General features: G+C 63.6%; 53 protein-coding genes and 2 pseudogenes (2 of these 55 only partly in view). 27 read left to right on the top strand and 28 right to left on the bottom strand.

What is annotated here, in order from left to right; translation table 11 throughout:
- Positions 1-1,913, bottom strand: the 5' portion of a protein-coding gene (locus D8Y22_RS15980) for a methyl-accepting chemotaxis protein (protein WP_174811884.1). Its footprint begins 601 nt before the window's first position; the window shows 1,913 of its 2,514 coding nt (coding positions 1-1,913); the start codon lies at positions 1,911-1,913; the stop codon falls past the left edge of the window.
- A gap of 200 nt (positions 1,914-2,113) precedes the next feature.
- On the bottom strand, positions 2,114-2,767 hold the full coding sequence (locus D8Y22_RS15975; RefSeq protein ID WP_141465686.1) for a helix-turn-helix domain-containing protein: 654 nt from the start codon (positions 2,765-2,767) through the stop codon (positions 2,114-2,116).
- Between the two features lie 440 nt (positions 2,768-3,207).
- Here D8Y22_RS15975 and D8Y22_RS15970 point away from each other — a divergent pair, with 440 nt between their 5' ends.
- The 7 genes from D8Y22_RS15970 (at position 3,208) to D8Y22_RS22460 (ending at position 12,234) form a co-directional block, all read left to right on the top strand.
- Positions 3,208-4,806 carry an ABC transporter substrate-binding protein gene (locus D8Y22_RS15970; RefSeq protein WP_141465685.1) on the top strand — a complete coding sequence of 533 codons (1,599 nt, stop codon included), beginning with the start codon at positions 3,208-3,210 and terminating at the stop codon, positions 4,804-4,806.
- Between the two features lie 33 nt (positions 4,807-4,839).
- Positions 4,840-6,405: an ABC transporter substrate-binding protein gene (locus tag D8Y22_RS15965; protein WP_174811883.1), complete on the top strand. Its 1,566-nt coding sequence runs from the start codon at positions 4,840-4,842 to the stop codon at positions 6,403-6,405.
- A gap of 8 nt (positions 6,406-6,413) precedes the next feature.
- Positions 6,414-7,352, top strand: a complete 939-nt coding sequence (gene nikB / locus D8Y22_RS15960) for a nickel ABC transporter permease (RefSeq protein WP_141465684.1) — start codon at positions 6,414-6,416, stop codon at positions 7,350-7,352.
- Positions 7,349-8,248 (top strand): nickel transporter permease, encoded by a 900-nt coding sequence (gene nikC, locus D8Y22_RS15955; RefSeq protein WP_141465683.1) that lies wholly within the window; start codon positions 7,349-7,351, stop codon positions 8,246-8,248. Before nikB ends, nikC begins: the two co-directional genes overlap by 4 nt.
- A 1-nt stretch (position 8,249) precedes the next feature.
- Complete coding sequence (locus D8Y22_RS15950) at positions 8,250-10,475, top strand: dipeptide ABC transporter ATP-binding protein (RefSeq protein WP_141465682.1); 2,226 nt, start codon at positions 8,250-8,252, stop codon at positions 10,473-10,475.
- Positions 10,476-10,505: 30 nt separating this feature from the next.
- Positions 10,506-11,225, top strand: a complete 720-nt coding sequence (locus tag D8Y22_RS15945) for an FAD-binding protein (protein WP_141465681.1) — start codon at positions 10,506-10,508, stop codon at positions 11,223-11,225.
- A 118-nt stretch (positions 11,226-11,343) separates the two neighbouring features.
- Positions 11,344-12,234, top strand: a complete 891-nt coding sequence (locus D8Y22_RS22460; protein WP_174811882.1) for a hypothetical protein — start codon at positions 11,344-11,346, stop codon at positions 12,232-12,234.
- Here the strand turns inward: D8Y22_RS22460 and D8Y22_RS15935 are convergent.
- On the bottom strand, positions 12,226-12,588 hold the full coding sequence (locus D8Y22_RS15935; RefSeq protein ID WP_141465680.1) for a cell division protein SepF: 363 nt from the start codon (positions 12,586-12,588) through the stop codon (positions 12,226-12,228). The two genes, D8Y22_RS22460 and D8Y22_RS15935, sit on opposite strands and share 9 nt — an antisense overlap.
- A 275-nt stretch (positions 12,589-12,863) precedes the next feature.
- Here D8Y22_RS15935 and D8Y22_RS15930 point away from each other — a divergent pair, with 275 nt between their 5' ends.
- Complete coding sequence (locus tag D8Y22_RS15930; RefSeq protein ID WP_141465679.1) at positions 12,864-14,708, top strand: ATP-binding protein; 1,845 nt, start codon at positions 12,864-12,866, stop codon at positions 14,706-14,708.
- A gap of 17 nt (positions 14,709-14,725) precedes the next feature.
- Here D8Y22_RS15930 and D8Y22_RS15925 read toward each other — a convergent pair whose 3' ends face one another.
- The 3 genes from D8Y22_RS15925 to D8Y22_RS15915 form a co-directional block, all read right to left on the bottom strand.
- Positions 14,726-15,403: a DUF7344 domain-containing protein gene (locus tag D8Y22_RS15925; RefSeq protein ID WP_449421056.1), complete on the bottom strand. Its 678-nt coding sequence runs from the start codon at positions 15,401-15,403 to the stop codon at positions 14,726-14,728.
- 55 nt (positions 15,404-15,458) lie between these two features.
- Positions 15,459-17,066, bottom strand: a complete 1,608-nt coding sequence (locus D8Y22_RS15920; protein ID WP_281282403.1) for a bacterio-opsin activator domain-containing protein — start codon at positions 17,064-17,066, stop codon at positions 15,459-15,461.
- Positions 17,067-17,326: 260 nt separating this feature from the next.
- Complete coding sequence (locus D8Y22_RS15915; protein ID WP_141465676.1) at positions 17,327-17,806, bottom strand: RNA-binding protein; 480 nt, start codon at positions 17,804-17,806, stop codon at positions 17,327-17,329.
- A gap of 232 nt (positions 17,807-18,038) precedes the next feature.
- Between D8Y22_RS15915 and D8Y22_RS15910 the strand changes: the two genes are divergently transcribed.
- The gene (locus D8Y22_RS15910; protein WP_141465675.1) at positions 18,039-18,332 is read left to right on the top strand and encodes a DUF7562 family protein; all 294 of its coding nucleotides are present in this window, start codon (positions 18,039-18,041) and stop codon (positions 18,330-18,332) included.
- Between the two features lie 86 nt (positions 18,333-18,418).
- On the opposite strand, the gene D8Y22_RS22945 is transcribed toward D8Y22_RS15910, so the two are convergent.
- The 3 genes and pseudogenes from D8Y22_RS22945 to D8Y22_RS22935 form a co-directional block, all read right to left on the bottom strand.
- Positions 18,419-18,898 carry a sensor histidine kinase gene (locus D8Y22_RS22945; RefSeq protein ID WP_246084474.1) on the bottom strand — a complete coding sequence of 160 codons (480 nt, stop codon included), beginning with the start codon at positions 18,896-18,898 and terminating at the stop codon, positions 18,419-18,421.
- Between the two features lie 15 nt (positions 18,899-18,913).
- Positions 18,914-19,009 (bottom strand): annotated as a pseudogene (locus tag D8Y22_RS22940) (hypothetical protein); the annotation flags it as partial.
- 265 nt (positions 19,010-19,274) lie between these two features.
- A pseudogene (locus tag D8Y22_RS22935) lies at positions 19,275-19,883 on the bottom strand (histidine kinase N-terminal 7TM domain-containing protein); the annotation flags it as partial.
- Between the two features lie 273 nt (positions 19,884-20,156).
- Between D8Y22_RS22935 and D8Y22_RS15900 the strand changes: the two are divergent.
- Positions 20,157-21,455, top strand: coding sequence for an RNB domain-containing ribonuclease (locus D8Y22_RS15900; protein ID WP_141465674.1), 1,299 nt, complete (start codon positions 20,157-20,159; stop codon positions 21,453-21,455).
- A gap of 99 nt (positions 21,456-21,554) precedes the next feature.
- Here D8Y22_RS15900 and D8Y22_RS15895 read toward each other — a convergent pair whose 3' ends face one another.
- Together D8Y22_RS15895 and D8Y22_RS15890 are read right to left on the bottom strand one after the other, a co-directional pair.
- On the bottom strand, positions 21,555-21,800 hold the full coding sequence (locus D8Y22_RS15895; RefSeq protein WP_141465673.1) for a glutaredoxin family protein: 246 nt from the start codon (positions 21,798-21,800) through the stop codon (positions 21,555-21,557).
- Between the two features lie 84 nt (positions 21,801-21,884).
- Entirely contained in the window at positions 21,885-23,342 is a 1,458-nt protein-coding gene (locus tag D8Y22_RS15890; protein ID WP_141465672.1) for an NCS2 family permease, read from the bottom strand.
- 152 nt (positions 23,343-23,494) lie between these two features.
- On the opposite strand from D8Y22_RS15890, the gene D8Y22_RS15885 reads away from it, so the two are divergent.
- The gene (locus tag D8Y22_RS15885) at positions 23,495-24,157 is read left to right on the top strand and encodes a potassium channel family protein (RefSeq protein WP_141465671.1); all 663 of its coding nucleotides are present in this window, start codon (positions 23,495-23,497) and stop codon (positions 24,155-24,157) included.
- A gap of 33 nt (positions 24,158-24,190) precedes the next feature.
- On the opposite strand, the gene D8Y22_RS22930 is transcribed toward D8Y22_RS15885, so the two are convergent.
- The gene (locus tag D8Y22_RS22930; protein ID WP_141465670.1) at positions 24,191-24,943 is read right to left on the bottom strand and encodes a CatB-related O-acetyltransferase; all 753 of its coding nucleotides are present in this window, start codon (positions 24,941-24,943) and stop codon (positions 24,191-24,193) included.
- A gap of 321 nt (positions 24,944-25,264) precedes the next feature.
- On the opposite strand from D8Y22_RS22930, the gene D8Y22_RS22455 reads away from it, so the two are divergent.
- Both D8Y22_RS22455 and D8Y22_RS15870 read left to right on the top strand, forming a co-directional pair.
- Entirely contained in the window at positions 25,265-25,543 is a 279-nt protein-coding gene (locus D8Y22_RS22455; protein WP_174811880.1) for a hypothetical protein, read from the top strand.
- Between the two features lie 189 nt (positions 25,544-25,732).
- Complete coding sequence (locus tag D8Y22_RS15870) at positions 25,733-26,179, top strand: Rieske (2Fe-2S) protein (RefSeq protein ID WP_141465669.1); 447 nt, start codon at positions 25,733-25,735, stop codon at positions 26,177-26,179.
- Positions 26,180-26,497: 318 nt separating this feature from the next.
- Here D8Y22_RS15870 and D8Y22_RS15865 read toward each other — a convergent pair whose 3' ends face one another.
- The 4 genes from D8Y22_RS15865 to D8Y22_RS15850 form a co-directional block, all read right to left on the bottom strand.
- Positions 26,498-27,520, bottom strand: coding sequence for a metal ABC transporter permease (locus D8Y22_RS15865; RefSeq protein ID WP_141465668.1), 1,023 nt, complete (start codon positions 27,518-27,520; stop codon positions 26,498-26,500).
- Positions 27,517-28,254, bottom strand: a complete 738-nt coding sequence (locus D8Y22_RS15860) for a metal ABC transporter ATP-binding protein (protein WP_141465667.1) — start codon at positions 28,252-28,254, stop codon at positions 27,517-27,519. The genes D8Y22_RS15865 and D8Y22_RS15860 overlap by 4 nt, the downstream gene beginning before the upstream one ends.
- Before the next feature lie 33 nt (positions 28,255-28,287).
- The gene (locus D8Y22_RS15855) at positions 28,288-29,325 is read right to left on the bottom strand and encodes a metal ABC transporter substrate-binding protein (protein WP_174811879.1); all 1,038 of its coding nucleotides are present in this window, start codon (positions 29,323-29,325) and stop codon (positions 28,288-28,290) included.
- A gap of 63 nt (positions 29,326-29,388) precedes the next feature.
- Positions 29,389-30,075: a metal-dependent transcriptional regulator gene (locus D8Y22_RS15850; protein ID WP_141465666.1), complete on the bottom strand. Its 687-nt coding sequence runs from the start codon at positions 30,073-30,075 to the stop codon at positions 29,389-29,391.
- Positions 30,076-30,234: 159 nt separating this feature from the next.
- On the opposite strand from D8Y22_RS15850, the gene dph5 reads away from it, so the two are divergent.
- Complete coding sequence (gene dph5 / locus D8Y22_RS15845; RefSeq protein WP_141465665.1) at positions 30,235-31,023, top strand: diphthine synthase; 789 nt, start codon at positions 30,235-30,237, stop codon at positions 31,021-31,023.
- Between the two features lie 20 nt (positions 31,024-31,043).
- Here the strand turns inward: dph5 and D8Y22_RS15840 are convergent, their stop codons facing one another.
- Positions 31,044-32,120: an alpha/beta fold hydrolase gene (locus D8Y22_RS15840; RefSeq protein ID WP_141465664.1), complete on the bottom strand. Its 1,077-nt coding sequence runs from the start codon at positions 32,118-32,120 to the stop codon at positions 31,044-31,046.
- Positions 32,121-32,252: 132 nt separating this feature from the next.
- Between D8Y22_RS15840 and D8Y22_RS15835 the strand changes: the two genes are divergently transcribed.
- Positions 32,253-32,681 carry a hypothetical protein gene (locus tag D8Y22_RS15835; RefSeq protein ID WP_141465663.1) on the top strand — a complete coding sequence of 143 codons (429 nt, stop codon included), beginning with the start codon at positions 32,253-32,255 and terminating at the stop codon, positions 32,679-32,681.
- A 285-nt stretch (positions 32,682-32,966) separates the two neighbouring features.
- On the opposite strand, the gene D8Y22_RS15830 is transcribed toward D8Y22_RS15835, so the two are convergent.
- Both D8Y22_RS15830 and D8Y22_RS15825 read right to left on the bottom strand, forming a co-directional pair.
- Positions 32,967-33,122 carry a 30S ribosomal protein S14 gene (locus D8Y22_RS15830; RefSeq protein WP_246084481.1) on the bottom strand — a complete coding sequence of 52 codons (156 nt, stop codon included), beginning with the start codon at positions 33,120-33,122 and terminating at the stop codon, positions 32,967-32,969.
- Positions 33,123-33,234: 112 nt separating this feature from the next.
- Positions 33,235-33,528 carry a hypothetical protein gene (locus D8Y22_RS15825; protein WP_342781900.1) on the bottom strand — a complete coding sequence of 98 codons (294 nt, stop codon included), beginning with the start codon at positions 33,526-33,528 and terminating at the stop codon, positions 33,235-33,237.
- A gap of 111 nt (positions 33,529-33,639) precedes the next feature.
- Here D8Y22_RS15825 and D8Y22_RS15820 point away from each other — a divergent pair, with 111 nt between their 5' ends.
- A complete protein-coding gene (locus D8Y22_RS15820) occupies positions 33,640-34,716 on the top strand; it encodes a WD40/YVTN/BNR-like repeat-containing protein (protein WP_141465662.1) in 1,077 nt (358 codons plus the stop codon).
- Here the strand turns inward: D8Y22_RS15820 and D8Y22_RS15815 are convergent.
- Together D8Y22_RS15815 and D8Y22_RS15810 are read right to left on the bottom strand one after the other, a co-directional pair.
- Positions 34,685-35,503 (bottom strand): hypothetical protein, encoded by an 819-nt coding sequence (locus tag D8Y22_RS15815; protein WP_246084472.1) that lies wholly within the window; start codon positions 35,501-35,503, stop codon positions 34,685-34,687. The genes D8Y22_RS15820 and D8Y22_RS15815 overlap by 32 nt on opposite strands.
- 2 nt (positions 35,504-35,505) lie before the next feature.
- Positions 35,506-36,741 (bottom strand): outer membrane protein assembly factor BamB family protein, encoded by a 1,236-nt coding sequence (locus D8Y22_RS15810; RefSeq protein WP_141465661.1) that lies wholly within the window; start codon positions 36,739-36,741, stop codon positions 35,506-35,508.
- Positions 36,742-36,918: 177 nt separating this feature from the next.
- Between D8Y22_RS15810 and D8Y22_RS15805 the strand changes: the two genes are divergently transcribed.
- From D8Y22_RS15805 to D8Y22_RS15795, 3 genes are all read left to right on the top strand, one after another.
- A complete protein-coding gene (locus D8Y22_RS15805) occupies positions 36,919-37,239 on the top strand; it encodes a 30S ribosomal protein S24e (RefSeq protein ID WP_141465660.1) in 321 nt (106 codons plus the stop codon).
- Position 37,240: 1 nt separating this feature from the next.
- A complete protein-coding gene (locus D8Y22_RS22925) occupies positions 37,241-37,375 on the top strand; it encodes a 30S ribosomal protein S27ae (protein WP_246084471.1) in 135 nt (44 codons plus the stop codon).
- Positions 37,376-37,482: 107 nt separating this feature from the next.
- Complete coding sequence (locus D8Y22_RS15795; protein ID WP_141465658.1) at positions 37,483-39,159, top strand: bifunctional N(6)-L-threonylcarbamoyladenine synthase/serine/threonine protein kinase; 1,677 nt, start codon at positions 37,483-37,485, stop codon at positions 39,157-39,159.
- Between the two features lie 105 nt (positions 39,160-39,264).
- On the opposite strand, the gene D8Y22_RS15790 is transcribed toward D8Y22_RS15795, so the two are convergent.
- The 3 genes from D8Y22_RS15790 to D8Y22_RS15780 form a co-directional block, all read right to left on the bottom strand.
- Complete coding sequence (locus tag D8Y22_RS15790; protein WP_141465657.1) at positions 39,265-39,462, bottom strand: YgaP family membrane protein; 198 nt, start codon at positions 39,460-39,462, stop codon at positions 39,265-39,267.
- Between the two features lie 152 nt (positions 39,463-39,614).
- Positions 39,615-40,823, bottom strand: a complete 1,209-nt coding sequence (locus D8Y22_RS15785) for an MFS transporter (RefSeq protein ID WP_141465656.1) — start codon at positions 40,821-40,823, stop codon at positions 39,615-39,617.
- Between the two features lie 114 nt (positions 40,824-40,937).
- The gene (locus D8Y22_RS15780) at positions 40,938-42,314 is read right to left on the bottom strand and encodes a tRNA(Ile)(2)-agmatinylcytidine synthase (RefSeq protein WP_141465655.1); all 1,377 of its coding nucleotides are present in this window, start codon (positions 42,312-42,314) and stop codon (positions 40,938-40,940) included.
- Positions 42,315-42,465: 151 nt separating this feature from the next.
- Between D8Y22_RS15780 and D8Y22_RS15775 the strand changes: the two genes are divergently transcribed.
- The 4 genes from D8Y22_RS15775 to pan2 all read left to right on the top strand — a co-directional run bounded on the left by D8Y22_RS15775 (position 42,466) and on the right by pan2 (position 50,012).
- Entirely contained in the window at positions 42,466-43,437 is a 972-nt protein-coding gene (locus D8Y22_RS15775; protein WP_141465654.1) for a transcriptional regulator, read from the top strand.
- A 258-nt stretch (positions 43,438-43,695) separates the two neighbouring features.
- Positions 43,696-46,659: an excinuclease ABC subunit UvrA gene (gene uvrA, locus D8Y22_RS15770; protein ID WP_141465653.1), complete on the top strand. Its 2,964-nt coding sequence runs from the start codon at positions 43,696-43,698 to the stop codon at positions 46,657-46,659.
- Positions 46,660-46,877: 218 nt separating this feature from the next.
- Positions 46,878-48,689, top strand: coding sequence for an oligoendopeptidase F (gene pepF / locus D8Y22_RS15765; RefSeq protein WP_141465652.1), 1,812 nt, complete (start codon positions 46,878-46,880; stop codon positions 48,687-48,689).
- Between the two features lie 90 nt (positions 48,690-48,779).
- Positions 48,780-50,012, top strand: coding sequence for a proteasome-activating nucleotidase Pan2 (gene pan2, locus D8Y22_RS15760; RefSeq protein WP_141465651.1), 1,233 nt, complete (start codon positions 48,780-48,782; stop codon positions 50,010-50,012).
- 14 nt (positions 50,013-50,026) lie between these two features.
- On the opposite strand, the gene D8Y22_RS15755 is transcribed toward pan2, so the two are convergent.
- Complete coding sequence (locus D8Y22_RS15755; protein WP_174811878.1) at positions 50,027-50,971, bottom strand: CPBP family intramembrane glutamic endopeptidase; 945 nt, start codon at positions 50,969-50,971, stop codon at positions 50,027-50,029.
- A 714-nt stretch (positions 50,972-51,685) separates the two neighbouring features.
- On the opposite strand from D8Y22_RS15755, the gene D8Y22_RS15745 reads away from it, so the two are divergent.
- Positions 51,686-52,165 carry a pyruvoyl-dependent arginine decarboxylase gene (locus D8Y22_RS15745; protein ID WP_141465648.1) on the top strand — a complete coding sequence of 160 codons (480 nt, stop codon included), beginning with the start codon at positions 51,686-51,688 and terminating at the stop codon, positions 52,163-52,165.
- 107 nt (positions 52,166-52,272) lie between these two features.
- Complete coding sequence (locus D8Y22_RS15740; RefSeq protein WP_141465647.1) at positions 52,273-52,665, top strand: DUF5811 family protein; 393 nt, start codon at positions 52,273-52,275, stop codon at positions 52,663-52,665.
- A 139-nt stretch (positions 52,666-52,804) separates the two neighbouring features.
- On the opposite strand, the gene D8Y22_RS15735 is transcribed toward D8Y22_RS15740, so the two are convergent.
- From D8Y22_RS15735 to D8Y22_RS15725, 3 genes are all read right to left on the bottom strand, one after another.
- Positions 52,805-53,206 carry a DUF6276 family protein gene (locus D8Y22_RS15735; protein WP_141465646.1) on the bottom strand — a complete coding sequence of 134 codons (402 nt, stop codon included), beginning with the start codon at positions 53,204-53,206 and terminating at the stop codon, positions 52,805-52,807.
- A 21-nt stretch (positions 53,207-53,227) separates the two neighbouring features.
- Positions 53,228-53,971, bottom strand: coding sequence for a V-type ATP synthase subunit D (locus tag D8Y22_RS15730; protein ID WP_141465645.1), 744 nt, complete (start codon positions 53,969-53,971; stop codon positions 53,228-53,230).
- Between the two features lie 101 nt (positions 53,972-54,072).
- Positions 54,073-54,870 (bottom strand): SIR2 family NAD-dependent protein deacylase, encoded by a 798-nt coding sequence (locus tag D8Y22_RS15725; protein ID WP_141465644.1) that lies wholly within the window; start codon positions 54,868-54,870, stop codon positions 54,073-54,075.
- Between the two features lie 93 nt (positions 54,871-54,963).
- On the opposite strand from D8Y22_RS15725, the gene D8Y22_RS15720 reads away from it, so the two are divergent.
- Both D8Y22_RS15720 and aspS read left to right on the top strand, forming a co-directional pair.
- A complete protein-coding gene (locus D8Y22_RS15720) occupies positions 54,964-55,191 on the top strand; it encodes an antitoxin VapB family protein (RefSeq protein WP_141465643.1) in 228 nt (75 codons plus the stop codon).
- Positions 55,192-55,370: 179 nt separating this feature from the next.
- Positions 55,371-56,583, top strand: the 5' portion of a protein-coding gene (gene aspS / locus D8Y22_RS15715; RefSeq protein ID WP_141465642.1) for an aspartate--tRNA(Asn) ligase. The gene runs 92 nt beyond the window's last position; 1,213 of the gene's 1,305 nt are visible here — the first part of the coding sequence; its start codon is at positions 55,371-55,373; its stop codon lies off the right edge, out of view.

Here is a 56,583-nt window from a genome sequence, read left to right as displayed (position 1 = left end):
AGTCGAACTTCGCTCGCTGCTTGCTCGGTTTGGGTTTCGATCCGTTCGAGGCGCCCTTCGATGTCGTCGGCGGCGGATTTGGTCTCCTCGGCGAGCTCTTTGACTTCGGCGGCGACCGTTGCGAATCCGTCGTTCGACTCGGTCGATCGGGAGGCTTCGATGTTGGCGTTCAACGCGAGCATGTTGGTCTGCTCGGCGATCTCGCTGATGAACTCGAGGAGCTCGTCGATCTGTTCGACTTCACGCTGGAGTTGCTCGATCTCCTCGACGGCAGCGTCGGATTCGGCTTCGATTTCGGACATCCCATCGATCGCCGCCTGTGCTGCCTCGCGGCCGCGAGTGCCGGCCTGTGCGGTTCGTTCTGCGACGTCTGCCACCTCGTTGGACGCGGAGGCAATCTGCTCGATCGTCGTCGACAGCCCGTTCATCTCCTGGTTGACCGCCTGGAGGCTGTCGTTTTGTCGTTCGGCACCGTCGGAGATTTCCTGGATGGAGTCGGTCACCTGGATCGAGGCGGATCTGACGCTCTCGGAACTCGCCGTGACCTGTTCGGAAGCGACGGCGACGTCGTTGGCAAAGCGCGTGAGCTGGGCCGTCGTTCGCTCGATGTCGCCGATCATCGCGTTGAACTCCGTCGCGATCTCGCGCATCGATTCGTTGTCGGTCTCGGGATCCATGCGCGTCGTGAAATCGCCCTCGGCACACGCCTGCATCACTTCGCGGTACTCGTCGGCTTTCCGCTCGAGTTCGTGGTTGACTCGTTCGGTCTCTTCGCGTGCCTGTTCGGCCTCTTCTCGAGCGAGCTCGACCGTCCGGATCTGGTCTTGTAGCGAATCACGCATGGCCCCAAACTCGTCGTAGAGTTGCCCGATACTGTCGACGCGTTTGGATTCGAACTCGACCTCGAGGTCGCCCTCGCCCATCCGTTCGGCCTTGCGTCGGAGCCGATTGATCGACTTGGAGGTGTTTCGACCGACGATGCCACCGAGTAAGACGACACCGAGAATGCCGGCTGCGGAGGCATAGAGGCCGTACTGCTGGACGGTGTGGACGAATCCGAGCGCGTCGTCTTCTGGGGTGTGATGGACGACGTACCAGCCGGTGTCGCCGGGCAACTCACCGTAGGACGCGATGTAGGCTTCGGTTTCGTATCCCTCGCCCTCGTTTGCCGCCGCGATCGAGCCAGCGAGGTTATCGCCCGGCGTTCCGATCGAGTGGGAGCTCGATTCCTCGATGAGCGCGCTTCCGTCACGGTAGGTGTGCCACAGCGATTCGCCCGTGGGATCCATCAGGATGCGGTTGTTGGCCGGGTTGACGAGATACGATATCTGGCCATCGTTCTCGATCAGCTCTTCACCGAAGGGCTCGAGACCGACGGCATAGACGGCGACGCGATCGGAAACGCCGTCCTCGCCGTCTGGGATCGGTGCCGCGTAGCCGACGACGTACTCGCCGTTGGGGTCGGTATACTCGCCGAGGAACTGAGTTTCGCCAACGACGAATCCGCTATCGTCGACCGTCGCCTCGGCGTCTAGCTCGGCCCAGCCCGTATGGACGTCTGCAAGTTCGGTATCGACGAGTGCCGGATCCGTACTGGAGACTACCACCCCGTCGTCGACGTCGACGATGTGGATATTTTCGGCGCCGTCGTGTCGATCACGTTCGCCCTCGAGATAGGTCGTTATCTGTTCGGACGATCCGTTTGCCGCGTCGGAGACGACCACGTCTGATGTCGCGATCGACTCGGTAACGAGCCTATTTCGTTCGTGGAGGTTCTGGATGTTCTCCGCTTCTTGGGCGGCGAACTCGGCCTGCTGATCGAACGTTTGCGCTTCGGTCTCCTGTGCGATGAGCTCCGTCCCGGCGTAGCCGACCGCACCGACGGTCAGCCCGAGAACGAACAGTGCGATCATAAATTTCAATGCATAACTGCGTCGAATAGTACTTGGTATTACTCTCCGGAGCATCCTTGTTACCCCGTCGAATGAACGGAAACGTAATAAATTCCCGCTCTAAAATAACGCTCTCGACGAAGAAACCTCCGTCATCGCCGGTCGTATTCGACGCGGTACCAACCGACCGACGGCGGCGCTGGCCGCTCGTATCCCACCGCTTAGGACTCGAGGATCGCGTCCAGCAGTTTCGTCTCGGCAGCCGCGAGGTGTTCGGTGAACGTCGAGCGGGCGACGCCGAGTTCGTCGGCGACTTCGCTCGCGTTCGCGCCTTTCGGATAATCGAAATATCCCAGTTCGTGGGCGGTATCGATGATCTCTCGCTGGCGCGTCGTCAACACGTCGCGGTCGACGACGACGCGGTCGCTCGAGCCGGCGTGATCCTGTGCGAGTTCTTCGACGATGACGCCGTCGAACTGCGCTCGGAGGTCGTCGACGATTTCGGCGACCGCATCGAGCTCGAACGTGCGAAAGGAGATGAGCAACGAGCCGTCTTGTGCGCGAACGGAGCCGATCGGCGTGCCGGTCTCTTCGACGACCTCGCAGGCACAGGCGTCGCTTCCGTCGCGTTCGAAGCGATAGACGACCTCTTGATCGGTGTGTTGGACTGGCATTAGCTCCGCATCGGCTGCCGACTCGACCGCCGACTGGGGCGTCTCGGGGCTGGCGCTGAACTCTTCGACGACCGGTTCGCCGTCAGCTTCCGGTCGCGTTCGGTGAACCGAGTCGATCGACTCGGCACTGGTCGTCGAGACGGCGGCCACTGGACACTGGCCCGGATCGTGGACGACGACGGTTGCACGAAACCCTGACATAGATGGATCTACCGCGTCCGTGCTCATAACCCGGTCCGTAATTCCCGGCGGGTGAAAATACCGCCTCCAGGCTGTCACCCGGTCGCGGGGCGACACTGCGACGGATCGCGGTCGGATCAGCACCACTCCTCGTACTGGTGGACGCGGGCCGGGTCCAACTACCAGTGATCCGAACCGATTTTTTACCGACCGATCACGATTCCGGATTCCAGCCGCCACCCCACCGATCCGATCTGTGGGCATCCATCACGGTCACCGGACAGATTGCCCTCGTATCACAACGTTTATCAAGTGAATTTTATCTAGTGAAACTAAGGTTGCCAAATGGTAAGTCAATTAGTCCGCTGTCGTCGACCTCGTCGGAACGCCCTCCAAATAGTAACTATAGACAATATTTTAACAAGCCTTATTGATAATAGGGTTAATTTTATTACCAAACGATGACGGGGAAGCGATCACCAACGACGGAGTCCTCACTCGAGCGTGGCCTCGAAACGGCTGTTTCGACGAGACGGGGAGTGTTGTCGAGCGTCGGCGGTGGCGTCGCCGCTCTCGCTGGCTGTCTCAGCGGTGGTGGGGCCGCCGGCTCACGCTCGGAGCTGCGGGTCGGGCTGGCGTGGCCGGTACTCGATTCGGTCGACCCCGTCCAGACCGGTATCGCACGTCGCACCCAACTATTCGAACCGCTCGTCCACTTGACCCACGACGCGGAGTTCGTCCCGGGGATAGCCCAGTCGTGGGCCGTCGGTGAGGAAGACCGCGTCTGGACGTTCGACCTCGACGAGGATGCGACCTTCCACGACGGATCGCCGGTCGACGCCACAGCGGTCGAGTGGTCGCTCTCGAGGGCGTTCGCCGAGGCCGAGGACTTCGAGCCGGTGCCGATCGACTCGGTCGAAGCGACCGGGGATCGTCGGCTCGAGATCGCGACGACGGAACCGTTTGCCCCGCTGTTGGGGTATCTCACGCTCGATCCGGCCTGGATCCTCAGCCCCGATTCGGTCGACGGCGACGAGGTCGTCGAGCCCATCGGCGCGGGACCGTTCCGATTCGATTCCTGGCAACAGGGCGAGCGCTTGACCGCCTCGCGATTCGACGACTATTACGGGGAACCGCCAGCGATCGAGCGGGTCGTCTACGAGTACGTCCACGACGACCAGACGCGATCGCTCAAACTCCAGAACGACGAGCTCCAGCTCGGCCGCGCGATCGCGGAGTCGTCGGTCCCGACGCTGCGTGAGGACGACGCCGTCGACCTCCACGTCTACGACGTGCCGCGGATGCGATTTCTGGTGTTCAACAACGCTCGAGCGCCATTCGACGACCGCGAGACGCGACGGGCGGTCAGCCTCGCGATCGACCGTGAGGCGATCGTCGAGGGGCCACTCGAGGGCCTGACCGAACCCGCCGTCGGCCCGGTCTCGCCGACGATGGCCCACTGGCCCAACGACGACCTCGAGGGCCACGACTTCGATCTCGAGGCGGCGAACCGGCTGCTCGATACAGCGGGGTGGGACGAGCGCGACGACGACGGCGTCCGAACGCGCGACGGCGAGCGCTTCGAGATCACCCTCTGGGGGTACGAGTCCCACGAGATTCCGACGATCGGACAGGTTCTTCAGTCCCAGCTCGCTCAGGTCGGCATCGACGTGGATATTACCGTCACCGACTACGGCGCACTGAGCGACGCGAAACAGCGTGGCGAGTTCGATCTCTCGCTCGAGTCCTGGGCGACGATCATGGGCGGCGATCTCGACCGGATGCTGCGATACTTCCACTCGACGGAGACGCTGATCGACAGCGGCTACGAAAACGAACGCGTCGACGAGCTGATCGAACGCGGCCGGCGAACGCTCGACCGGGACGAACGCAAGGAGCTCTACGACGAGATCCAGCGGATCGTTCTCGAGGAGGTCCCCGTCGCGTTCCTCACCTACTACGCGCGGATCGCCGCGACCCGGCAATCGGTCGAGGGCTTCGATCCGCACCCGATCGAACACACCGTCGACGTCACCGGCGTCGACTACACGCCCGAGTAGCATCGCTTTCGAACCGATTCGACGATACTACCGATGACCGAACCACACCACGATACGTCACGACGGACGGTACTGCAAGCAACACTCGCGGGCGGCGTCGGTGCGCTGGCCGGCTGTCTCACCGACGAGGCCACCGGCGGCGACGACGGCGCCTCGGACGAATTTACGATCGGCTTACACAGCGATCCGACCGACGACGACTGGGACGCCTTCGACTACGTCGTCCCCTACTTCACGCAGGTGGTCGAACCGCTGGTCGGCGTCTCGAGCGACGTCGAACCGGAGCCCCTGCTTGCAACCGATTGGACGGCCATCGACGACACCACCTGGGAGTTCGACCTCCGGGAGGGGGTCACGTTTCACGACGGCACCGACCTGACCGCCGCCGACGTCGTCGCCTCCTTCGAGGCCACGTTCGATCACTGGCCGTGGGTCGACGGCTGGACCGGCCTCGATCCCGGGAGTACCACCGCGGTCGACGAGACGACGGTCAGGTTCGAAACCACCGACCCGTTTCCGGCGTTTCCGGGTGCGATCTCCCATCACTACTTCGCGATCCAGAACCACGACGCCGCCGACGCCCCGGTCGGCACCGGCCCCTTCGAAGTCGACACTACCGAGGACGGCGAGGTTCGCCTCGTCGCGTTCGAGCAGTACCGCAACGAGACGCCCGAGCCGTCGGCACTGACGTTTCGCCACCTCGAGGACGACACCACGCGAGTGCTCTCGCTCGAGAACGGCGATATCGACATCGCCCACGATGTCCCCAAAGACCAGGCTGCGGCCGTCGACGAGCACCCCGAGACGACGATCCAGACGCAGGTCGGTAACCACGCCGGGCTCGTCGCGGTCAACCTCTACAAATCACCCACCGACGACGAGGGACTTCGCCGGGCGCTGAACTGGGCGGTCGATCAGGCGGAACTCGTCGAGACGGTCCTCGACGGGATCGGAATGCCCGCACGGGGGCCGTTCTCCTCGTCGATCCCGTGGTCGATCCACGAGGAGTTGCCGGCGTACGGCCCGGATCGGGACCGGGCGAGGGAGCTGGTCGACGACTCGAGCTACGATGGCGAGGAACTGTCGATGCTGGTCGACAGCGAGGATGGCGACGACAGCCGGATCGCGGAAGTACTCCAGAACTGGTTCGACGAGATCGGCGTCGCGACCGAGATCGTCCAGGTCGATCCCGCCTCGTTCTACGACACCTTCGTTGCTGGCGAGGCCAATCTCACGATCGTCGGCTTCGGCTCGAACAGCGCCGCTTCGGATTACCTCGTGCGGGCGATGTTCCACTCGAGGGGCAGCGATAACTACCAGCGCTACGAGGCCGACGGAACCGGCGTCTACAACCCCGGCGACGAAGTCGACCGGCTCATCGAAGACGGCTATCGGGCCGAGACGGGTGCGGAAAAACGCGAGTACTACGGCGAGGTCCAACGTCGCGTCCTCGAGACGGGGGCGATCGTTCCACTGTACTACGACGAGTACGTCCTCGGGACGCGAGCGTCGGTCTCCGGCATCGAAACCCACCCGATCGACAAGATGCTCGAGTGGACCGAGCTCTCGCGAACAGCGCGAGGTGACGACGGGGCGTGATCTCGCGGATGTACCTGCTGTACCGGTCGCTGACGGCGACGGTCGTCCTCCTGGGGGCATCCGTGCTGACGTTCGGACTCGTCTATCTCACGCCGGGCGATTCCGCCGAGACGATCCTCATCCAGCAGACCGGCCACCAGCCGAGTCAGGAGGCCGTCGAGTCCTTTCGCGAGGAAGAAGGGCTGAACGAGCCGATCCCCGTGCAGTTCGTCGACTGGCTCGGCAGCGCACTCCAGGGTGACCTTGGGCAGTCGTACTACAGCAACCGTGCGGTCACGGAGTTGCTCGTTCAACATCTACCCGCGACGATCGAACTCGCCGTCGCGTCGATGGCCGTCGCGCTGCTCGTCGCCATCCCCACCGGCGTCGCAAGCGCCGTTCACCACGGGTCCTCGATCGACGCCGGCAGTCAGCTGGTGGCCCTCGTCGGCGTCTCGATGCCGAACTTCTGGCTCGGCTACCTGCTGATCATCGTCTTCGCGCTCACGCTCGATCTGTTCCCGGTCGCCGGCACCGGCGGGCTCTCGCATCTGGTGTTGCCGGCGATCGCACTCGGCACGGGGATGGCGGCAATCGTCATGCGGCTGGTCCGGACGTCCATGCTCGAGGTGATCGACCGCGAGTACGTCGACGGCGCTCGCGCGAAGGGCCTTCGCGGCCGGATCGTCGTCTACAAACACGCGCTTCGAAACGCCTTGATCCCGGTCGTCACGGTGATCGGTCTCCAGTTCGCGTTCGTTCTAAACGGCGCCGTCGTGATCGAGGTCGTCTTCCAGCGACCGGGGCTTGGAACGCTGCTGGTCGATGCGATCTTCGCCCGCGATTACCCCGTCGTTCAGGGCGTCGTGCTCGTCATCGCGGTGTTGTTCGTCGTGACGAACTTCCTCGTCGACCTGACCTACCACTACCTCGATCCGCGAATCTCCCTCGGTGGTGGGACGCGATGAGCGTCCTCGAGGACGCTCGAGACGGCGACGGTGCGGGAAGACGACAGGTCGGCCGCGCCATCGTCGGCCACCTGCGTCACAACCCGTTTACGTCCGCCGGTGGGATCATCGTCGTCGTCCTGGGGGTCGTCGCGATCGTCGGCCCGGTCGTGGTTCCACACGATCCGACGACACAAACGCTCCAGAACCGACTGCAGGCGCCGTCGCTGGTCCATCCGCTCGGGACCGACCAGCTCGGCCGAGACGTGCTCGCCCGAATCGTCTACGGGGCGCGCTATTCGCTGGGCATTGCCCTGTTGGTGACGGCGATTCGCGTCGTGATCGGCACCGGCGTCGGGCTGGTGGCGGGCTACGCCGGCGGCTGGATCGACGAGATCCTGATGCGGCTGGTCGACATCCAACTGGCGTTTCCGGGGCTGGTGCTTGCACTGGTCGTCGCCGGAATACTCGGGCCGAGCCTGCGAAACGTGATGATCGCCCTCGCCGTCGTCGGCTGGACGACGTACGCACGGGTCGTCCGGGGCAGCGTCCTCTCGATTCGGGAACGCGAGTACGTCGCGGCCGCGAAGCTCGCGGGGACGCCACGTCGCCGGCTCTTCCGCCGGCATCTCTTGCCCAACGTCGTCAACCCCGTGCTCGTGATCGCGACGCTCAACCTGGGCACGGTCATCCTCGCGACCGCCGGGCTCTCCTTTATCGGACTCGGAGCACAGCCGCCGACCCCGGAGTGGGGGACGATGCTCTCGGACGGTCGCAACCACCTCCGGAGCGCGTGGTGGATCGTCAACGCGCCCGGGGTCGCGATCATGCTCACCGTGCTCGGTTTCAACCTACTCGGCGATGGGCTTCGGGACGCACTGGACCCGCGCCAGCAAACCAAACTCGAGGAGGTCTAAGATGACGCTACTCACCGTCGATAACCTACACACTCGATTCGAGACGAACGATGGAGTCGTTCGCGCGGTCGACGGCGCGTCGCTGACGATCGATCGCGGCGAGATCGTCGGCCTCGTGGGCGAAAGCGGCAGCGGGAAGTCCGTGCTGGCTCGATCGATCGTCGGCCTCCACTCACCCGGTCGGATCGTCGAGGGAGCGATCGACTTCGACGGCGTCGATCTGACCGACGTCTCGGCGTCGACCCGCGAGCGGTATCGCGGGACCGACATCGCGATGGTCTTTCAGGATCCGACGGCGACGCTCAACCCCGTCTTCGACGTCGGCGAACAGATCGCGGAATCGCTTCGCGTCCACGACGACTCGAGCGGGCAGTCGCTGCTCGACTTCTGTCACGTGCCGTTGGTCTCGGATCGCTCTCGCTGGCGACGCCACCGCGAGCGCGCGATCGAGTTGATGGATCAGGTCGGCATCGCCGACCCCGAGGACCGCGTCGACGCCTACCCCCACGAGCTCTCCGGCGGCATGTGCCAGCGCGCGATGCTCGCCATCGCGCTGGCCGGCGATCCGGATCTGTTGATCGCCGACGAGCCGACGACCGCCCTGGACACGACGACACAGGCCCGCATTCTCGACCAGCTTCGCGAACTCGCCGCCGAGACCGACACCGCGGTGCTCGTCATCAGCCACGACTTCGGCGTCGTCGCGGACTGCTGTGATCGTGTCGCCGTCATGTACGGCGGCGAGATCGTCGAACGGGGACCGACCGATCGACTGCTCGAGTCGCCCGAACATCCCTATACCCGAGGGCTTCTATCGTGTCTCCTCCGGGCGGACGACGGGCGCGACCGTTTGCCGACGATCGACGGGACCGTCCCCGAACGTTTCGACGGTGGCCCCGGTTGTCCGTTCGCCTCTCGGTGTTCCTACGGAACCGACGACTGCGAGCGACGCGATCCCGCCGTCCGCACCGTCGGCCCCGACCACGAGGTCGCCTGTCACGAACTCGAGGCCGTGCGAGCGGACGATTCGCCCGCGGCGGCGGGCTCTCCGTCCGAATCGACCCCGCCCGGTCGCCCGCGGGCCGATCCGAGCGAATCGGTGACCCGCGACCGTGCTCGAGCCGACGGCTCGAGGACGATCGATGCGCGCGGCCGATCCGGTTCTGCTGGCGGGAGCGCCGACCGCGGCGATCCGATCCTCGAGGCTCGGGGCGTCACGCGAACCTACGATCTTGCCGACTCAGCCATTCAGCGCGCGTTCGGCGATTCGCGGACGCTTCGGGCCGTCGACGGCGTCAATCTCGCGGTCTATCCTGGCGAGACCGTCGGGCTCGTCGGCGAGAGCGCCAGCGGGAAGTCGACGCTCGCGAAGCTCCTGACCGGCCTCGAGGCGCCCTCGACGGGCGAGGTCCGGTTCGACGGCGAGCCGGTCGGCACCGTCGCGGACCGAACCGCCGACCAGCTCGCCGATGTCGGCGTCGTCTTCCAGAACCCACAGGGAAGCATCAATCCCCGACAGCGGGTTCGCGAGACGATCGCCGAACCGCTGCTCGAGCGGGGTTGGGACAGCGAGTGTCGCCGCGAACGCGTTCGAGAGTTGCTCGATCTCGTCGGCCTCGCCGAACGGTATGGGTCGCGCCGGCCCCACCAGCTCTCGGGCGGCCAGCTGCAGCGGGTCGCTATCGCGCGAGCGATCGCCCTCGAGCCCCGCGTCGTCGTCTTCGACGAGCCGGTCAGTGCGCTCGACGTCTCCGTCCGAGCGCAGTTGCTGAACCTGCTCGCGGATCTACAGCGGCGACTCGGGTTGACCTACCTCGTGATCTCTCACGATCTGGACGTCGTCCGCCACGTCGCCGACCGCGTCGCGGTCATGTACCTCGGCGAGATCGTCGAGCGAGGGCCAGCAGAGCGCGTGTTCGACCGCCCGAGCCATCCCTATACGGCCGCGTTGCTCGAGGCCGTTCCGCGGATCGACGACGGGACCGACGCGACTCGGCTCGAGGGGCCGATCCCCAGCGGCGTCGACGTTCCGTCGGGCTGTCGATTCCATCCTCGGTGCCCGATCGCCGAGCCGGTGTGCGAGACCGACGAGCCCGATTCGGTCGCCGTCGGCGGCGTCGACTCACACTGTCATTTTGCACAGCAGGTTGCCTCACGGGGGGTCACCGAAGACAGCGAATCGCCGCGGGACCAGTCTCCAGACCCTCCCGACACGACGACGCGATAATCAACTCATCAACCCGACACTTGATCGTTCATGACACGAACCGATTCCACCGAGACAGCATCGTTCGACGTCGCCGTCGTCGGCGCCGGTCCGGCCGGCTGTGCGGCCGGCGTCTTCTGTAGCCGGGCCGACCTCGAGACGATCGTGCTCGAAGACGGCCGCTCGACGCTCCAGAAGAGTGCCTACGTCGAGAACTATCTCGGCTTTCCGGCCGGGATCGAGCCGCGCTCGCTGCTCGAGCTCGGCCGCGAACACGCCCGCGAAGCCGGCTGTACGCTCCGCGACGGACGCGTCGAAACGCTTTCTCGGAGCGACGACGGCTTCGAGCTTCGTCTCGAGGGGGCCTCGATCGAGGCCGACGCCGTCATCGCCACGTCCTGGGCCGACAGCGACTACCTCCAGGACGTTGGGGTCTCGACCGAACCCGAAGAACCGGGGCCGGTCGATATCGTCCCGACCGATGGGGACGGACGCACCGATGTCGAAGGGATCTACGCGGCCGGGCGCCTCACGAGTACCCACCACCAGGCGCTGGTCGCCGCGGGCGACGGCGCCAGTGTCGCACTGACGCTGATCAACGACGTCGTTCCCGACTTCTACAACGACTGGATCGCTCTCGAGGGGTACTACGCTCACTACGACCGCGAGGTGCCGGTCGGCGTCGAGGAGATCGATCACGAAGAGCGAACGCGACGCGCGAACCGGGGGCGGGAGCGACTCCTCGAGTACTTCGGATCGAGGGACGGCTGATACTGTCGGACAGCAGTCAATACGAAGCCGATCGTTCTGCTGGGATCACGGACGGTGGGGGACGGCACCCTCCCAAGGGCGACACTTTTGACAGTGGCCCAACTAGAGTCGGTCGGCTATGCCCTCGAGCGATCGTGTCGATTCCGGCGTCGGTCTCCAGGCGACGCTCGGCATCTACGTCGGGGCGATCGCCACCGGGCTGGTCGCCATCGGTCTGGCGGCGAGTGGGGTCTCGAGTGGCGTCTTGCTCTCGACGCTGCCGACGGTCTTTACCGCCGGATTACTCGTGGGCGCACTCTACGCCTGGCATCGGCCCGGGTTCGCCCGGCGGCTCGGTGGCTGGCGAGGGCGACGCAGCTGCTGTGTCGTCCCCGCGGTCGTGCTCGTCGGGCTCGGAACGGGGCTCTGGCAGCTCGAGGTCGTCACGGCGGCCTGGTACGTACTTCCCGTCGGCGTCGCGGCGGTCGCGGTCGCCGGGGCGGGCTGGGAGCTCGCCGCAATCGGTCACGACGCCTACATCGACAGCGTCGTCGACGCTCCCGTGGTTCGCTGGGACTGGCGACCGGCCGGCACCGACATCGGCATGGTCGCCGTCGGTCTCGGATTCGGCGCGGTCGGACTGGTGGCGACCGTCTTCCTCGATGTAACGGCAATCTTACTGGTGCTGTTCGCGCTCATGTTCCTGTTTCAGGCACTGGCGCCCGATTCCCTTCGGTCGGATTCGGTCTGGAAACCCTTCGTCTTTCCATGGGTTCCACACGACGATCAGCTCGGTGACGGCGTTCGCGGCGAGCTACAGGCGACGAGGCCAGGACTGGTCGTCGCGCCGTCGATGAAACCGTCTCACAGAACGTTGTATCCCTGGAACCGCATCACCGACCTCAGGCTCACCGAGGACGAACTCGTCCTTGAGCGTCGGTTCCGGCCAGCGATTCGCTGTGAGAGAGACGCCATCGACGACCCGGAAGCGGTCCTCGAGACGATAACAGAATACGTCGACTCAGAGTGACTGGCCGAGCTTTTCGCGGCTGATCCGAACGCCGGTTGGCGTGATGATCATCTGATCGTCACCCTTGCGAACGATATCGCCGTCGACCTCCTGGGCGACCTGACGGAGTTCGTCGACGATGTGTTCGACGGTGTTGTCCTCGGTGCGCAGCCGAGTGATGTCGGCGATGACGATGTCGCCATCGTAGACGGCTTCTTTGATGTCGATCGCGTCGGGCTGTCCGCCGACTTCGGCGATGCGGACTTGCATCGCCGCGTCGGCCGTCCCAGTCGATACGTCGTCGAGGTCCAGTTCGACGTAATCCTCGGCGGCCCGGGACTGGTCCCCGCCGATGATTCTGCTCATAAGTCCCATCGCCCGTACCCACTGTCGCCGTCAGTATAGTTCTTACGTCAGACACAGTCGCCCGGATCTGGTTCTGAGGAAAACCCCGCGCAGACGAGTGGAAGACGGTGTCGAGGACCGGAACTCGGCATCGTCAGTTGGCGACGACACGCTCTAGTGGCGTTCCAAGGCTGCACTGCAGGGTCGAATCCGGCTGCGTCGGGCGATTCGAGCTATCAGTCGACGATTGGAACGGTACTAGCCAACGCAATTTTATATTTGTGCTCCGTATCCGCTGAGGACGGATGGGGGAACATTCGATCAACGTTCTTGCCGTTGATGACACTGGTCCGTTGACTCTTCCGAGCGACGACCAGTACCAGTTTACGGTCGAAACGACGGCCACCGCCGACGGCGTCCTCGAGTATCTCGCCGGCGAGCGATCGACCGTCGATTGTGTCGTCAGCCGAAACGAGCTACCCGGAATGGGCGGACTCGAACTACTCGCGGCGATCCGGGATCGGTATCCCGAGCTGCCGTTCGTCCTTCGTATCGAGCCCGGCTCGGAATCGGCGGCGGAAACGGCGATCGAGTACGACGCGACCGAGTATCACTTGCACGATTCGGCCGACGACCGAAACGTCTTGCTCGCGAACCGAATCCAGACGCTCGTCGAAAACTACCGATCGCGACGCGGTCTCGAGCGTCGAAACATTCGCCTCGAAACGCTCATCGACAACCTCCCGGGGATGGTCTATCGCTGTCGGAACGAACCCGGGTGGCCCATGGAGTATATCGAGGGCGACTGCGAGCAAATCACCGGTTACGCGGCGGGTACGTTCGAATCCGGTGCGGTATCGATCGGTCACGACCTCGTTCACCCCGACGATCGCGAGGCGATCTGGGAGATCACACAGGCCGCTCTCGAGAACCGAGAGGCGTTCGAGGAGACGTATCGGATCGAGACCGCAGACGGCGAGACGAAGTGGCTCTGGGAGCGCGGGCGCGGTGTCTACACGGACGGTGGCGATATCGAAGCGCTCGAGGGATTCATCACCGACGTTACCCATCGCCGGGAGCAAGAACGCAAACGGCGGCGGAACCAGCGCCGATTCGAGGCCGTCTTCGAGGATCCACAGATGCTCGTCGGGCTGCTCGACCCCGACGGGACGGTACTGCAGGTCAACGGGACCGCGATGGAGTACGTCGACGTCGATCGCGATCGGATCGTCGGCGAACCGTTCTGGGAGACGCCGTGGTGGGCAGACGACGCTCGAGACAGTGTTCGCAAGTGGGTCGAACAGGCTGCGACGGGGGAGTACGTCAACTACGAGTCGGACCACGAGCGGCCAGACGGCGAGTCGCGGCGGATCAGCGGCACCGTTCGTCCCGTCACCAACGAGGGGGACGAACCCACGTCGCTGGTCGTCACCGGCCACGACGTGACCGACCGCCGCGATCAGTACGAGCGACTCGTCGAGACGCGGGACAAACTCGCGGTGCTCAATCAGGTCGTTCGCCACGATCTGCGCAACCACATGCAGGTCGTCCGCGGTCGCGGTCGACTCCTGGACGATCACGTCGAACCCGCCGGCGAGACACACCTCGAGGAGATCATCCTTTCGGCGGACGAAGCGATCGATCTGACCGAGACGGCACGGGATCTAACTGAGACGGTTTTCGCGTCCGACGATACCGAACTCCGGTCGATCTCCGTCCAGGACGTCGTCGGGTCGGCTGTCGATTCGGCACGCTCTCGCTACGAGGAGACGGCTATCACCGTCTACGGACTCGGGACGGACGTCACGGTCCAGGCCGACGGAATGCTCGAGTCTGTCGTCCACAACCTCGTCCAGAACGCGATCGTCCACAACGACGCCGATCTAGCCGAGATCGATGTCGCGGTCGATCACGACGAGGACAGCGTGTTGGTAAGCGTCGCCGACAACGGGCCGGGCATCGCCGACGAGCGCAAAGACGCGGTCTTCGGCCGCGGCGAGAAAGGACTCGAGAGCCCCGGGACCGGGATCGGCCTCTATCTCGTTAGAACGCTCGTCGAGCAGTACGGCGGCGATGTCTGGATCGACGACAACGATCCACGAGGGAGCATCGTTTGCGTCGAACTCCCGACCGTCGACGATCCGTCGTGACGATCGACGAATCGCCACTACTCCGGCGACTCGAGCGCGCATAGCTCGCGGACGACCGCCGCACGGTCGCACAGCTCCGACAGTCGCTGGCTGTGGCGCAACAACCGCTTGAGTGGATCGTACTCGACCACGTCGACGTCGTCCAGGGCCGGGAGTTCCACGTGATGCAAGACGACCTGGAGCGGTCGGCCGTCGGCGTCGGCTGATCGGCCGACCCCGAACGCTGCAGGCGGTAGCATCGCCGCGAGGCGCTCGAGGGAAAGCGGTGCGCGATCGGTTACCAACGAGACGATCCGTCGTCGGTTGGGACAGCCGACGAGCGCCGCAAGTGCGTCCCACCCCCAGGCGGGGAGCTCGAGTTCACGAAGGTGGCGAACGGAGAGACGCGTCCCCTCGAACGGCGTTCGGTCGGTGACGAGAACGATGTCCGATTCCTGGCGAACGATGTCCGCATCCTCGAGGACTGGCAGGTACTGGTGGACCAACAGCGAGCGGGACCGCGTTCGTTCGACGGCTGTGACTTCCGTCGGCGGTTTGTCGCCGATCGCGGCCGCGAGTTCGACGGCGAGGTCCCGAACGGTCAGCGGCTGTGGGTTAGACAGCAGCACGGAACAGAGCCGTCGCAGTCGCGGATTGGCGACGATTGTAGATCGTGTGCCCTGGCTACACCCTGTCGAACCGAACCCGTCCACCATGGGAATCAATAGCTCGATCCTGGTGATAGTCGGGGTGCCCAAAATATGTGATCACCTACTGCTCTTCGAACAACACGTCGAGGAGTTTGTTCTCCGCTTTCCGGACGTGCTGATGGAACGTCGAGGAGTTGATGTCCAGTGAAGCCGCGACGTCCTCGCCCGAACGCTCTCGCGGCCACTCGAAAAAGCCGCCGTAGTACGCCGCCTCGAGGGCCGTCTGTTGGCGAGCCGTCAGCCGATCCAGAAGCGACTGGCGCAGCTCCTGGGGTGAGCGTGCGATCTGTGGACGCTGTCGTCGCCCCACCATCTCGGCACCGGGACACGTGGTCGTTACCGCATCGACGATCTGATGTATGTCCCGACCGGGTACGGCGTGAATCTGCATGGTGAGATCCCCCTCCGCGAGTCGGAACGTCTCGAGTATGGCCCCGTGAGACGTCAGTGTCGGCAAGAGTGGCGGATCGCGCAACCGGACCTCGAATCGGGTCGCCGTATCGGTTTCGTGGAGCACCGTCGCCGATGTGACGCATTCGATCGCGTCGTCGTCGACGAGTTTCTCGACGACGGCCATGCTCTCTGCCGTGGCCGTCCCGTAGCCGAGAAACGACTCGTCGTCGAGGGCGACGACGTGCTCGAGCGCGATCGCACCATCGGCCGTGACGGGGCGATCGAACAACTGGAAGACGTTTCGGCTTCGAAACTCGAGCTCGACGATCGAATCGGTCAGTAACGCTTGTTGCTGTTCGACACTCGCGATCGCGGCACCGACGAGCCGGCCGAGCTGTTCGACCATCGTTCGCTCCCGTTTGCCGAAGGCGCGGACTCGTGCCGAGTAGATGCCAAGCGCACCGTACTGGGTCGATCCGTTACTGATGGGAACGACCGCGACCGATCGGAAGCCGTACCGCTCGGCCTCGGATCGCCAGGGCTCGAACGACGGCTCTTCGAATACGTTTCGTAAAACGTGGCTCTGCCCCGTTCTGAGAGTCTTGCCACCCGGCCCCTGTCCGGCCGGATCGTCGGGATCGGTCGTGAGTTCGATCTCCGAGAAATACCCTTCCACACCGGCCATCGACCGCGGTGTCACGTCACCTGTCGTTCGGTCAACCTCGGCGATCCAGGCGAACTCGTAGGCTTCGGATGCGGCGAGTTCCTCACACACGGTCTGCTCGATGGTCTCTCGGGTCGACGTTTCGACGATCTCGGCCGCGACCGATCTGAACAGTTCGTCGATGTCGGTGGCGTCGTGGTGCTTGTCTGCAGGGACGGACGCTCCCTCGGTTCGATCCGGCCGGGGCCACACGAACGCAGTCCGGATGCGTTCGTCCTGATACTCGTAGGCGTCGACCCGGACGATCATCGCGACATCGGTCCCATCCCTGTGTGTGAACGGCAGTTCGATCTCGCCTTCCTCGGGCCCATCCGCTCCGAACGAGGCCGCCGTCTCCAGTGATTGGCTCCGTTCGGGGACGAGTTTGCACACGTGTTTGCCGACGAGTTCGTCCGGCGAGTAGCCGACGAATCGTTCGAGCGCGGCGTTCGCGTCGACGATCGTATTCTCGCTATCGATCGTCACAACCCCAACCGGGGCGCGTTCCACCACGGTTTGATAAAATTCTGCACCAGTAGGCTGAGAGACAGATCCGGAGTCGTCAGTGTCCATTCCCTTTCGACACTCACTTTCAACGATATGAAACATGTGGCCAGCATCTCTTATTCTGATCAGATACCCATGATATGATGGGTTATATCCTTGTATACACCACCAATATCCCGATGCATTAATCGGGAATAATATCTGCACACACGAATCCGGCCTCCCGTTCGACGATCGCAGAACAATCTCCAAATATATTATATTTTAAACAAATCAAAATTCGAACTGTTAGGGGTGCGACGACAAAACGTATCAACAAAAACTCACTAGCCGGCGAACTCGTAGAGGTCGTCACCGACGTGGTGGAGCGAGTCGACGACCTTCCCCTCGTCACCCGCCATGTCGGCACCGTCGACGCGAGCGCGACCGATCGCGAGTACTTTCCCGTGAGACTCCTCGGCGATAACGACCAGATCGTCCGGCGAAATATCGTGGGTCGCTTCGGTGATGCCGGGGCGCATGATATCCGCGCCGTCGCTGACGAACGAGATGGCACCCGCATCGACGGTCACCACCCGCTTGTCGGGATCGTAGGCGTTCGCGCCACGAACCGTCAGGAACGGCTCCGAATCGAAGTACGCCACCTGCGGTTCGCCGTCGATGAGGACGACTTCCCAGTCGGTCTCCTCGAACTCGACGCGCTCGTAGGTATCGCCCTCGGCGGCGACACCCAGCTGGTCAGCAAGCGCATCTTCGAGTTCCGAGACGGCGTCGCTGCGAAGGTGGTGTCGAGATTTGACCTGCATACAGGCGCTTCCCGACGTATGCATTTAACAGATTAGTTTTGCTCCGACGGCCTCGGTGTGGCGGTGAGACATCGGGAAAGGGTATTCTCTCTCGAGTGGTGGCTCCGTCGAACGACGAGTAACCCGTCGGATCGTTGCCCACTCCAATTCGACAACTGATCGGCCAGAGAGACTGTGTTCGTGGCCGGATAGCGTGACAATTGCTAAGTATTAGCATGTCTTCCCGGCTAGTATGTGGCCCTCCCGGAACGCGAGTGAGTCGGTCACGTGTCTTGCCTGCGGCAAGCAGGTCAGCCGGTCGATGGCCCGCGAATACGACAAGCACGGTGACCGCTGGGATCGTACGGACAAGCGCTTCGAGTACTGCTGTAAATCCTGTCACGACGACCTCTGTCACTATCCGCGGGACGAACTCGAGGCGTTGTTGATCGAACTCGACGCGGGCGAAACCGATCGGGACGCGTTTCTCTCGAGCTACCTCGAGATTGTCGAGGAGCGATACGGGACGCTCGAGGAAGAGTATTGAACCGCCCAATACGGATACCGCCAGCGGGGCGACCGTGCTGTCCCGCCCGCGATCGGACAGACCAACAGCTCTCGAGGGGCCACTCCTCACGCGTCGTCGGCCGACGGACTCCGAGTCGCTGCGGATGTTCGGGACGTGGGTCCAGTGTCGAACTCGAACCGGGCACCGCCGTCGGCGCTTTCGGTAATCCGAAGCGTCCAGCCGTGGCCGTCAGCGATCTCGTCGACGATCGCGAGTCCGAACCCGGTTCCGGACCCCGACGAGGTCTCGCCGTACTCGAGGACGCGCTCGAGGTCGACCGGTTCGGTGTCGTCGATCGGTTGTCCCTCTCGAGCCAGGCGTAACACGTCCTCGATGATCGCCGCCATTCGGTCGTGAGCGAGTTCGATATCGTCGTGATACGCACAGTCGATGTCGTCGCTGGCCAGTTCGAGGTAGCCCTGGGCGACGTTCAACGGATTGCGCAGATCGTGGCTGACAACGTCCGCGAACCGCTCGAGTTGCTCGTTCGAGCGACGGATCTCGCGTTCGCGTTGCTTGCGGTCGGTGATATCCCGCGTGTTCAAGACGACGCCCTCGACGAACGGATCCTCGAGTAAGTTGCTCCCGGTCGTCTCGACATCTCGCCACTCGCCGTCGGCGGTCCGGAGCCGATACTCCGCCCGATCGACGGCGATATTCGATCTGGTTCGTCGACGCCTCGTCGCGAACGATCGGCGCGAGCTCGGGGAAAAGCCCAGTCATGTCCTGGCCGACGATGGAAGAGGGTATGTCGCGGGCGACGCTCCCTCGAGCGGCTGCGTTGGCGTCTCGGATACGGCCGGTCCCGTCGATCACGAGAAAGCCGTCGCGCATGTCTTCGACGACGGCGGTGCGGGTGACGGGAGCGATATCCAGGAGGTGATGGCGATACATTGCGACGGCGAACACGACTCCAGAGACGGTGAACGCGACGGGCGTCAGATCGAGGTTCGCTCTCGGACCCAGACCGAGCGCCCACGCAACGTTGGGAACGAACGGAACGAAGATCGCGATCAGGATGGCCACGGACTGCAAGCGGTAGACGCGTTGTGATTCGTACACCGTTTTGAGCAAGAACCCCGCGGCGACGACGACGAGGCCGTACATGAACAGAAGGGTGACGATCGCCGCCGGTTCCAGGGTTCGATCCAGAACGACGATTCCGTCGACGACGGTAGTCTCGATTGGACGTTCGTACAGGTTTCGGTACTGAGTCGCGTGCAGGACAAACCCCACTGCGGGGACGGATGTCACGGCAAGAAGGGTTCGTCGGGTGAGCCACCGTTCGTGATTCGAGTACGCGACGGCGAAGGCGAATACCGAGGCCACCACCAGAATCGCGCTGGCGAAGGCGATGACCAACCAGAGCCGTTTCATCGGCAGTTCGACGCTCAGCAACTGCAGCGCGTACGCTCCGGACCAGAGCGCAGCCCCGGCGTTCAGACCGACGAACGCCCGAACGCTCGGTTCATCCATCGCGTCCGACCGAGTCACCACGGTGTAGAGGGCCAACGTACCGGCAATAACCATCGCCAGAAACAGCACGCCGATATACGGGAGGAGATGGGGCGGATACTGCCAGGACATGTCGCCGGGTTCGTCCCCGTCTTTCCCTCGGACCCATATACCCGTTCTGGCTGACTCACGGCCGGTCGAGTTATACGGTTTCCTGTCAGTCAGTTCGGGTGCAACTGCGACTCGGGCGGTGGGTGGGCCGGGAGATCGGGACAGTAATCGGTATCGGTCACAGTAGACCGTACCCATCCCGACACGACTTTCACCCTTTCGTCCGTACCCCACCGTATGAGCGACGACGCACAGGCCGAAGCCGGCACGGCCGAAGGGCAGGGCCCCGTCGAGATCTCCGAAGACCTCGCGCGCCACCTCGAGAACAAACGCGAGGAGCTGTTCGAGAAGTTCGAGATTCCCGACGGCTTCCCCCCCGAGGTACTCGAGGAAGCCGAGGAACGCACGGACGGCGTCGAGGCCGAAATTCAGGACGAGATCGACGAGCGGGAGGATCTGCGCGACCTGACGACCTGGACGACGGACCCGATCGACGCCCAGGACTTCGACGACGCCATCTCGATCGAAGAACGCGAGGACGAGTACGTTCTTTGGGTCCACATCGCCGACGTAACTCACTACGTCAATCCCGACACCGCGATGTGGGACTCGGCCGTCCAGCGATCCAACACGGTCTATCTCCCCGGCTATACGATTCACATGCTGCCACCGGTGCTGGCCGAGACGGTCTGTTCGCTGGTTCCCAACGAGGATCGACTCGCCCACACCGTCGAGATGCACCTCGACAAGGAGACCCTGAGCTACGAGAACATCGAGATCTACAAATCCGTCATCGAATCCGACGAGCGTCTGACCTACTCCCAGGCCGAGAACCGCCTCGAAGATCCCGACGCGCCGCTGCATGAGGAGAACAAACTGGTCCACCAGGTCGCCGATCGGATGCACGAAATCCGCAAGGAGGACGGCTCGCTCGTCCTGAACCCCGCCCGCGACCGCGCCCACACCATCATCGAGGAGTGCATGCTCAAGGCCAACAAGGCCGTCACGCACGAACTCATGTGGAATCGCGGCGTCTCTGCGATGTATCGGGTCCACCCACAGCCCAGTCCCGACGAGTGGTCCGAAGCCCTCCAGGAGATTCAGGACCTCGATGGAGTCTCGATTCCCGGCAGCGCCTGGGACGATCCGCGAAAGGCCGTCAACGCGACGCTCGAAGAGGCTCCTGCGCGCCAGCTCGACAAGATCCAGTGGGCCGTCATGAAGGTCATGCCTCGCGCGAAGTACATGGACGACCCCTTTGGCGGCCACCACGCGCTGAACTTCGAAATCTACGGTCACTTCACGAGCCCCATCCGCCGGCTCTCGGATCTGATCAATCACTGGATCGTCTACCAGAACGACGTTCCCGAGAACCTCGTGGAACTCTGTGACCGCGCGAGCGACAAGCAGAAAGACGCCGAACAGTGCGAACGCGAGTACAAGAACTTCCTTCAGGAAGTGGGCCTCGATCCGATGGCGGTCAACAACCGTGGAATCGAGGTCGTGGAGGAGGGGGAAGCCGAGAAAACGCTGTAACGGTAGCAGCCTCGCCGAACGTCGCTGTTTGCAGAGACAACAGGGCGAGTGCCTCGAGACTCGCCTCCGAGGTGCGTCACCGTTTCGCTCCCGTCGGTTCTACGCGTACGTCTCTTCGAGGAAGTCGACGATATCGTCGCTCTCGTGCATGCCGTCGACGCCGTGAGCGTCGTCGATGATAACCGGAACGCCGGTTTGGCCGCTAACCGCCTCGACTTCCGTTCGCTCGCTGTGAGAGCGCGGCACTTCGATGATGTCGTACTCGAGCTCGAGTTCGTCGAGTTTGGAGCGGACTTTCGCACAGTACGGGCAGCCTGGAAGTTCGTAGATCGTGATATCTGCCATACTCGTCGTAGAGGCGAGAGACCCAAGAGTGCACCGGTCGCAGAGCCGATCGGCAATCGAACCGTGAGAACGGAGACCCGACTCTTAGAACGTCACGACGCCAGCCTCGGTGGCGAAGTACGCGACGAAGTAGCAGACGAAGGTGATTGCCAGTACCCACTGACCGAACGAGACGTCTCGAGCGTCGCCGATGGCGGTCTTGAGCAGCGGGTAGCTGATGATGCCGGCCGCGATGCCGTTGGCGATCGAGGCCGTCAGCGGCATGATCGTGATCGTTAGGCCGCTCGAGATGAGCCAGACGGGGTCTTCCCAGTCGATGTCGGCGACGCCTTGCAGCATGATGATGCCGACGACGACAAGCGCGAGGTAGGTCGCGTACTGGGGAATCGCCTGCATGATGGGGACGGTCACGAGTGCGATGCTGAACAGGACGGCGACGACGAGTGCCGTAAAGCCGGTGCGGCCACCCTCCTCGACGCCGGTCGAGGACTCGATGTAGGTCGTCACCGTCGAGGTGCCGATCATCGCACCGACGGTGGTCCCGACGGCGTCGGCCATGAGCGGTTCGTCGATGTCTGGGAGATTACCGTCGTCGTCGAGAAAGCCGCCGAACTGCGCGACGCCGATCAGCGTCCCTGCCGTGTCGAAGAAATCCACGAAGAAGAACGTAAAGACGACGAGAGCAAACACGAGCGGGTCGTCTCCGATCATACCGAGTCCGTCGACGAAGCCCCAGAACAGCGGCGTCACGTCGTACTGAACCGAGAGGAGCAACGAGAGCAGCCCTTCGTTTGCGATGTCCTCGTAGGCACCATCCGGCGTGAGCACGCCCGGCCGAACGATGCCAAGCAGCGTCAGCGCCCAGCCGGCGATCGCGGTCGTGAGGATGCCGATGACGATCGACCCCCGAATGCCGCGGGCGTAGAGGAAGAACGTAAAGCCGAGTCCGACAACCGACAGCGCCGCAACCGGGCTCTGGATGGCGTTACCGAGCTCGACCAGAGTTCCGGACGGGAGGCCGTCGGCGTCGACGTACGGGACGACGAGATCCATCTCCTGGAGACCGAGAAAGAGCAGGAAGATCCCGATACCGGCGCCGACGGCGAACTTCACCGGCTCGGGGAACAGTTCGATGATGTACTCACGGGCACCGACCGCCGTCAGTGCGATGAAGATGATTCCCTCGACGAAGACTGCAGCGAGTGCGAGCTCCCACGGAACTCCGAGGACGATCACGACGGTGTACGTAAAGAAGGCGTTCAATCCCATGCCCGGCGCCAGGCCGAACGGCCGATTCGCGTAGAACGCCATCACTGCCGTCGCGACGATCGACGCGATGATCGTCACGATCGCGAGCATCTGAAACACCTCGCCCTGGTCGTACCCCTCGATGACGATCGCATCGCTTAGGATCGCCGGATTGACCACGATGATGTAAGCCATCGCGAGAAACGTCGTCAACCCCGCAAGCGCTTCCGTCCGATAATCAGTGTTGTGCTCCTCGAAACCGAAGTACGCCGCGACCGACTCTATTGCCCCCATGTTGGACGCTCGAGCGTAGCTACACCAGGGAGTTAAGTATTCCCGTCTCCGATCTCGGGTTGTTGTCCACGGCTGTGCATATGTTGGTCACTCGAGCGGCGGCTGGGCGTCGGGACCAACGTATTTGCCTTCGGAGCGCGTACGACGATATCATGATATTCGTTATCGTGGGGTATGGTCGGGTCGGCGCTCGAACTGCACGGATTCTCTCCGAAGAAGGACACGACGTGACGGTCGTCGACGACGACGACGACCGTATCGACCGCGCCACGAGGACGGGGTTCGACGCGACCTCGGGCGATGGTGCCGACGAAGCGACTCTCCTCGAGGCCGGTATCGACGAGGCCGACGCGATCGGCGCGTTCACACCCGATCTCAACGTCAACTTCGCCGCCTGTATGGTCGGTACGCACTACGACTGTCGGACCGTTCTTCGGATCGACGAGGATTATCGTGAGGACATCTACGAGAAGTACGCCCAGGATGTCGACGAGATCATCTATCCCGAACGACTGGGCGCTGCCGGCGCGAAAACTGCGCTGCTCGGCGGCGATTTCAACGTCGTTGCCGACCTCGCTACCAACCTCCAGTTGACCGTCCTCGAGATCGATACGGAGTCGCCCGCCGTCGGCAAGCGGATGAGCGAACTCGATCTCCCCAACGGTGCGCGAATATACGCCCACGGTCGCGCACGCGAATCACTAACCATCCCGCTTCCTGGCACCGAACTCGAGGCCGGTGACGAAGTCGCGGTGATCACCGAGACGGAGAGTACTGACGAGGTTCACTCGCTGCTTACCACCGCACGTCCGTAAGTGCCGACGCCCGGTCGCAGGCGGGGTCGGCGACTACCCAAACGGCGTCTCCGTCGAGCTGGCCGTTGGCGTGGCCGTCGAGTCGCCGTGGAACTCGGCGACTGTCGGTACGTCGTCTGGGTCCTCGAGCGTCCGTTCGAAGAATGCTCGCCGGTTTCGAAGCGTCGATTCGTCCCAGTGCCACCACTCGAGGTCGAGCAGTTTCTCCCGGATCGGTTCCGAAAACCGCCATCCGACTCGTTCGGCCGGCACGCCGGCGACGACGGCGTAGGGGTCGACGTCGTCGGTGACGACCGCTCCGGCACCGATAACAGCGCCATCGCCGATCGAGACGCCCGAGAGGATCGTGGCCCGTGTCCCGACCCAGACGTCGTTACCCACCGTGATCGGCCCCTCGGAAGTTGGCGCAAGGTCGCTATCCAGAACCTCGTCGTAGAACCGAATCTGCATCGACGCGCGATCCATCTCGTGATTTGGCTCCTGGAACGTGGTCTCTCTGGCGATCGCACAGTAGTTCCCGATCGTCACGTCGCCGACGAGTTCACAGTGGGGCTCGAGGTTCGTTCTCCGGCCGACGGCGACGGTCCCGTTGAGTAGACACCCACGGCTCACCCGCGTTCGAGGTGCAAGCGAGACACGCCCGCGGAGCAAACACCCCTTCGCGATCCGGGCCGAGGACGCGACCTCGAGCGTCGTCGAGTCGCTGTACCGACTGAGCAGTTCCCGTGCGACGGCAGGGTAGCCAAGCAGTGACAGCGATCGGTTCACCACGGTGGCGAGTGTCACGGTGGTCCAACGTCCCACCAGCCGAACATATATAGTTCATCGACCAGTGTTGGATACTCACGATACTTGACATCCTCCCCGCGCTAAACAGTAGTTGCCGAAGTGCCTGAAAGACAGTTTTCTCCGGTGACATCCTATTTAGAACATGGTCATTACTACCGAGGCACGGCAAGTCTGCCGTGCCGTAGGTCGCTGCTGTATCCTGCTCTGGACTTCGGAACGAAGCCTAACGGCACCTACCCGAGTGAGGACTTCTCCAGAGTCCTCACTCGGAGCGCATTCCACCGTGAGTTCACGAACACCAGTGCTAGACACCTCCAGTTGGCTCGGGGCGAAGAGCTGAACCTCGAAGACCGAAGCCCGCTCTCGAAGTCGCTGCTGTACCACCTTGGTGAGATGGATGCGGATGCCATCGACGACCAGTTCGATGGCATCCGCATCCATCTCACCAATAAAGACGCGGGTTTCCGCCTTGCATTCATTATGAGTTACGTAGCGTACGAGCAGGCGGTTTTCGAAGGGGAGCAAAAGCGAGGGTATCGAGCCCTCGCCGGCCGCGGATCCCAACCGCGGAAGTCGTTGGGGATGGGGATGGAATGACAAGCGGGTGGGGGTCTGCCTCCAGACGAAACCATCTGGATGGGCAGTATGTAATTATTGGTGATAGCTAATAATTCTTTCGATGAGTATCGATCGATTACGTGTTGGCTAGCATCGCGGGGCGTTTCGAGGCGGATAATCGCGTCGCAAACGTGAACCGTTTTGAGCGTCCAGCACCGATACCGTCGTATGCACCAGCTAACGACCGTACAGACGGTCTACGAGGCCGGGTCGTGGCTGTTTACGGTCCGGGACCAGTACGGTGAGCTCGAGGAGGTGGTTCTCGTCCCCTGTGAGGACACCGTGGAACACGATTCCACGAGTAGTCGGCCAGGGTCGGACGACGGCGTCGAGGCGTGGATCAATCGCTGTACGCACGAATCGCAGCGATTCGACACGGGCGACGGTGCCCCGATTCGGAACGGCCAGCTTATCTGTCCGCGACACGGCTCGCTGTTCGACTCGTGTTCGGGCGACTGTGATAACGGCGAGGCCGCCGGGACGACGCTGCCGTCGGTCAATATCTCGGTCACCCACGACACGATCTATCTCACCGACGACGACGTTACGTTCGCCCACGAGGGCGGCATCGACGAGGACGAGGGGCCGGACTCGACATCGCATATCTCCTTCTGATCGCCAGGATTTCGGCCGGTCACGGACCGTGTGTCCTTTCCCACGAGACGATATAGTACTTGTATATTTTGCTGGCTAATAAAATAATTTGGTGCGTCTAATTCCGAGAGGAAAATTCACTGGCGGGGACTGACCGGACTCCACAGCCATAACTCCTGTTGGCCCGTCGTTGCCAGTTGCGGTGCTACCAGAGCGGCTCACCGAGCCCGGACCAGCTGTAGAGGGCGATCGCGACGATGACGGTCATCACGCCGGTCGTGACGTTCCAGTAGGACGAGAGGCGGGTCCTGCCGACGACCGCGATTTGACTGATGGCGCTCAGTCGGCAGTCTGTTCTTCGGCGGTTGCATGGATATCGCCCACCGTTTTTCGATTCGACTGAACTTTCCCGAGGAGGACAGCCCCGACGTAGAGTGCAACGGCGACGAGGACGATCGTCCCGCCCGCGGTGGCCTCGTACTGGAACGAGAGCGTGATTCCTACGAGCACGGCGAGTTCGGCGAGGATAATCGACGCCAGCAACGCCTCCCGGAAACTCCGGGCGAGCTGGGCCGCGCCGGCAACCGGGACGACCAACATGGCTGCGACGAGGATCACGCCCATAATCTGCATCGCGCCGACGACGACCATCGCGGTGAGCATCGTCATGATCCGATTGTACCAGGGAACGTTGAGGCCGGCGACCCTGGCGGCGGTCTCGTCGAAGGTCACGTACAGCAACTGCTTGTACGTGGTTCCGACGACGAGCGTGACGACCAGAAAGAGGCCGATCAGGATCATCGCGTTCGACCGCGAGACCGTCGCGAGGTTCCCGAACAGGTACTGGTTGATCCCGACGGCGAGCCCGCCGGCGTTGAGGCTGATCAGTACGGCCCCCAGTGCGAACCCGGTCGAGAGGACGATCGCCATCGAGACATCGTTGTAGGCGTCGGTAACCTCCGAGATCAACTCGATCGCGAGCGCAGCGATCATTGCGACGACGACGGCGGTAAGATACGGCGAGATACCCGTCCCCAGCACCGCGTTGACGAACAGTCCGACCGCGACGCCGGCGAAGGCCGTATGTGCGAGCGCGTCACCGATCAGCGCGAGTTGACGGTGGACGAGGAAGGTTCCGATCAGCGGTGCCATCACCGCGATCAGGACCCCGACCAGAAACGCCCGGTGCATGAACCCGTACTGGAGCATTTCGATGCCGGCGGCGTCGCCAACGGCCGACAGCAGATCGCTCCAACGATCGATGAGCCAGCCGATAGCACCCGTCGGCAAACCGGTCACACTAGGAACGACGAGGCCATCGACGCTCGCGATTGTCAGCGTCGATGTCGGTGACGGCGTCATGGTGTCACTTCTCCTCGCTGGGTTTCGATGCCGTAGGCCCGCTCGAGCGCGTCGCTATCGACGAACGCGCCGGGTGGACCGTCGAAGTACAATGTCCGGTTGAGACAGAGTACGCGACCGGTGTGCTCGAGGACGGCTTCGATGTCGTGTTCGACGAGCAGGATCGTCATGCCGTCGTCGTTGAGTCGATCGAGCAGGTCGAAGAAGTCCTCGATGGATTCCGCGTCGACGCCGACGGTCGGCTCGTCGAGAACGAGCAAGTCTGCCTCGCTGGCGAGTGCCCGTGCGATGTATGTCCGCTGGCGCTGACCGCCCGAGAGCTTCGTAATCTTCCTACCGGCGAGGTGATCGATCCCTACCGTCCGGAGGGCTTCTCGCGTGCGCCTGCGATCGTCGGAGCCGACTCGCCCGAAGCCTGCATGGGGAAATCGCCCCATCAGGACGACCTCCTCGACGGTGATCGGCATCTCTTTCGTGTTCTCCGTGACGTCCTGAGCGACGTAGCCGACGCGTTCGCGGTCGACGAAGGCTCGAGACGGCTGGCCGAACAGTTCGATGGTTCCCTTGTCGGGTTCGTACAGTCCCAGGATCAACTGGAGAAGCGTGCTCTTGCCGGAGCCGTTCGGCCCAATGACGCCGACGTACTCCCCTTTCTCGACGGTAAACGATGTGTTTCGGACCACGGGACTTGCGGTGTATCCAAACGAGACATCCTCGACCGATATGTGTGTCATTATGATGGGGTTTGCTGGTGGGTGGAGATTGTGTCAGTCGAAGTTGCGCCACTCCTCACCGAGGGTCGTCTCCGACGGATCCGCTGCGTCGAGAACGATCTCGAACGTCGGCATGTTGATATTACGAGCGATGTCGAAGTAACCCCAGCCTTGGTCGACCCACTCCTCTCTCGTTCCGGCGTAGGGGGTCACGGGATAGTACGCCTCGGCATTGGTCTCGTCGACTAACTGCTTTGCCCAGGAGTTAGGCTCGAAGATCGCTGCTCCGATGTACTGGATGTCGTGTTCGGCGATCATGTCTTCTGCGTACTGCATGTCACTCGTCCGGACATCGTCGGCCGCGGCGAGGTTCGCGATCAACGGCTGGATCGTCGTGGCGTATCGCTGGCCGAGGTACTCGAAGGCGTTGTGTGCCGCCAGGAAGACGTATTCTCGCTCTGCCTCCTCGAAGATCGCCTCCCACTCCGCGTCGAGTTCGTCTAACTCGCCTTTGAGTTCGTCGGCGTTGTCGGCGAACTCGCCCTCGTGGTCGGGTGCGACCTCGGCGAGCCCGTTCGCGATGTTGTCGACCGCGTGTTTTGCCAACTCCGGATCGAGCCAGAAGTGGGGATCTTTCCCCCCCTCGATTTCCTCGTCGTCCTCCACGGTCTCGGCGAGGTCGAGCAGTTCGACTCCCTCTCGAGCGTTGATGAGGTGGGTATCTGCACCGTCGTCCTCGACCGTTTCGATCGCCCGATCGGCCCAGGGCTGGAAGTCCGGACCAACGTGGATGAACGCGTTGGCATCGACGATGTCCTGTGTGATCGTCGGGTCCGGCTCCCAGCCGTGGCCGTGGAGGCCAACGGGAACGAGATTGTCGACCGACATCGGCGTTTCGTCGGCGATCTGCCGGGTAAAGTCGTAGAACGTAAAGAACGACGCGACTGCGACGTTCTGATCCTCGGGGTCGTCGTCCGAAGCACCCCCGATACATCCAGCCAGACCGGTCGCGAGCGCTCCCACACCGAAGGCAGTGAATCGTCTGCGCGACACGCTACGTGTGCCATCTCGCTGCGATGGAGTATCACTCATCACTCTCCCGTTTAGTGGACCGGTATTTGAATTTTATGACTCAAATCTATAGATTAGATCACTCTAAAAACCATTCTCATTCCGCGGTGCTGCTCGAGCGCCGAGTCGTCGTGCGACGTACGTCGGTAACGAGACGGGCTGGCCGTCGGACGTGGGAACGACGGTAACGAGATCGATCGGCGAAATCTCGTCGACGGTGAGGCGCGTTCCCGGCCCAATTCCGTGTCGAGACAGGTACTCACGAATATCCGGATCGCGATGTGGTACCTGGTCGACGACGACGGTCTCACCGACCTCGTATTCGGTAAGCGGTGTGTATGGCGACTCCTCCGGCATCGAAAGCTCCGCGTCGGGGATTGGATCCCCGTGTGGGTCCATCGACGGCTCGCCGAGAAACGCCTCGAGCCGTCGGGCCAGTTCGTCGCTGACGTGGTGTTCGAGTCGGTCGGCATCGTCGTGAACCTCCGACCACGAGTAGTCGAGACACTCCATCATGAACGTCTCCAGCAGGCGGTGGTTCCTGACGAGACGCAAAACGACCTCCTCGCCCCGGTCGGTCAACTCGACGCCCCTGTACGGCGTGTAGTCGACGACCCCGCGTTCGTCGAGCGTATCGATCATACTCGAGACTGAGGGGGACGTTACACCCAGTTCCTCGCTGATCTCGGCGGTACGAACTGGCCGCTGGTGTCCGTCCTCGAGATGATAGATCGCTTTGAGATAGTCCTCCGCGATCGGACTGAGATCCATCAGACGACTATTGTCCGACAGAGAATAATAAGTTTACTATACACAACTATATATTTAGGTCCAGCTAACTCATGTATTGTAGTGCTGCCAGTTCGCCGACGAATCGTCTCGGGCGCCACGACTCGAAACCTTCTACCGATGTCTCACACTACAACGGGTATGCTCACCTTCATCGGTCTGGGGCTCTACGACGAGCGCTCGATAACCGTCGAGGGCCAACGGGCGTTGCGGGACGCCAACCGGGCCTACGCCGAGTTCTACACCAGCGAGTTGATCGGGACGAGCGTGGCCGACCTCGAGTCCCACCACGATGTCGATATCGAGGTCCGAGACCGAGCCGGTGTCGAGCAACGTCCCGAGGATATCCTCGACGCCGCCGAGGACGAGGACGTCGCCTTCTTGACCGCCGGCGATACGATGATCTCGACGACCCACGTCGATCTTCGATTGCGAGCCCACGAGCGCGGGATCGAGACACGGGTCGTCCACGGGATCACCGCCCAGACGGCGACGAGTTCACTGACCGGCCTCCAGAACTATCGCTTCGGCAAGGCGACGACGCTGCCCTTTCCCTACGCCCACGGCGCCGACGGCCTCCCCGCGAGCGTCACCGAAACGATCGACGACAATCGCGCCGACGGCCTCCACACCGTCGTCTACCTGGACATCAAGATCGGCCACGACCGCACCGACGCAGACGAGTATATGACCGCCGACATCGGTGCCGAACTGCTCGCCGAAGAGTACCCGGACCTCGTCGGCGTCGTCGTCGCCCGTGCCGGCAGCCCCGATCCCCTCGTCGAGGCCGGGACGATGACCGATCTCGCCGACCGCGACTTCGGCGACCCGCTGCACCTGCTCGTGGTGCCGGGCGACTGCCACCTCTTAGAGGCCGACGCGCTGGTCGAACTCGCCGGCGCCGACCGCGACACACTCGACATCGTCTGACCCTGGACCGATCCACACCCTCACTCGAGGACATCCTCGAGACGCCGTCTAAAATCGCCGGGCACCTCGACGTGGGGCGTGTGGCCGGTGTTGCCGAAGACGACTTCCTCGAACTGGCCGCCGCGGTCGGCGTAGCGTTCGAAGACGGCTCGCGTCTGATCGACCATCGGCTGGGGTGGAAAGACATCTTCGCCGGGCCAGCCCGGGACTTCGCCCATTCGTCCGAGCGCGCCGAGGTCGAACAGCGATTCGTTCGAGACGATCTGGTCGGCGTCGCCGCGAATCCACAGGATCGGTGGTTTCGCGTCGGCGTCGATCTCGGTGATCGCCTCGAGGTCGCAGTACTTCGGCGAAATAGCGTTGTTGACCCCCGTTTCGCCGGGTGCAACGCCGGGCCAGTTCTCGCTCGGGACCGACGACCCAGGGTAGTGCTCGTCGCCGGTAGTCGTATCGAGCATGCCCGTCAGATACGACTCCTCGCGATCGGAATCGAAGGTGTAGGAGGGGGCGACGTAGTACGTTCGGAGGATCTTTCGGGGGGACGCTTCGCCTTCCTCGCTGCGATCGCGAGCCCCGAGTGCCTCGACGAACGGATCGTTCCCGATCCCGCCGCCGGAGCCGGCGTAGTCGTCGAAACACGGCGTTCCATCGAGGTCTTTCGTCCCGCCGAATCCGTACGGCGAGACGGGGTTGACAAGCACCAGCGAGTCGACGTCGTCGGGCTGTTCGATCACGTAGCGCATCGCCACGCCGCCGCCGTTGGACCATCCGACGAGCGTCAGCGGCACCTCGAGTTCGAGCGCATCGACCAGCGATCGGAGGTCCTGCTCGAATCCCCCGAAGCCGTTCGTCGCGTCGACCGGCTTTCGTTCCGAGTCGCCGTACCCTCGAAGATCGGGTGCGATAGCGTGGTACCGATCGGGGAGCGCGGCCATTACGTCCTCGAAAAACCGAGATGACGAGACGTTGCCGTGGACGAATACGACCGTGCCCTCGCCGTCGTCGGACCCAGACTCGAGATAGTGGGTCTCGAGGCGGTCGGTGTCGACAACGCGTGATTGGACGCCCTCGAGCGTCGTGGCTCGCGTTCGTGTCATGGTGGGCGTTACCACGTCACCTGTGATATATTGTGGGCCGCCACGAAACTATAGAATTTCAGAAACGTGCGTGCGCGTCGGCGATCGGTCGAAATCCGAATCGTTACCGAGGATGCTCCGAAACGAGGTGGTATGCACAGCAGGGACCGTATCCGTCGGACGCTCGCCGGCGGCGGCGCACTCACGCTGGCGATGGTCGTCGTATTGCTAGCGATCGCCGACGTACCGACGGCGCCGGCCCAACTTCTCCCGATCGCGTGGTTCGGCGTCGGCGGCGCCCTCGTGATTCTCGCCGGCCGCCGCGATCGTCTTTCGCTCGGGACCGTCCGCGTCGGCTGGCCGCGCGTCGCCGCCGTCGGACTGGCACTGCTGGCGATCGGCTCGAGTACGCTCGGGTTCGTGCAGTTGCTGGTCGGTACCGGTGGCTGGGGACTCGCCCAGGCCGCGATCTCGCTGCTCGTCTCGTTCGTCCTGGCCGTCGGTGCACTCGAGTGTCTGCTCGGTGGCGTTGCCATCGACGAGGATGCGTTCGACATCGAGTCGCCCTATAATGACGACTGATACGGATTGCTGTAACGATTTACCGGCGAAACCGCAGACGGGTCGCGGTTTCGGCGGTAACGACTTACAGTAAACCGTATGAAACGATTTACACCTGATCGCACAGCCCACTCACGAGTCACGCCGTTCCCCGTTCGCCGTTCCGCGGTTCTCGCTCGTGCTGTTCGCTCGGAACCGCGCGTTCGTCGTGCGATCAGGTGTGCATTGACTTGCAGTGGCTACGATAGCCGTTGCTATCGTGGTGTCGTCGCCGATACCGACGACGCGTCCGAACACCTCGAGCGATCAGTCGTACTTTCGAAACCCCATGTCTCGAGCCATCTCACGAAACGACTGTCGGCAGAGCCAGATATCGTACTTGCCGATCAGTCCCTGTTCGCGGCCGGTCGCGCGACAGACGCGCGTCTGGCCCAGTTTCGTCCGGGTCGCTGTCGGTGGAATTGCCCACGGTATCCCCGACCGACGGTTGCCATCGACAAATGGATTGCCAATTCTGGAGGGCGTGTTGTTAAAACGACTGCGTCCGAACTCGAGACGGCGCTGCGAGCCACTCTTAGTCGGAAAATAGCGCCGAGTAGCGGTTCGTCGGACTCGCCGCCGAGTCCCCCTCGAGTTCGTCGGCGAGCAACGATTGGATTCGCGTTCCGGCTCGTTTGGCGCCGATGATATTGCGAGCGAACGGCCCGAGTACGTGCTCGGCGGCCACACCGGTGACGGCGGTCCGCGACGGCGTGCCGTCAGCTCGCCGCCATCGCAACGTCTCGTCTTCGAGGATCGGTATGTCACGGTAGCCGGTTTGCAGGTCCGTCTGCTGGCGGAGTCGGCGAAACAGCGCGCCGAACGCCACCGCCAACGATCGTAACGATCGTTTCGATCACTGTTGCTTGGTTATTTCCGTTGCTACTCGGCGGGTGGCCAGGCAGCCAAGCGGTTTGTACGAGCGGATCGTACGGTCGGTATGGCAAGCGTCTACGCCGCACTCAGGGATCGGTTGCTCGTCTGTCGATCCCCAGGGGAAGCCGGTGGCGACGGCTGGGGGACCGAAACTCGTCTCGAGGGCCACGACCTCGAGTGTGTCGTCGCCTCGAACGACGCGCCCGATAGCGCGTTCGTCGGCACGTTCGATGACGGCCTGTTCAGAACGACCGACGGCGGCGAGACGTTCGAACGGCTCGAGACCGACGCGGTGTTCGACAGCGAGGCGGTGACGTCGCTTGCGATCAGTCCCCACGACGCCGACGTGGTCTATGCCGGCACCGAACCGAGCCGCGTCTACTGCAGTACGGACGGCGGCGATTCCTGGACCCACCTCGAGGGAATCGTCGATCTCCCCTCAGCCAACGAGTGGTCGTTCCCGCCGCGGCCACACACCCATCACGTCCGCTGGCTCGAGGTCGATCCGTTCGATCCCGACCGTCTCTACGTCGGGATCGAGGCGGGCGCGTTCGTCTACAGCGACGACGGCGGCGAGACCTGGCACGAACGACCCGAGGGTTCGCGCCGGGATAATCACACGCTCGCGACCCACCCCGACCGCGAGGGGCGTGTCTACACCGCCGCGGGCGACGGCTACGCCGAGAGCGACGACGGCGGCGAGTCCTGGGTGCATCCACAGGCCGGCCTTGAGCACACCTACTGCTGGGGCCTCGCTCGCGACCCTGGCGATCCCGGATCGGTGATCGTCTCGAGCGCTAGCGGCGCCTCGAGCGCCCACACGGCCGAGCGCGCCGAGTCGTACGTCTACCGACGATCCGCGGCGGGAGACGAGGACGCCGCCGATACGGCCTGGGAACGACTCGAGGATACCGGGCTCCCGACGGGCGAGGGTGTCGTCCGCGCGGTCTTCGGGACGACCGGCGAGGGCGGCGTCGTCTACGGACTCTCCAATCGGGGGCTGTTCGTCTCCGAGGACTTCGGCGGTCGCTGGGAGCGAGTCGACATCGACTGGGCCGACGAACTCGAGAGTCAGACTCCACGCGGACTCGCAGTGGTGTCGGCGTCGCTCACTCGTCGCCCTCGAGACCGAGTACGGTAACGATCGTCACGGCGTGGAGGGGCGCGACGATGGCCGTGCTAAGCAACGCGCCGACGCTCGAGACGCCGGCGAGCAGCCACGCGCCGAGGCCGAACGCGAGCACGAGGCCGAAGATACCCCAGCCACGTCCAGCGATCCGACGGGAGCTCTCCGTAATGGCGGTCGGCAGTCCGCGACCGGCGACGAGCAAGCCGGGAACGGCGAACAGCCGCACCATGACGAGGAGATAGAGCGCGAGTATCGGGAGGCCCCACCACAGCCCCATCCCCTGCAGGGCGTCGATCGAGCCGAACAGTCGTTGTGCCAGGTCGATAGCGAGCGCGAATCCAAACAGCGACCCGGTCGCCGCGAGCCACGGCTCCCGACCCATCGCTCGAGCCATCGTATACGCGCCGGCAGCGGCAACCGCCAGCAGCGGGAGGACGTAGCTAGCGATCCCCCAGACCAACAACTGCGGGTAGAGGTCGACCAGCGACTCGAGCGACACCGCCGTCTGGGTAACGCCGGTCGGATAGCCGGCGAACTCGATCTGTACGTCGAGGGTGGCTCCGTCGAACGCCGTTTGCTCGAGGGTCGGGATGGGATCCTGTCGGCGCAGCCAGTCGAGTGCGGTAAGGGCGACTCCGACGAGGAAAAACGGGACGAGCAGCCACGGATCACGGCGAACGTGTCTGCCCGCTCGCACGAGTGGATGGGACGGATCCTCCAGCGTCCGCGAGTTCTCGAACTCGTCAGCGGGTGTGGTCTCGGTGTCGCCGTCGGTGTCTGGCGTCGAATCGTCGGTCATGGTTACGTGGCCTCCTCGAGTGCGAGAATGCGCTGGTTTTCGACGACGTAGCAGACGCCGTCGCCGAAGATCGGCTGGGAGAAGCCGGCCCCGTCGTCGTAGGCGAGTAGGGACTCACCGGTCTCGGCGTCGAACGCCAGTAGCTCGTCCCACCGAAAATCGCCGAGGTAGACGACGCCGTCGGCGACGACAGGATTCGTCTGGAAACTGTACTCGGTATCCGCGGTCCAGCGTTCGGTGCCCTCCTCAAGGTCGATCGCGTGCAGGCTTCCCTCGCCGTCGGTGCAGAACACGGTTCCCTCGGCGACGGCGACCCTGCCGTCGTCCGCGTTCCCGTCGTGGGTGTACTCCCATCGCACGTCGCCGTCGGCGTGTCCGAGCAGCGATACCTGCCGATTGCCGGGCACCAGCACGCCCTCGGGGGTCGCCGTCGGCGGGAGGAGATCGATCTGCTCTAAGCCGGTGGCCCAGCGTCTGGTCCCCGATTCGGCGTTGATCGCGGCGACAGTCGTCGGCAAGCCGACGAGGTAGACGGTGTCGTCCCAGACCACTGGTCGATAGGGTGTGGCCAGCGGGAGCTCGTCGATCGAAAACTCCCACTCGAGGTCGCCGCTGCTGGCGTCGATCGCCACCGCGCGGTGGGCGTTGGGCGCGATCGCGTACACCGTCTCGCCGTCGGTCACGGGCGGTCGAGTCGTCGGGTCGGACCGGAACGGCGTGTCGAGACCGCGGCCGACGCTTCGCCACCGCTGGCTGCCGAACTCGAGGCCGAACAGCTCGTAGCCGCCGCCGGCGTTTAGCCCGTCGATGCTGTCGGGGCTACTGACCGCGAGCGTATCGGTTCGATACGCACTCGCTTCGGCGTGGGCCGGCGCTGAACGGAACGCGCCCGATCGGGTGAACTGAACGTCGCCCGTCTCACGCTCGAGGGCGATAATCGAATCGCGGCCGGTCGCAAACAGCGTGTCGCCGGCGAGGATCGGGGCTTGCCAGGCGAACTCGCCATGGTCGATTTCGTATTCCCACCGCACTCGAACGTCGTCTGTCGGCCCCGAGGCATCGGGGTTGTAGCCGGTCCCCGCGGCGTCGTAGCGGACCATCGGCCAGTCGACCGTCTCTGTGAATGCCGTCGACACCGCCGAATTCGGCTCCGGGCCGTCGACGACCGCCCGCACGCTGTCGGCCAGTCCGGCGGCGACGAGACCGCCGGCTGCGAGGACGCTGCGTCTGGAGGGCATCGCTCGAGTGATCTCTCGAGTGACGTGAATATCTTTCTATACGACGAGGACGACCGATACGTGACGCGAGCGCTCGATCGCTCCCGCGCTGGCGGCGGCGACCGATCGATCCGCGGTGGGGTGCTTCGAAATCCTTTTAGGCGCTACACGGGGATAGTAGAGTAACTGAGTGATATCATGGATATCGACATCATCTCCGAAACGGAGAATCCCATGTTGCATCGGACCGACGTCACCTTCGAACTGACCCACGACGAGGCCACGCCCGAGCGTCTGCAGGTTCGGGACAGTCTCGCCGCCAAACTGAACAAGGACGCCGACGAGGTCGTCGTTCGCGCCCTCAAGACGAAATTCGGCATGCGAAAGACCGTCGGCGAAGCAAAAGTGTACGAGACCGCCGACAACGCCCGCGATGTCGAGCAGGACCACATGCTCGAGCGTAACAAGATCGGTGTCGACACCGAGGACGACGCAGACGTCGAAGCGGAGGAAGCCTAAGATGGCCCGCTACGATCTCTACGGCGACGACGGATCCGTCGAGGGCGAGCAGTGTCCCCGCTGTGGCGACACGTTCCTCGCGGACCATGGCGACCGCCAGCACTGCGGTCAGTGTGGCTACACCGAGTGGGCGTAACGAGCGAGTGACTGCGCTCGACTCGTGAGACGGACTGCTGTACGTCGTTTTCGGCGCGTTCGCAACCCACTGTCCGAGTGCGCCGAGAAATAGTTACACCAGACCGTATGAGCCACACACGAATACTCGGTATCGAAGGCACCGCCTGGGCCGCCAGCGCGGCCGTCTACGACACTGCGGCCGGCATCGATGCCGTTTTCATCGAGACCGATGCCTACGAACCGGAGAGCGGCGGCATTCACCCGCGCGAGGCCGCCGAACACATGCACGACGCGATCCCCCGCGTCGTCGAGCGAGTCCTCGAGCACGCCCGGGAGACGTTCGACGGTCCCGACTCGGAACCGCCGGTCGACGCCGTCGCGTTCTCTCGGGGCCCCGGACTCGGCCCTTGCCTGCGCATCGTCGCGACGGCGGCCCGTGCGCTGAGCCAGGCCCTCGCGGTCCCGCTGGTCGGCGTCAACCACATGGTCGCTCACCTCGAGATCGGACGCCACACCGCCGCCTTTGGCTCGCCGATCTGTCTGAACGCAAGCGGCGCGAACGCCCACTTGCTCGCGTATCGGAACGGTCGCTATCGCGTCCTCGGGGAGACGATGGACACCGGCGTGGGCAACGCCATTGACAAGTTCACCCGCCACGTCGGCTGGTCCCATCCCGGCGGACCGAAAGTCGAGGCGGCGGCCGACGACGGCGAGTACATCGATCTTCCCTACGTCGTCAAGGGGATGGACTTCTCCTTTTCGGGGATCATGAGCGCGGCCAAACAGCGCTACGACGACGAGATTCCCGTCGAGGACGTCTGCTTCTCGCTGCAGGAGACAATCTTCGCCATGTTGACCGAGGTCGCCGAGCGCGCGCTATCGGTGACCGGTCGCGACGAGCTCGTCCTCGGTGGCGGCGTCGGCCAGAACGCCCGCCTGCGGGCGATGCTCGCGTCGATGTGTGCCCAGCGCGGCGCCGACTTTCACGCGCCCGAGCCGCGATTCCTCCGGGACAACGCCGGGATGATCGCCGTCCTCGGCGCGGAGATGTACGCGGCCGGCGACACGCTCGCCATCGAGCACTCTCGGGTCGATCCGAACTTCCGCCCCGACCAGGTGCCGGTGACCTGGCGTGAGGGCGACGATCGCACGCGCGCTGACCGACTCGAGGCCGAACGCGAGATCCGCGGTGCCGAAGCCGTCGTCGACCTCGACCCCGCGAGCGGGCGAGCGACGAAGCGTCGCCGACCGAAGCGCTACCGCCACCCCGAACTCGACGAGCGCCTTCGCCGCGAGCGGACGACCCTCGAGGCACGCCTGACGAGTCTCGCTCGCCGCGAGGGCGTGCCGACGCCGGTTCTCTCGGACGTCGACCCTCACGACGCGCGCCTCGAACTCGAGTACGTCGGCGAGGCCGACCTCCGAGACGCGGTCTCGATCGAGCGCGTTCGGACCGTTGGCCGTCACCTCGCGACCATCCACGAGGCCGGCTTCGTCCACGGCGATCCGACGACGCGAAACGTTCGCGTCGGCAGTGGCGGGGGCTCGAGCACCCGCTCGACGGCCAGCGGCGAGCGAGACCGCACGTGGCTCATCGACTTCGGTCTCGGCTATCACACCGATCACGTCGAGGATTACGCGATGGATCTGCACGTCTTCGAGCAGAGTCTCGTCGGGACCACAGACGACCCCGACCGGTTGTGCGAGGCCGTCCGCGATGGCTATCGCGAGGTCGGCGACGAGCAAGTACTCGAGCGCCTGCGTGCGGTGGAGAATCGCGGCCGATACGTCGTGGACTCGTAGCGTATCGTCCCAGGACGCCCGTCTCAGACGGATCGGTGTCGCGTTGTCCCGGTCATCGCTCAAGCGGATCCAGCGATGACCGGAACGGACCGACATCAGCCCGTATCAAGTGGTGTCGATACCGAGAAGGTGATTGCCGCCGCAGTACCGCACCAGCGCGTTTTGGAGGAGTCCGGCGCCAGCGATGGCAGCGACGAGCGCTCGCTCTCGCTTGTCGTCCCGGTAGGCCGCGAAGGCGACGACGAGCCAGATGCCGAGGACGCCACGAACGATACGATCGAGTCCGCCGACGTTTCGTTGCATACTGCTCCGAACGAGGTCGTCGTCGATAACCGTGGTGCCGCATATCTCTGCTTGCTTTATATAGCGGCTCCGCTCTGGCGTGGCAACTCTCGAGTGGGTTCGGATCGGTACTGGACGGGGTCGACGCCGCCGGTCTCGATGGATCACTCGAGTTATCGCCGGAGGAACGGATACGCGAGTAGCCCCGAAGCGAGGATCAGTAGGCCGAAGCCAAGGATGAGGGTGCGGTAGCCAGTCGTCGACGTCTCGAAGGCGGTCTCGGCGAGGAACGTAAACGCGACCGGGCCGAGGGTCTGACCGAGACGGAGGACGCTCGTTCGCATTCCCATCATGCCGGCTCGGAGCCGGTTCGAAACGAGGGTTACGATCGTCGTATCGACCGACGGCATGACAATCCCGAAGCCGACGCCGAAGGCGAGCAGGGAGAGGCCGACGAAGATCGGCGACGGCGCGATCCAGAGGCCGAGCAGGCTGATCCCGTAGGCGACGAAGCCGAGTGCGACCAGTTCGGGCGCGGTTCGCCACTGGGAGATCCGGCCGTACTGCGAGGAGACGGTGGCGCTAGCGACCGCGACCATCGAGAGCGTCACGCCGATCTCGCCAGACGTGAGTGCAAATTCGTCGCTGAGTAACAACGGCAGCGCCGTCTGAACGGCCCCGTAGAAGACGAAAAAGATGACGAAGATCGCCACGAAGATGGCGGCCGCCTGCGGATCGGTGGACACGTCTCGTAGCCGACGGATATACGTCCGAACGTCGGTCGACTGTTGGCCGTCGGGTTCCGGAAGGACGACGAGCGCGAAGACGCCGACGAGGATGCCGACCCCGAAAAACAGGAACGGCACGTTCCACCGGATCCCCGCCAGCCCGCCGCCGATCAACGGATACAGCGCCGCGCCCGTGCCGAGCATGCTCGAGTTGACGCCCATGACGGCGTTCTGACGGCCGCCCTCGTAGACATCGCCGATCAGGGTAACCGCGAGCGTGACGAGCGCGCTCGCGCCGATCCCCTGGAGGAACCGAAGCGCCAGTAGTTCGGTGAAGGAGGTCGCCAGCGCCATCCCCGCGCCCGCGGCGCCGAAGATGAACAACAGAGGGATGATGACGCGCCGCCGCCCGATCCGGTCCGCGATCAGGCCGATAAAGGGCGTCAGAAATACGCCCGGAAGCGTGTAGGCTGTGATGACGAGTCCGATCTGGGCGTCCGACACGTCGAAGACGGCCTGTAGCTGTGGCAATACCGGGCTGATGAGCGAGACGCCCATCACGCCCATCAGCGAACTGCTCAGGATGACGTAGAACGTTCCGGAGTCCCAGGGGATCGTCCTCGAGTTCGATTCGTCGGTAGCTGTCCCGTCCATCGGAGAGCGTCGTACGTGCAACCAGAGCGGAGAGTCAGGTCAACGTATGGGTTCGTTACCCAGGTTACCGGAGGGTAGCGGCGAGCGTCGAATTCCGTTCGATCCGGCTCGAGACTACCGTTCCGGATGAATCGGCGCGTCGAACCCGCCCCGGATCAGCGGCGTCGCGATGTGGCGACGTGCACACGGCGGCACCTCGTACCAGCCCACTTCGAGGTCGCGCTCGAGCGGGACCGTCGCTTTCTCGGCTGCGCTCGTCCCGCAGTCCCGACACCGATACCCCTGGTCGCGGCCGGCGCTTTCCATCCGCCGCTCGCAGTCGGGACAGGTCGGCGTGACCCGCTCGGTAGTGACGAGCTCTCGCACGGCGAACTTCTCGAGTTTCAGCGTTCCGTCTGCAATCTCGCCACAGACGGTGAGGCGATCGCCGACACGCAGGGCTCTGACGCGGTCGCGAAAGCGTTTCGTCGGCTCGAAGGCGGCGCAGGTGAGCCGCGGAGACGGTTCGCCGCCGGCTTCGGCGGCCGTCTCATCGTCGGTAGACACGAGGTCGACGAAGACGTGGCCGCCGCGTCTGGTCTCGGGCTCGGTCGCGACCCGGCCCTCGAGACGATAGGAGCGTCCGTCTCGAGCGGCGGCGATCGACCCTGCCTGCAGGTGGACGTCGGTGCCCTGGTTCGTGACGAACAGCTGTGACTCGGCGACGGGTTCGCTCTCGATGTGATCGGCGGTCGTCCGCACCGCCCGGGGATCGTCGCCGCGAATGCCGTACAGAATCGGGCCGGGCGTGTGAGGGACGCAGACGGTCTCGTCCTCGCCGCGATCGACCGTATCCCAGACGTCGGGATAGCCGTCCTCGGCGGCGGCGAAGACGCTCTCGTGGTCGACCTCGCGGTCCGTTCCCCACCGATCCGACTGACGGTAGACGATCTGCTCGTAGGTCCACTCGGAGAGCGCGCGCCAGCTCCCGATGGCGGCGAGCGCGCCGATGCGTCCCCGGCCGGTGCCCGCGTGCCAGGTTCGATAACCGTGGCGCTGGCAGCGGGCGACGGCGTCGGCCGGCTCGAGGTGGTCTCGAATCGCTCGCTGGGCGAACGTCGCTACGTCTTCGGGGATCGAATTCGGATCGGCGTCGTGGTCGGCGACGACCAATCCAGGGTTTGTCCGCTCGTCGTCGGTTTCGGCAAGCGACTCGAGACAGTCGCGAGCGATGTCGAACGCTTGGTCGGGATCGCAGTCGGTGTGGATCGCCAGGGCGGCGTTGCCCCGCGTCTTGTACTCGACGGCGGGATTGAGTCTGACGAGGAGGATGCGAGCGATCGGATCAGTCGCCGCCGAACCGCCGGTCGTCGCGGAGCTGTCGTCGGTCCTCGCGGCGCTGCCCTCGGGAGCACGCTCTCGACGCAGTCGCTCGGCGACCTGCGTCGCGACGTAGGTCGTACACATCCCGCGTTCCCTCGAGTCGGTATCGTCGAACCCGACGACTGTCATCGCCGGCTCTTCGGGCGCGAGCGGCTAACGCGTTTCGCCAGCGGGGGACCGATCGTATATAACTGTGCTGCCGGTTGGGGACCGAATCGCGACACGGCACCCGGACATACCGGGACAAAGCTCTTATACGAGGAATAGCTTACGTACGTCTATGTCCCGTTCCGCACTGGTCGGCAACGTGACCGCGATGCTCGAGGACGCAGGCTTCGTGGTGAGCGACCGGTGTGCGATCCGACCGAAGAGCTTCGACATCGCGGCCCGCCGCGGCGAGGACCTGATCCTGGTCAAGATTCTCGGCAACATCGACGCGTTCAACGAGGCCACCGGCCACGAGATGCGCCGGCTCGGTACCTACCTCGAGGCGACGCCGCTGGTCATCGGCCTCCGGAGTCGCGACGAGGACCTCAAACCCGATGTCGTCTACTTCCGTCACGGCGTGCCGGTGTTTAGCCCCGATACGGCGTACAACCTGTTCATCGAGGACGTTCCGCCGTTGATCTACGCCGCCCCAGGCGGCCTCTACGTCAACATCGACGGCGACCTGCTCGCGGACAAACGCGAGGACAGAGACTGGAGCCTCGGCCAACTCGCGAGCGAACTCGGCGTCTCGAGACGCACCGTCTCGAAGTACGAAGACGGCATGAACGCTTCCGTCGAGGTCGCGATGGCACTTCAGGAGCTGTTCGAAGCGCCCCTGACCAGCCCTGTCGATGTCCTCGAGGGTGCCGACGACGTTCACGAGACCGAGACGACGCCCGACGACCCCGAAGCCGACCCCGACGACGAACAGGTCGTCGCGGTCTTTACCCGCGCCGGCTATCGCGTCCATCCGACGGCTCGCTCGCCGTTCAAGGCCGTCAGTCGTGATGCAGACGACAGCGACGACGAAGTCGTCCTCACCGGCCACTCGGAGTTCACCAAAGCCGCCGAGAAGCGAGCGCGCATCATGAGTTCGATCAGCCACGTCACCCGCACGCAGTCGGTCTACGTCGTCGACCGCGCGAAACAGGAGTCGGTCGACGGCACCGCACTCGTCGAACGCGACGAACTCGAGAAGCTACGCGACGCCGACGACCTCAAAGATGTCATCCGCGAACGCGCAGAGCGAGAGGAGGCTGCCTGACCGACGGTCTTCGGATCGGTTCGGGCGTTCGGTCGTTTTACAGGCGGTATAGGAGAATGCCCCGGGGCTTGACCCCGAGGCGATTCACAGCCAGGTCGACACCACCACACGGGTGACTGCCGACCACCATTCGAGCTGGTTGCTAGCACGAACCACGCTAACGGGCTTTCAGACTCGTTAAGTCGTTGCAGCCACTGACTCATTCACAGTGAATCGAGCAGCGAGTCCCACACTACTGCAGTCACCAATCTACTACGCATGAGCAAGGACTACATCGAGGTGCGGGGTGCAGAGGAGCACAACCTCAAGGACCTCGACGTCACGATTCCCCGCGAGGAGTTTACCGTCGTCACCGGTCTCTCGGGGTCGGGAAAGTCGTCGTTGGCGTTTGAGACCGTCTACGCCGAGGGCCAACGGCGCTACATTGAGAGCCTCTCGGCCTACGCTCGGAACTTCCTGGGCCAGATGGACAAACCCCAGGTCGAGACTGTCGAAGGGCTCTCGCCGGCGATCTCGATCGACCAGAAGAACGCCGCGAACAACCCTCGATCGACCGTCGGGACCGTCACCGAACTCCACGACTACCTCCGGCTGCTGTACGCCCGCGTCGGCACGCCACACTGTCCGGAGTGTGGCCGCGAGGTCGGCGAGCAATCGGCCCAGAACATGGTCGAACGCTTGCTGGAGCTCCCGGACGGAACCCGGGCCAAACTCGCCGCGCCGGTCGTCCGCGACCAGAAAGGGGCCTTCGAGGACCTCTTCGAGGAACTCGTCTCGGAGGGCTACTCCCGCGTCGAGGTCGACGGCGAGGAACACGATCTCACGCTCGAGACGCCCGACTTAGACGAGAACTTCGATCACACGATCGACGTCATCGTCGACCGCGTGAAGGTGAGTACCGAGGCCCGCCCGCGGATCGTCGACAGCGTTGAGACCGCCCTCGAGGAGGCAGAGGGCGTGCTGAAGCTCATCCTGCCGGAGCCGCCCGAAGACGTCGCGAGCTATCTGGGTGAGGAAGCGCGCCGGACGGGTGCGCTGGGAGACGAGACCGACGAGGACGACCGCTTCGTCGTCGAGTTCTCGAAGGATCTGGCCTGTACGCACTGCGGGATCGACGTCCCCGAAATCGAGACGCGCTCCTTTTCGTTCAACTCGCCACACGGTGCCTGTCCCGAGTGTGAAGGGTTGGGCGAGACCAAGGAGGTCGACGAGAATCTCGTCGTCCAGGACGAGTCCAAGCCGCTAAAACACGTCTTCGAGGCCTGGAGTTACAACCGCTCGTACTACCAGACGCGACTCGACGCCGTCGCCGAGCACTTCGATGTCTCGCTGTCGACCCCGTTCGAAGAGCTCGAGGCCGACGTCCAACAGGCGTTTCTTTACGGGACGAGCGACCAGGTGCTGTTCCAGCGCCAGACCAAAAACGGCACCCGGCGCAAGAAAAAGCGCTTCGAGGGCGTGATCCCCAACCTCGAGCGTCGATACGTCGAGACGGATTCGGACTCGACCCGGGAACACATCGAGGACTACATGTCGGTCACGGAGTGTCCGGCCTGTGACGGCACCCGACTCAAACCCGCGAGTCGAGCCGTGCTGGTCGACGACACCGCGATCACCGAGATCAACGCGCTGTCGATCGGCGACGCCCTCGCCCACTTCGAGTCGATGGAAGCCGACCTCACCGAGCGCGAGAAGGTCATCGCCGAGGAGATCCTCAAAGAGATTCGCGCCCGGCTGGGATTCATGGTCGAGGTCGGCCTCGAGTACCTCACACTCGATCGGGAGGCTTCGACCCTCTCGGGCGGCGAGAGCCAGCGGATTCGACTCGCGACCCAGATCGGCTCCGGGCTCGTCGGGGTCCTGTACGTCTTAGATGAGCCCTCGATCGGGCTCCATCAACGTGATAACGACCGCCTGTTGGACACCTTAGAGGAGCTTCGGGATCTGGGCAACACCCTACTGGTCGTCGAACACGACGAGGAGACGATGCGCCGGGCGGACAACGTCATCGACATGGGGCCCGGCCCCGGCAAGCGGGGCGGCGAGGTCGTCGTCAACGGTTCCGTCGACGAACTCAAAGCGTGCGAGGAGTCGATCACCGGCGACTACCTCTCCGGTCGTCGACAGATCCCCGTTCCCGAGCAGCGACGTGATCCCGAGGGTGCATTGACGATTCTGGGTGCGCGCCAGCACAACCTCGACGATCTGGATGTCGATATCCCGCTTGGCTGCTTTACGGCTATTACGGGCGTCTCGGGCTCGGGCAAGTCTACCCTGATGCACGAGGTGCTCTACAAGGGACTCGCTCGCCAGATGAACGACAACACGAGCGTCATCCCCGGCGATCACGACTGCCTCGAGGGGCTCGAGGAAATCGAGACCGTTCGCCTGATCGATCAGTCCCCGATCGGTCGCACGCCGCGGTCGAACCCCGCGACCTACACCAACGTCTTCGACTACATCCGCGAACTGTTCGCCCAGACCAAGCTCTCGAAACAGCGCGGCTACAAAAAGGGACGCTTCTCCTTCAACGTCAAAGGCGGACGCTGCGAGGAGTGTGGCGGACAGGGAACGGTGAAGATCGAGATGAACTTCCTCTCGGACGTCTACGTCCCCTGCGAGGAGTGTGACGGCGCTCGATACAACGACGCCACGCTGGACGTTACCTACAAGGGTGCGACCATCGCCGACGTCCTCGAGATGTCCGTCGAAGAGGCCTACGAGTTCTTCGAGTCCTCGAGCCAGATCCGCCGCCGGCTGAAACTGCTCAAAGACGTCGGACTGGACTACATGAAACTGGGCCAGCCCTCCACGACGCTGTCGGGCGGGGAGGCCCAGCGGGTCAAGTTGGCCGAGGAGTTGGGCAAAAAGGATTCCGGTGAGACGCTCTACCTGCTCGACGAGCCGACGACGGGACTCCACAGCGAGGACGAGCGCAAACTCATCGACGTACTCCATCGCCTGACCGACAACGGTAACACCGTCGTCGTCATCGAACACGAACTCGACCTCGTCAAAAACGCCGACCACATTATCGACCTCGGCCCCGAAGGCGGCGAGCACGGCGGCGATGTCGTCGCCACCGGCACGCCCGAAGATGTCGCTCGCCTCGAGGACTCACACACCGGCCGCTATCTGCGGGACCTGTTGCCCGACGTGGAGCTCGAGGGGCCACGCGGCGAACGCGTCGAGCCCGTGAGCGCGCCCATGGACGACGACTGAACGGCATCTGATTTCGGTTTCGGCGATGTCGGGCGTCTTGATACAGGTCCCGCGTCCCCCCAGAGGGTCGGATAGTCGACGCCTGACTCGAGGCGAAGCCGCCTCGTAAACGCCCCGGTTGAGCGGGCCGTAGCGGTCGTGGCTGGTCGCGACGGTGGTGTGTTCACGACACGCAGGGCTTCGACACGCTTTACCACCGCGACTCCTAACCGGCTGCTATGAGTTCAGTCCCCGACCGCTCCGAGGTCGACGAGGAGTATACCTGGGATCTCGAGAGTATCTACGCGAGCGACGACGACTGGGAGGCGGCCTACGAGAGCGTCGCCGACCGCGTCGACGAACTGCAGACCTACGACGGACGGTTGACCGACGACGCGACGATGCTGCTCGAGGCCTTGGAGTTGCGCGACGAAATCATGCGCGAGGTGTCGACGGTCGCGGCCTACGCCCGGATGCGCCGCGACGAGGACACGACGGATCAACAGTATCAGGCCCTGACGGCTCGAGCGCAGTCACTCGCGGCCGACGCCCAGTCGGCGGCGTCGTTCATCGAGCCCGAACTGCAGGAACTGACTCGCGAGGAGTTCGAGGCGATGATGGAGACCGAACCCGCCCTCACAACCTACGACCACTACGTCGACGACGTGTTGCGGATGAAACCCCACACGCGCTCGGCGGAAGTCGAGGAACTGCTTGCGGACCTGAGCGAGGTCACGGGCGCGACTGGGGACGTGTACAACATGCTCTCGAACGCGGATATGTCGTTCCCCACGGTCGAAAATCCGGAGGGCGAAGCCGTCGAGATCACCCAGAGCAACTTCACGAATCTGCTCAAGCGCCCGGATCGAGACTTTCGCCGGCGCGTCTACGAGGGCTACTTCGACGAGTGGTCCGAGATGCGAAACACGGTCGCCGCGGCCTACAAGAACAGCGTGAAAGCAGACGTCAAGACGGCGCAGGCGCGCAACTACGAGACGGCCCGAGAAGCCGCCCTGGACGGTCCTAACGTCCCTGTTTCCGTCTACGACACGCTCGTCGAGACGGTCCACGACAATCTCGACAAACTCCACCATCACGCCGAACTCAAACGCGAGGCACTCGATGTCGACGAGGTTCGGATGTGGGACATCTACATGCCCCTGACCGGCGACGAGGGCCCCGACCTCGAGTACGATCAGGCCACCGAGTACGTCGTCGACGCCCTCGAGCCGCTGGGCGAGGACTACCAGTCCCGTGTCGCCGACGGACTCGAGTCCCGTTGGGTCGACGTCTACGAGAACGAGGGCAAGCAGTCGGGGGCCTACTCCGGAGGTACCTACGACACTCAGCCGTTCATCCTGATGAACTACCAGGACGACATCGCCTCGATGTACACGCTGGCCCACGAACTCGGCCACTCGATGCACTCCGAACTGACCAAAGACGAACAGCCGTTCGTCTACTCGAGCTACGAAATCTTCGTCGCCGAGGTCGCAAGCACCGTCAACGAGGCGCTGCTGACGAATCACCTGCTCGAAACCATCGACGATCCCGAGTTCCGCAAGCACGTCCTCAACGAATTCCTCGAACGCGTGCGTTCGACGCTCTACCGCCAGACGCTCTTCGCGGAGTTCGAACACGAAGCCCACCGCCTCGAGGAAGAGGGCGAACCGCTGACGGCCGACCGACTGGACGACCTCTACCGCGGGCTCAAGAGCGACTACTACGAACCGGCAGCGATCGACGACCGGATCGCTCGCGAGTGGATGCGCATCCCGCACTTCTATCGGGCGTTCTACGTCTACCAGTACGCGACCGGCATCTCGGCCGCGCTCGCGATCGTCGACGACGTGCTTCCGGACGGTCCCGGTAGCGACCCGAACCCCGACGCAGCCGAGGACTACCTCGCGTTCCTTCGGCGTGGTTCGCGCGAGTACCCGCTCGAACTCCTCCGGACCGCCGGCGTCGACATGAGCACGTCAGACCCGATCGACCGCGCGCTCTCGACCTACGGCCGACGTCTCGAGGAGATGGACGCGTTGCTCGAGTGAGCAGTCGTCGATCGGAAGTATCGCTCTCCCGAAAACCGACCGCGACCCAAAGGCACATTTATCACCGAGAACTTATCGGTTCACGTCAGGATGTCTCGAAGCCCGTCTCTCCCCGACCGACCTCATCGCGATATCGATCCCGATCTCCCCGACGACGAGCGACTCGAGGCGCTTCGTGGTCACTACGCGGATCTCGTCGATGTCCACGAACAACTCGAGAGCCAACTCGAGGAGGCCGAGGATCGCCGGCAGGGTCTGCGCGAGAAGGTCGACCGCGTCGAGCGTGAAAACGAGACGCTGAAGAGTTCGTCGCTGTACATCGCGACCGTCGAGGACGTGATGGACGACGGTGAGGTCGTCGTCAAACAGCACGGCAACAACCAGGAGGTGCTCACCGAGGTCTCCTCGCGGATGGCAGACCGCGTCGAGGCTGGCGACCGCGTCGCGGTCAACGACTCCTTTGCGATCCAGCGAATTCTGGATGCAGAAACCGACGCGCGTGCCCAGTCGATGGAGATCACCGAAAAGCCCGCCGTCGGCTACGAGGATATCGGCGGCATCGACGAACAGGTTCGGGAAGTTCGCGAAGCCGTCGAACAGCCACTGGCCGACCCCGAAATTTTCGAGGAGGTCGGCATCGAGCCCCCGAGCGGGGTCTTGCTCTACGGACCGCCCGGAACCGGCAAGACGATGCTCGCGAAAGCCGTCGCCAACAAGACCGACGCCACGTTCATCAAGATGGCCGGCTCCGAACTCGTCCGGAAGTTCATCGGCGAGGGCTCGCGGCTCGTTCGGGACCTCTTCGAGATGGCCCGCGAGCGCGAACCCGCCATCATCTTCATCGACGAGATCGACGCCATCGCGACCACACGCACGGAGTCGAAAACCTCCGGCGACGCCGAGGTTCAACGCACCATGATGCAGTTGCTCTCGGAGATGGACGGGTTCGAAGCTCGCGGCGAGATCCGTATCATCGCCGCCACTAACCGCTTCGACATGCTCGATCGTGCCATCCTTCGGCCCGGCCGCTTCGACCGTCTCATCGAAGTCCCCGAACCCGACCGCGACGGCCGCGAACAGATCCTCGAGATCCACAGCCGCGGCATGAACGTCGCCGACGACGTCGAGTTCGCCGAGCTCGCCGACGATACCGAGGGCTACTCCGGGGCCGAAATCGAAAGTCTCGCCACCGAAGCCGGCATGTTCGCCATCCGTAACGACCGCGAGGAGGTCCGTCACCAGGACTTCCTCGAGGCCTTCGAGAAGATCGAAAACGACGACTCGAGCGATGTCGTCTCCTCTGCGGGCTACTTCTACCAGTAATCGCAATCGGTCGGTTACGGCGTTCTCGACGGCCGTTCCGAGATGTGAACGGCGAGCACCGATTCACCCCGCCGCCAGTAACACCACGCGATCACGAGCCCGAAGGCGACGAGGAGACCGGGGACCATCGTGAGACCAGCGATCGGATGCCACAGTTCCGGAGCCGTAATTTCTGTCCGGAGAACGGTCGGGAACAGGTCACCGCCGAAAAAGACGCTATTCGTCGCGTAGTTCACGGCGAAGTGGATCCCGATTGGAAGCGCCAGTTGGCCCGAGAAGATGTACGCGAGACCCAGCAGTCCGCCAAGCGAGAGCCACACGGCGAGCATTCCGACGGGCGATGCATCGCCCGGAACGGTTCCGAGCGGGAGGTGAACAACACCGAACAGGACGGTGCTCACCGTCCAGGCTCCGACCAGCGCCTGTGGGGACGAAAGCTGTGTCCGAAGACCTTCGGCGACGTTCGTCACGACGACGCCCCGAAATATTGCCTCTTCCCAGAATCCGACGCACAACATGATGACGAGCATGAGGACGATCCCTCCAGCGAAGGTGCCGGCATCTCCGGTCGACCACACGTCGAGGACGGTGACCCACTCGAGACGGTACGCGAGACCGAACGCTGTCCCGACGAGGACACCACCGACTACCACCCCAGCAACGAGGTCGGCCCACCACGCTCGAGCGAAGACGAACCCGTACGCACGGAGCGGTCGGTGATCGAGATAGCGCGCGGCGAGAACCAGCGCTCCGAGCGCTGCGAGGGCGAACGACGCGTTACTGACGAACGCCATCGAGAGGGTCCCAAGCGAAAAGAGTTGGGACACGGTGCCAGGGACGGCGATACCACCGACGACGAACGTAGCCACGATCGGAACGCCGATTCGCCAGATGGACCGAATTCGGTTCGACGCGTCGTCTCCTCGTAGCAGCCACCGCGAGTACGCACTTGGTCTCATGGCGAACATGTTCTTATGATAACTATTATATGTTGTCGTATCCGTCTCCGAGTTCCACGACACGAGAAGCTGATTCGACGCGATTGGAGGTCGTTGGGCTACGGCCGTAGAGCGGTTCTGTTCGGTCGCTAACCGGACTACGAACCGTCTTCCAGTATCACATCGACTTCGGCGTAGCGCCGCCCTGATACGGTCTGCTGTAACTACCGGAGCGACCGCGAGCCGACCTGCTGACGCTCCGGTAACGACTTCCAGTAGTCCGTGTGGGTGTCGTAGAACCGTTCGCATACCCTCTCTGTGGCTACCCGACGAACGGTAAGTTCAGGTGACATACCTCTTAGAGGAATCCTGTTACGCCGATGAATAAAAATAGCACACCCAATCCGCGATAAAGCCAGACAGGGGTGTTGGACTCTTCAGATTGGTCAGATGATGAACGCCGAAGGAACTCAAATCCAAACGTGTGAATTCTCTTCGGAAGTATAACGTAGGCAAGACCAAGGACGACAGCTATGACGTATCCGAGTTGCCACAGAATGCTCATATAATCTTTTAAATGAGTGGCCATTTATATTTAATGGGAGATATACAGATCTACGTATCAGTTGGTTCACCGAAACCGAAGTGAAAACAATTCTACGCGAATAGTTCTATGACACCCTCGTAGTCCGTACGAATCGCAACCCCTTACGCCGTCGAACCCCGAACGCGACTATGAGCACGATTCGAGTCGTCTGGGGGTCGGCATCGGCCCCCACGTCGATGGCCTCCTACGACGCCGCACTCGCGGCCGCGGGCGTCGAGAACTACAATCTCGTCTCGGTCTCCTCCGTCATCCCTGCCGATGTCGATGTCGAGGCCGTCGGCACCGCCCCCGATCTCGGCCCGGCCGGCGAACGCCTGACCGTCGTCGAGGCTCGAGCGACGACCGCCGATCCGGGTCGCGTGAGCGCGGCGCTCGCGTGGTCACAGTCCGTCGACGGCGGGCCGGGACTGTTCTACGAGACCTCGGGTGAGATGGGCCGCGAGGCCGTCGAACGCCGCGTTCGTGAGGGTCTCGAGTCGGGACAGCAACTCAGGGAGTGGCCATTCGGCGATCCTCGGGTCGCCGTCGAGAGCTGTCAGGCGGACGCCGGAACGTACACCACGGCAGTCGTCCTCGCGGTCTACGGCGAGAGCGATCCGATTCTCTAAGCCTCGAGAACCCCGTGCGATCCGCGAGCACACGCTGCGACGACGCGGATTGATCGAAGGCGAACCCTTTTGACCCATCGGCTCGTTGTGACGGTCACACACTTCTCATGAACGGAAATACGCCGTACGGAGGGCTGCCTGGAGAGACAGCTGCTGGTCAGCGTGCCGCGGCGGACGTTCCGAATCTCTCGACCACACAGAAACGATCGCTTCATCGCGATGTCTCGCGAATCGCCGCACAGACGCGCGAGTTCCTCCCCGACGAGTACGTCGTCGACGCCGACGTCTCGAGTGGCATGAGCGGCCCGCAGGTGACCGTCGCGGTCCGACCACCCGTCGGCCACGCCGTCAGTGCCGGCTTTACGCCGGACTTCGAGGAGGGAACCGAGGAACTCATCACCGACACCGAACGCGACGAAGTCGCTCGCGGGCTCGCCGCGAGTGCCGCCCTGCAGGTCAAACAGGCGGTCAAAGGCTCGGTGCAGCCGACCGGGAAGTAGCCCGGCCGTTCGTTTTGCGGTCGCCGATCCATGCCTCATACGGATTGCTGTAACGATGCCCCGGCGTAACCGCCACCCGAGCGCGGTTGCACCGGTACTGTCCGACAGTAAACCCCATCGTACGACCTGGTGTTCCGTATCAGTACAACAGTTGTTCGAGTTGGTGTAACCGACGCTCGAGATCCATCGCCGGATCGACCCCAGGATCGGCGACGAGTCGGTCGATAACCAGTAGCGGGTCGGTTCCCGCTCGTTCGACGTCCCGAAGCAGCGATTCGATCGCCGCCCGATTGGTCGCAAGCGACGACGACAGGTCGAGGACGATCGCGAGCGCAATCGCCCGATCCGGATTCGTCGGGAACGCATCGCTGACGCGACCGAAGTCGGGCTTTCCTGTCGATGGTGATTCCGATGCTGTCGGCTCGAGTGTCAGACAGCGAGGGCAGAATGCGACGGTCGCCCCACCGTCGGCGACGTGCTCGCGGTACTGGTCGGGGACCGAAAACGGGATCGGCGACGACTCACACACCGGGCAACTCATAGCTGAAAACTGGCTCGAAGGTTACTCGTTGGCCGTCGGGGATTGGGCGGCGGTATCCGGCTGGCTGTCCTCGCGGTCGTCCTGGTCGGCCTCGGCCGCTTCTGCCTCGGCTGCTTCTGCTTCCTTCTCGGCTTTCTCTTCGGCTTCTTTCTTCTCTTTGATCTTTTTCAGGCGGAACGTCTCCTCGCGTTCCTGTTCTTCGAGGGCCTGCTCGATGTACTCCTGGCCATCGTAGAGTTCGGGCAGGAGTTTGAACTCGAGCGCATTGACACGGCGCTTGGTGGTTTCGATCTCCCGGAGCATCTTCTTCATCGCCGTCTCGACTTCGGCGGCGAGGATGATGCTCTCCAAAAGGTCTTCGTAGGCTTCGGCGGCCTCGTCGATGCGGGCGGAGGTGCCCATGATCCCGTAGCCGCGTTCGTCGAGACCCTTCGAGACGCGCGAGGATTCGATCTGCGGGACGACGACACCCATGATGTTTTTCGACTCGGTAGTGATCTCGGGGTGTTCCTGCAGCGCAGCGGCGGCGCCGCGGACGGCGACGTCGCCTTCCATGGCTCGTGCCATGTTGATCTTCTTCTGGGCGTCCTCGTAGTCGTCGGCGAGGTCGCCACGAACGTCCTGGGCCTTGTCCAGAATGTCCATGAACTCCATGATCAGCCCGTCCCGTTTCTTCTCGAGCGTGCCGTGCCCGCGTTCGGAGAGTTCGATCCGATCCTCGATCTCCATCAAGTTCTTGCGGGTCGGCTTGACGTCCTTGGCCATCTTGGGGTGAGATTGCGGACCCAGTCGGATAACTGTTTACAGTTTCAGCCGTCCTGGAGCGCCGCTGTACCTCGCCAGCGGTGTCCGAGCGGGGCCGTGGACTACGGATCGACGGCATCTCGGAACCGCGGCAGCGCCTCGGTGACGTCCTCCCGACAGCGGACGTCGGCGATGCTATCGCAGGGCGTCGCCTCGAGGTTGACGACGGCGACGGTCGCGCCGGTCGAGTTGGCGATACGGGGCAGGGACGCCGCGGGTTCGACGACCAGCGAGGAGCCGATCGCGAGAAAGACATCGCTCTCGCGGGTGAGCGAGCGAGCCCGCTGTAGCACCGTCGCCGGGAGCTGTTCGCCGAAGAGGACGACATCCGGTTTGTAGACGCCGCCACACTCACATCGGGGCGGCACCTCGCCGTCCTCGACGCGCTCGGTGATGGTGTCGTTGTCTTGGCGTTGCCCACACTCCACACAGCGCACGCGCTGGGAGTTGCCGTGTAGTTCGAGGATCGGCGTCTCCGAGTCGGCGTCCGTCCGCCGATCTCCACCGTCGGCGTCGGTAACGGATCGTACTGCTTCCCGGTGTAACCCGTCGGTGTTCTGCGTGAGAATGCCATCGAGGATACCCTCGGCTGCCAGATCGGCCAGCGCCACGTGGCCGGCGTTCGGTTCGTACTCCTCGTCGAACATCACCGCCTGCAGCTCGAGGCGATCCTCCCAGAAGCCGGCGGGGTCGCGCTGAAAGCGGCCATACTCGAACTGTCCCTCGTCGAAGCGGTCCCAGACGCCGTCGTCGCCGCGGAAGGTCGGCACGCCCGAGGGCGCGGAGATACCGGCGCCGGTGAACGCGACGACCGAATCGGTTCCGTCGACGGCGGCGGCGAGTGACTCGAGGTCGTCCATATTGCTAGCACGGTCTGGAGCGTCAAATCCGTCGTGGTCGACTCGAGCGGCGAAACCAATATACTGAGTTACACCGTGAACGAAAACGACGAGATGGGAAGGAACACTAGTGCTTTCGATGCCGATACGTATCGGCGACTTCTGCAGACGAAGCGAGACGACGAGAGCACCAGCGATGTGATCGACCGACTGCTCGCCCGACACGAATCGAATCCGCTTCGGGAGCTGATCGGACTCGTCGACGGAGACGAGCTCGAAACGGTCCGTAATCGGTCAACCGCGTTTAGAGCGGACGTCGACGATTCATACGGTTTACTGTAAGTCATTACCGGCGCAACCGCGACCCGGACGGCGGTTGCGCCGGTAAATCGTTACAGCAATCCGTATCAGTCCCCCCTCATAGATGGCCGTGAACACTTCTGTACCGAACGACCGAGGGCACTGGCTGTTACTCGCCTCGAACGGTTGCGCTTAAGTTTCGCCTGCGTGAATCGGGTGGTATGCAGGACAGAACCTATACTGCTGACGCCGAGCCCGGCGAGGACGCGACGGTCGCCGGCTGGGTCCACGAGATTCGCGACCTCGGCGGTATCGCCTTTCTGATTCTCCGGGATTCCACCGGCAAGATCCAGATCAAGTTCGAGAAAGACGAGATGGACGACGGGCTCGTCGAGACCGGCCTCGATGTCGCTCGAGAGAGCGTCGTTCGCGTCACCGGCGCGGTCGAGGAAGAGCCTCGCGCGCCGACCGGCGTCGAGGTTACGCCCGCGGAACTCGAGGTCGTCTCGGCGGCCGACCCCGAACTGCCCCTCGACCCCTCCGGGAAGGTCGACGCCGACATCTCGACGCGACTGGACAACCGCACCCTCGACCTGCGCAAGGACGAGGTCCAGGCGATCTTCGAGATTCGCGCGGAGATTCTGCGAGCCGTTCGCGAGCAGTTCCGTCAGTTCCACTGTACCGAGATCACGACGCCGAAGATCGTCGCGACCGGGACCGAAGGCGGCACCGAACTGTTCCCGATCACCTACTTCGGTGAGGAAGCGTTCATGAACCAGTCGCCACAGCTGTTCAAGCAGCTGATCGCCGGCTCGAGCGTCGAGCGGGTCTTCGAGATCGGCCCGATCTTCCGCGCCGAAGAGCACAACACGCCGCGACACCTCAACGAAGCCACCTCGATCGATTTCGAGGGCGCGTTCTGCCAGGCCGACGACGCCATGGACGTCGCCGAAGGGGTCGTCACGGCCGCTTACGAAGCCGTCGCCGAGAACTGCAGCGAGGAACTCGAGGCCCTTGGTCTCGCCGAGGACTTCGAGGTTCCCGAGGACGGCTTCCCTCGCATCAGCTACGAGGAAGCCCTCGAGCGCATCAACGCGACGGGCGAACTCGACGAGCAACTCGTCTGGGGTGACGACCTCTCGACGGCGGCCGAGGAGGCCCTCGGTGACGACGTCGGCGGCCACTACTTCATCACCGACTGGCCCAGCGAGATCAAGCCGTTCTATATCAAAGACCACGACGACGACGAACAGCTCTCGACCGGGTTCGACCTGATGCACCCGCGGATGGAACTGGTCTCGGGTGGCCAGCGTGAACACCGCCACGACAACCTCATCGACGGCTTCGAACAGCAGGGCCTCGATCCCAGTGAGTTCGAGTACTACACGAAGATGTTCAAGTACGGCATGCCGCCACACGCCGGCTTCGGCCTCG

It is taken from the genome of Salinadaptatus halalkaliphilus (assembly GCF_006543045.1).
In the GTDB taxonomy this organism is placed as follows: domain Archaea; phylum Halobacteriota; class Halobacteria; order Halobacteriales; family Natrialbaceae; genus Salinadaptatus; species Salinadaptatus halalkaliphilus.
The sequence above is the reverse complement of the archived record's forward strand: the minus strand, read 5'-3'. Positions and strand labels throughout refer to the sequence as shown.

Excerpts from the sequence above, each read along its gene's own strand:
- D8Y22_RS15975 (WP_141465686.1), bottom strand. The coding sequence starts at position 2,767 with ATGTCAGGGTTTCGTGCAACCGTCGTCGTCCACGATCCGGGCCAGTGT.
- D8Y22_RS15970 (WP_141465685.1), top strand. The coding sequence starts at position 3,208 with ATGACGGGGAAGCGATCACCAACGACGGAGTCCTCACTCGAGCGTGGC.
- D8Y22_RS15965 (WP_174811883.1), top strand. The coding sequence starts at position 4,840 with ATGACCGAACCACACCACGATACGTCACGACGGACGGTACTGCAAGCA.
- nikB (WP_141465684.1), top strand. The coding sequence starts at position 6,414 with ATGTACCTGCTGTACCGGTCGCTGACGGCGACGGTCGTCCTCCTGGGG.
- nikC (WP_141465683.1), top strand. The coding sequence starts at position 7,349 with ATGAGCGTCCTCGAGGACGCTCGAGACGGCGACGGTGCGGGAAGACGA.
- D8Y22_RS15950 (WP_141465682.1), top strand. The coding sequence starts at position 8,250 with ATGACGCTACTCACCGTCGATAACCTACACACTCGATTCGAGACGAAC.
- D8Y22_RS15945 (WP_141465681.1), top strand. The coding sequence starts at position 10,506 with ATGACACGAACCGATTCCACCGAGACAGCATCGTTCGACGTCGCCGTC.
- D8Y22_RS22460 (WP_174811882.1), top strand. The coding sequence starts at position 11,344 with ATGCCCTCGAGCGATCGTGTCGATTCCGGCGTCGGTCTCCAGGCGACG.
- D8Y22_RS15935 (WP_141465680.1), bottom strand. The coding sequence starts at position 12,588 with ATGGGACTTATGAGCAGAATCATCGGCGGGGACCAGTCCCGGGCCGCC.
- D8Y22_RS15930 (WP_141465679.1), top strand. The coding sequence starts at position 12,864 with ATGGGGGAACATTCGATCAACGTTCTTGCCGTTGATGACACTGGTCCG.
- D8Y22_RS15925 (WP_449421056.1), bottom strand. The coding sequence starts at position 15,403 with ATGGTGGACGGGTTCGGTTCGACAGGGTGTAGCCAGGGCACACGATCT.
- D8Y22_RS15920 (WP_281282403.1), bottom strand. The coding sequence starts at position 17,066 with ATGGACACTGACGACTCCGGATCTGTCTCTCAGCCTACTGGTGCAGAA.
- D8Y22_RS15915 (WP_141465676.1), bottom strand. The coding sequence starts at position 17,806 with ATGCAGGTCAAATCTCGACACCACCTTCGCAGCGACGCCGTCTCGGAA.
- D8Y22_RS15910 (WP_141465675.1), top strand. The coding sequence starts at position 18,039 with ATGTGGCCCTCCCGGAACGCGAGTGAGTCGGTCACGTGTCTTGCCTGC.
- D8Y22_RS15900 (WP_141465674.1), top strand. The coding sequence starts at position 20,157 with ATGAGCGACGACGCACAGGCCGAAGCCGGCACGGCCGAAGGGCAGGGC.
- D8Y22_RS15895 (WP_141465673.1), bottom strand. The coding sequence starts at position 21,800 with ATGGCAGATATCACGATCTACGAACTTCCAGGCTGCCCGTACTGTGCG.
- D8Y22_RS15890 (WP_141465672.1), bottom strand. The coding sequence starts at position 23,342 with ATGGGGGCAATAGAGTCGGTCGCGGCGTACTTCGGTTTCGAGGAGCAC.
- D8Y22_RS15885 (WP_141465671.1), top strand. The coding sequence starts at position 23,495 with ATGATATTCGTTATCGTGGGGTATGGTCGGGTCGGCGCTCGAACTGCA.
- D8Y22_RS15870 (WP_141465669.1), top strand. The coding sequence starts at position 25,733 with ATGCACCAGCTAACGACCGTACAGACGGTCTACGAGGCCGGGTCGTGG.
- D8Y22_RS15865 (WP_141465668.1), bottom strand. The coding sequence starts at position 27,520 with ATGACGCCGTCACCGACATCGACGCTGACAATCGCGAGCGTCGATGGC.
- D8Y22_RS15860 (WP_141465667.1), bottom strand. The coding sequence starts at position 28,254 with ATGACACACATATCGGTCGAGGATGTCTCGTTTGGATACACCGCAAGT.
- D8Y22_RS15855 (WP_174811879.1), bottom strand. The coding sequence starts at position 29,325 with ATGAGTGATACTCCATCGCAGCGAGATGGCACACGTAGCGTGTCGCGC.
- D8Y22_RS15850 (WP_141465666.1), bottom strand. The coding sequence starts at position 30,075 with ATGGATCTCAGTCCGATCGCGGAGGACTATCTCAAAGCGATCTATCAT.
- dph5 (WP_141465665.1), top strand. The coding sequence starts at position 30,235 with ATGCTCACCTTCATCGGTCTGGGGCTCTACGACGAGCGCTCGATAACC.
- D8Y22_RS15840 (WP_141465664.1), bottom strand. The coding sequence starts at position 32,120 with ATGACACGAACGCGAGCCACGACGCTCGAGGGCGTCCAATCACGCGTT.
- D8Y22_RS15835 (WP_141465663.1), top strand. The coding sequence starts at position 32,253 with ATGCACAGCAGGGACCGTATCCGTCGGACGCTCGCCGGCGGCGGCGCA.
- D8Y22_RS15820 (WP_141465662.1), top strand. The coding sequence starts at position 33,640 with ATGGCAAGCGTCTACGCCGCACTCAGGGATCGGTTGCTCGTCTGTCGA.
- D8Y22_RS15815 (WP_246084472.1), bottom strand. The coding sequence starts at position 35,503 with ATGACCGACGATTCGACGCCAGACACCGACGGCGACACCGAGACCACA.
- D8Y22_RS15810 (WP_141465661.1), bottom strand. The coding sequence starts at position 36,741 with ATGCCCTCCAGACGCAGCGTCCTCGCAGCCGGCGGTCTCGTCGCCGCC.
- D8Y22_RS15805 (WP_141465660.1), top strand. The coding sequence starts at position 36,919 with ATGGATATCGACATCATCTCCGAAACGGAGAATCCCATGTTGCATCGG.
- D8Y22_RS22925 (WP_246084471.1), top strand. The coding sequence starts at position 37,241 with ATGGCCCGCTACGATCTCTACGGCGACGACGGATCCGTCGAGGGCGAG.
- D8Y22_RS15795 (WP_141465658.1), top strand. The coding sequence starts at position 37,483 with ATGAGCCACACACGAATACTCGGTATCGAAGGCACCGCCTGGGCCGCC.
- D8Y22_RS15790 (WP_141465657.1), bottom strand. The coding sequence starts at position 39,462 with ATGCAACGAAACGTCGGCGGACTCGATCGTATCGTTCGTGGCGTCCTC.
- D8Y22_RS15785 (WP_141465656.1), bottom strand. The coding sequence starts at position 40,823 with ATGGACGGGACAGCTACCGACGAATCGAACTCGAGGACGATCCCCTGG.
- D8Y22_RS15780 (WP_141465655.1), bottom strand. The coding sequence starts at position 42,314 with ATGACAGTCGTCGGGTTCGACGATACCGACTCGAGGGAACGCGGGATG.
- D8Y22_RS15775 (WP_141465654.1), top strand. The coding sequence starts at position 42,466 with ATGTCCCGTTCCGCACTGGTCGGCAACGTGACCGCGATGCTCGAGGAC.
- uvrA (WP_141465653.1), top strand. The coding sequence starts at position 43,696 with ATGAGCAAGGACTACATCGAGGTGCGGGGTGCAGAGGAGCACAACCTC.
- pepF (WP_141465652.1), top strand. The coding sequence starts at position 46,878 with ATGAGTTCAGTCCCCGACCGCTCCGAGGTCGACGAGGAGTATACCTGG.
- pan2 (WP_141465651.1), top strand. The coding sequence starts at position 48,780 with ATGTCTCGAAGCCCGTCTCTCCCCGACCGACCTCATCGCGATATCGAT.
- D8Y22_RS15755 (WP_174811878.1), bottom strand. The coding sequence starts at position 50,971 with ATGAGACCAAGTGCGTACTCGCGGTGGCTGCTACGAGGAGACGACGCG.
- D8Y22_RS15745 (WP_141465648.1), top strand. The coding sequence starts at position 51,686 with ATGAGCACGATTCGAGTCGTCTGGGGGTCGGCATCGGCCCCCACGTCG.
- D8Y22_RS15740 (WP_141465647.1), top strand. The coding sequence starts at position 52,273 with ATGAACGGAAATACGCCGTACGGAGGGCTGCCTGGAGAGACAGCTGCT.
- D8Y22_RS15735 (WP_141465646.1), bottom strand. The coding sequence starts at position 53,206 with ATGAGTTGCCCGGTGTGTGAGTCGTCGCCGATCCCGTTTTCGGTCCCC.
- D8Y22_RS15730 (WP_141465645.1), bottom strand. The coding sequence starts at position 53,971 with ATGGCCAAGGACGTCAAGCCGACCCGCAAGAACTTGATGGAGATCGAG.
- D8Y22_RS15725 (WP_141465644.1), bottom strand. The coding sequence starts at position 54,870 with ATGGACGACCTCGAGTCACTCGCCGCCGCCGTCGACGGAACCGATTCG.
- D8Y22_RS15720 (WP_141465643.1), top strand. The coding sequence starts at position 54,964 with ATGGGAAGGAACACTAGTGCTTTCGATGCCGATACGTATCGGCGACTT.